This is a genomic window from Paenibacillus sp. FSL K6-0108, from assembly GCF_045040695.1.
GTDB classification, from domain to species: domain Bacteria; phylum Bacillota; class Bacilli; order Paenibacillales; family Paenibacillaceae; genus Paenibacillus; species Paenibacillus pabuli_B.
This window is the reverse complement of record NZ_CP150288.1, coordinates 7439433-7497103: the sequence shown is the minus strand read 5'-3', so window position 1 is coordinate 7497103 and position 57671 is coordinate 7439433. Positions and strand designations below refer to the sequence as shown.

The following is a 57671-nucleotide window of genomic DNA, read 5'->3' as shown; positions in this document are numbered from 1 at the left end:
GTGTTGAGAGCAGCACGTGATGCAGGGGTCAAACGCGTTGTCCTAACTTCTGCTTTCGGAGCAATCGGTGTGGGACATAAGCATCACACAGGGCCATACACCGAAGAAGATTGGTCCAATACAGACGCAAAAATTCATCCCTATCAAAAATCCAAGACACTCGCTGAAAAAACTGCCTGGGAATTTATACGAAAGGAAGGGAATGGTTTAGAATTAGCGACGGTAAATCCTGTTGGTGTGATGGGGCCAATTCTAGGTAATGATTATTCTCATTCAAATGATATCGTTCGCCAGATGTTAGAGGGCAAGCTAAAGTCTGTCCCCAAGATTTATTCTGATTATGTGGATGTTCGAGATGTTGCAGAGCTGCATATCTTGGCAATGGTTCGTCCCGAAGCAAGTGGAGAGCGATTTATAGCTTCTAGTGCAGAAAATCTCTCAACGTTGGAAATTGCAAATATTTTACGAGAAAATTTAGGGGAAGATGCCATAAACGTTCCAAAGGGAGAGCTCCCCAATAGTATCGTTCGTGTTGCGGCGATTTTCAATCCTAAATTAAGAATGATTGCAACACTCTTGGGAAAAGATATGTCAACGAGTAATCAAAAAGCCAAACGTATACTTGGTTGGACACCGCGTTCAGCAGAAGAAGCCATCATAGCAACGGGTAAAAGCATGATGATAGTCATCAAAGGACAGATGAAGTAACAAAAATTAAACAGGTTGACTTTGCAAATAAAGAAAAGAAACAACACGTAGTGAGATATTCACTCGTGTTGTTTCGTTGTTAGATGGAGTTTACGTTCAGCAAAATTCTTCTCCGACCATGTCTTACTTCGCTTTTCTCCAGCTCGAAAACGTGTTTGAGCATGAAGTGAGGATCGAGCTTAATATCGAGGCAATAAAAGTAGATTAGTATCCTTCACAGCTTCTTATGCATTCACTCGCCATAACACTATGGCGAGTGTTTTGTTGCGTATAACACGGACCTTTTTCGCTGGTATAAAGGTGGTCATGAGGATAACAACAGATATCTGTTCTACGCCTCGGACAGGGACCAGCAGGTCACGAACTATTACATGCAATATATCGGGAAGTATTTCCTGTATGCTCCACATGTGGACGGGATCGTGTTGTTCTACGAGGATAATATGGATAATCTCCTGAGCGGCTACGATTATCTGGTCGTCGTGGAGACGGATCGTAACGCAAAGTGGTTGCTGAAGAAGCACTATGGCATTGACATGCAGGAAGGTATCTACAAAATTACCCGATCCGGGGAACAGATCATTCTAACGCTAACTTAAGTGAGATCATTTCAGTGGACTTTGATTCGGTTTATGGCTCATGTATAATTGTAACAAGCCTGGAAATGAAGGGACTGAACTATGCGCAGATATCAATATTTTAAACCTAACTATTAAATCTAATGGGAGGAAAAAGTATTGATTACAGAGTTACACACAGAACGTTTACATTTGAGAAAAATGAAGGTATCGGATTCTCCAAGCTTGTTTACGGTATGGTCTGATCCGGATGTTACTAAATTTATGAATGTTAGTTGTTTTACTGACGTAGAGCAAGCAAAAGAAATGATCCATCTGCTGGATGATCTTTCTCGGGATCGTAAGGCTATTCGTTTCTCCATAATTAAAAAAGAGTCCAACGAAATTATAGGTTCATGCGGTTATAATTTTTTGGATTTTGACAACTTAAAAGCTGAAATTGGATATGACCTTGCTAAATCATCTTGGGGAAGAGGTTATGCTTCAGAGGCGGTCTCTTGTTTGGTGGATCACGGATTCTCATCTTTAAAATTGAACCGAGTCGAAGCCAAGGTTGATCCCGAAAATGTGAATTCTATAAAGCTCTTACAAAAGCTCTGCTTCACATTTGAAGGAACACTTAGAGAATATGAACGTGTGGACGGGAAGTTTAACGATCTCCATATGTATTCAAGGTTAGTATCCGATTGATCTGATGTTCTTATTGGCATAAGAAAGAGATACATGAGTTTTATATGAGAATGTATTCAAAGAGGCCGTTCCAAGTTGGAGTGGTCTCTTTGTTACATGCAGCGATATTGATTTGGTCGCATGTCGCTCGCAGGCCAGTTATTCAATTAGACTTTTCGTTGCGTTATACCATCTGTGAGGCTACTCGTCAACTTGGTTGTTTCAACCTGCTATCAGTTTCGCTACGTTGGAAAGCGCCGGAGCGATATAACCTGTACGCTTACCCGGTCGGAGACGTTGAGAACTCTTGAGAAAAGCCCCCTGGATAGGCTATCTTACATAAGATTGATGTCCTGAAAGAAAGCATACTGAACAAGTTGAAGAGCTGTGCATCTCGAAAGAGGTGCTTTTTTTCGTTACAGCAAGAATTTTATCGGCTTTTTGTTTCGTATGGAGAGTTCCAACCAACTGAACGGATGGGGTTGCATAACGGACGGTTTCGAAGGCTGCTTCGTGCCTTGTCGTGATGGGACTGGATGGCATCCCGACCCGCATGTAATGGTGGGAATCGGGCTTCATGCTTCTTATGGTCACATGGTTGTTCAGATTTTGTATAGACCCCGGCTATATAATGGAGAAATACGCTTGGGCTAATTGGCGTATTTTTCCAATTGGAGTATGTAAATGGTGAAGGTAATCGAAGGAGAGTATGATCAAAGCCCTGTATGCCCACGGTACTTACCCGCCATCTGGAACTCCGCAAGATTTCGATGATGTAAGGGCCGCTGGGATCAAGCAAATAGCATATGTCTATTCGCTTGATTGTTATATTGGGTAGATGATCTTGCTATCGCCAAAAATTTCGGAAAAGGAGGAGATTTTGTATTGAAACGAAAACGCAGTGTGGTTAAAGCTGTGCTATCTTTCTGCCTAGCAGTTTTGCTTGTCTTGCAGACGGTGATGTTCTCTGTTCCTGCATATGCGGAGAGCGTGCCGGACGATTACGTGACGGCAGCAAGTGAAGCCGACTCGCCGAGTGCGGACGAACCGTCGTCGGTACCTGAGGCGGTGTACGATGCGCCGAACAATTTCGTAGTGATGGCAGCAGTCCCGACGGACAAAACGGCGGTGTTCATGGAAGCTAATTCAACCTTTCCGCTGAAGGTGACACAGGGAACTGACATTGCCCCAGGCGGTACGATTCAGGGCCGGCAGGCATTTACTCTCAAATCGGAAGGTCTCAAGGTACCAGTGAATGGTGACGACCCGAATCCGACTAATGCAGATCCCGGAAAATACATTCAAAAGGGTGACTGGATTGAGCTGAAAAGAGAAGACTACTTCAAGGAAGTGGTGCTGCCGACAGCTACCAAAACCTTGATGGCAACAACTGACTATGGTTTGAAACAGCTGGGCACCGCCTATTTCGCCCCGGACAGCATCAAGATTGTATTTAATGGCGATGATTCGTTTTTCAATGGTATTGGGGTAGCAGTTACCTTCGGCTTTGATACCACTGCCAATTCAGATTTGAATGGCATAGAATACGGCGATACAAAGCCTATCTCGATTTTCGGGGGAGCGTATGAGCTAAAGAACCCGGATGTTACGCCGGATTATAGTATCACGTTGGCTTCGCCAGGAATGATCAGGTGGGATCAGTATGGTTATCGCGGAATTCAACCCGCACAATTTGTTGAGGGAGCGATTGCTTGGGAGTCAACCGTGTCTTCATTCGATCAGTTTGATAAAACCATCAAATTGCCGCTAGACGGGAAGACATTTTACACGAATCCATCAACTTATAATACCGGCTCCTTTGGAAATGCCCGCGGTATTTATAAGGAGGATTCATTCAAAGTAAATGGTCAGAATGTAACTCCAGACATTGGGGCAGACGGATCGCTGTCCTACACTTTCCCACAGGGAACAGGTGTAGAACCAAAGGTTGAATACAAAACATGGATTCCAAAGGAAGCCTATTATTACGAGTACCGGAATCCACCAGGCAATCTTGGTCGCAGCTATCGGGATATGCAGGGCACAGTGGAACTGAGAGAGGACAGTAAATCCCTGAAATTGGCGGGTCAGGAAATCTCTTTTGCTCCCGACTGGATTCAAGCCAGCGCCTCGTATGACAATCCTAATGAAACAATCACATGGAAAGTCACTGTTAACCCGTATAACAAAAAAGGGTTAAAGAACTTTACCATCACCAATGTGTTACCTGCTGGGCTTGATTTATTATCAGCTGAATGGCAGACATGGGAGGATGGCGTAGCATCTGAGGTAAAACCAATTACACCGGATGCGAACAGCGTTTATTCCTTTGGGGATATTAACGGTAAAGTGGAACTGGTGATTAAGAGTAAGGTAACAAGCGGCTCCAACTTCAGAATCGACCCGCGTGCCAACTGGAATTTGGACACATCGGGCGGTATTCAGAACAATGATGTGGCAACTGGTTTAAGACCTGCCGCAGTGACCGACGAGGCAATCATGACGATCGGTGCGCATACTTTTACAAAAAGCGGATCTGTTTCAACGGAGGATTTCAACCTCGGCGCTATCACATGGACTGTCAATCTGACGCCACAGTATGCCCTGCCAAATGCGGTGGTATACGACGTGCTGGTGCATGGCGGGGATTTGAATGTTTTGAACAACGCTGTGGATGAAACGGGCGAGGTTAGTGCAGAAACCATTGCGAAAATCAAGACAAATGTTAATACTGCTCAGCTTTGGAAGCAGTATGATCCAGGAACCTTGAAGGGCGTAACGAATGCGAGCAGCTTGACTATGAAGGCTATTCCTTTGACGGTGAACGGAGAAGTCGTGGCAGATTTGATCAAGGTGACGGGATACACCGACCAAGCTGCATCCTTCAGATTCCGTGCACTTGAGACCAACCCGGATGTCCTCTTCAGACAGGATGTCAACACAGAGAAATCACGCTGGAATCGGGCGTTGCTCTTTGACGGAGAAGCCGTAAAAGCGGCGGATAATTGGATAAACCTTCATGTGCGTATGCTGAACAAGGATATGCTCTTTGCTTCGAAGCCATTGAAAGCAGATGGTACATTTGAAAATGTTAATCCAAATAACGTAAGTAGCTACATTAGAAACGACAACAATGAAGCGTGGACGATTTCTGGCTATGACAGGACAACCAAGACTGTTACATTCCGCTTAGGGGTGAATATGCCAGGATACAACACAGAAGAGATGGCTAAGGACGGTGGCAGCCGGGTAGTCAGCAATATCAAGCTGGTAGACACGCTGCCAGAAGGTTGGGAATTCGTTCCGTTTTCTGAGAGCAAAGATTTTGAGCTTTGGAAAGGCTTTTCAGACAACGGAGGAGGTACCGAATATGGTGTTAGAAACGACGCCAAAACAATGATTGACCCAGGCACTGATGCCCATGTGGTAAGCTTCTCCCATAGTGGAAACGTGGGAACGTTCACCTTCTCAAAATTGGAAAGTCCTTATGTCATTTTGGTCAAGGCGAGACCTTCCAATGAAGCTCTGGGGAAATATTTGGAGGAATACACGACCAACGGCACAGACAAGCAGGTGCTGTATAACAAAGCCGACCTTCATATGACATGGGGCGGAGTGGAGAAGATCCTCTCCGAACAACGCAAGATTATTGTACCTATTCAGACCCTGGGCAAGTCGGTAACGAAGCCAGTTCCAGGAGTGCTGGAATGGACGGTGAACTATACCCCGCCGTTTAACATGAAGCAGGGCGTTTACCTGCAGGATACCCTAGGTGCAGGCATGAATCTACGTTATGAAGAAAACGGAAAGCTTGTGCTGACAGCGCCTAGTATGGCAATCTATCCTGCTAAACTGACTGCCAGCGGAGCTATGGAACGAGAGGGTGCGGCACTGGATCTTAGCGATCCGAATGCTGAAGTTCAGGTAGAAGCTGCACCAGGCGCAGGAGGCACCACCGTTCTAAAATTCAAAATGAACGACCCTAACAAGTTTTACCAGTTTGTGTACCAAACAGAGGTTGATCCGTCTAAAGCGAAAGCCGGAGACAAACTGGGCAACGAGGTAAAGCTGAAGGGCGATGACAATTTGAAGTCTGTCAGTGCCAGAAGCGAAAGCACGCTGGACAATTCAGACGTAGCCGGCAGTTCAAGCTCCAATGCCCTGCTGCCTCTGAAAAAGGTAGATCCCAATGGCAATCCGCTAAAAGGCGTAGAGTTTACGCTCTATAAGAAGGATAGCGGAACTCAAATCGCCAAAGGAACAACCGATAGCGGAGGAAAACTTAATCTGCTATTCCCAGATCCAGGCTATTATGAGCTGAAGGAAACGTATATTGACACAAATACTTGGCTGCCTACTACAAGAGTTTATCAAGTATATGTAGGGAATACGCCCGGGAAGCCCATCTGGGTAGACGGCGTGAAAGTAACCTCTGACAATCCGCTGGTCGTGCCTACGCCGGCCCAAGGAAAACTGACCATTACCAATAAGGTGGAAGGAAACGGCAGCGATCCGGACAAAAAGTTTGAGTACACTGTGACTTTCACTGGTGAAGGCAAGGATGGAGAGTACACCTTTAAGAAGCCGGATAATACGTTTGGCGCGATTAAGAGCGGAGACAAGATTATCCTCAAGCACGGGCAATCTGTGACGCTCCCGACATTGCCCGCGGGTCTGGTTTATACCGTAACGGAGGCCGATTATACGACCGTTGACGGTTATACGACCATGCCGGAGACGAGAGAGCTGTCAGGCGAAATCGTGGATAAAGGCGACCACAAAGCAGATTTTGTCAACAAGCGATACGTTTACAATCTGACCGTCAGCAATACCGTAAACGGGGATGGCGCAGAACCGAACAAGCCATTCAAGTACACGGTGACCTTTGACGGTGCAGGAAAGGGTCAAACTTACAATTACGAGCATTCAGACGGCACGACGGGCACGGTCACATCCGGCGCCTCTTTCGAGCTCAAGCATGGTGAGACCTTTAAAATTAAGGATCTTCCCGACAATTTGAAGTATGATATCACCCAGAACGATTACAAGAACGATGGCTACGCGAGCACTCCTACACTGTCTGAAGAGGGAGTCATGGCGGGCGCCGATCGCAAGGCGGACTTTATTAATAAACGGACCGTCGGCAAGCTGACCGTCAGCAATACAGTCATGGGCAATGGTGGCGACAAGACGAAGGCGTTCGAGTACACCGTCCTCTTTGAGGATGCAGGCAAGGATGGAAGCTACGCTTACGAAAAGTCGGATGGTAGCAAAGGTACGATCAAGTCCGGCGAATCCTTCACACTCAAGGATGGAGAGACACTGGATATTTTGGGTCTGCCTAAGGATCTGAAATACACAGTTACCCAGAAAGACTACACAACCGATGAATACATGACTAATCCTCAGGAACGGTACCATACCGGAGTCATGGAAGGCACTGATGAAGATGCCCCGTTCACGAACATACGAGTCTTGAAGGGCGGCCTGCTCATTAGCAACACGGTTAAAGGTAAAGACGACGACAAGACAAAGCTGTTCAAGTACAAGGTCACCTTCACAGGCGAGGGATCGGAAGAATCCTACGCCTATGAGAAGTCGGACGGCACCAAGGGCATGATTAAGAGCGGAGAAACCTTCGAACTTACAGATGACCAGACGCTCGTTGTACAAGGACTTCCGACGTATCTCGAGTACAAGGTGACCCAGAACGATTATTCGGAAGACGGCTATGTGACCGATCCTGAAAGTTTCATTCACACAGGCACCATTCCGGAGAAGAAAGCGGCCGAAGCACACTTTGTCAATACCCGACCGTATCTGGAAGGCGTGCTGCGTGACAACAACACCGGCGAAGTCATTCCGAATGCGGACATCATCGTGACGAACAAGAAGACTAACGAACAGCAAACGATTCGGACGAATGAGAAGGGTGAATATTTTGTCCCAGCAGCAGCGGATACCGACTATACGATAACGTATACGAAGTTGTATCATGTAGGCGGGAAGGATGTCCCTGTCGAGTTCACGCAAAAAGCAACTGTGGATGGCAGCGTGACGGACGAGACCGTTCCGGCAGACATTACGGCGGTAGGGATCGTTCTGTTTAAGCAGTTGAATGGAACAAAAGAGCTGTTCAACGAATCATTTACCAGCCAGATGTATATCTATTTGAGAGACAAGGACGGCAATTATATCGGGGGGAACGACAATCCCAAGGCATTTCCGATGGCTTCGAATGGCACCTTCTCCATAGAAGACGAAGGGCTAAGCGAGCAGCAGTACACCATGGAAGTTCGCTATCAAACTGAGACTGGTGAGGAACTGCTCTTCAACGTGACGAAGCTGAACGTGAAAGCTGACGGAGAGTTGAATATTTCCGAGGCATTGGTCGACCCTTACGGTACGGTATATGATGAAACGACAGGAAATGCCACCACTGGCAAGAAAATTGAAGGAGCCACAGTTACCCTGTATTATGCGGATACGCAGCGAAATAGAGATAAAGGCCGCACTCCGAATACGAAAGTAACGCTTCCTCCGGTTCCGAATTTTGCGCCGCACGACAACAAGAGTCCGGAGCAGAATAGCGACGCAAATGGCTTCTATGCGTATATGGTGTTTCCTGAAGCGGATTACTATCTGATCGTAACGAAAGATGGATACGAGACGTACAAGAGTGACACGATTTCTGTCGATTTTGACATTGTCAGAAAAGACGTGCCAATGAAGCCGATAAACACCGGCGGTGTACCGGGCCCTGTTAACCCTGGACCAGGTCCGGTGGATCCGGGCCCTGTCAACCCTGGACCAGGTCCGGTGAATCCGGGCCCTGTTAACCCTGGACCAGGTCCGGTGAACCCAGGCCCTGTCAGCCCTGCACCGGAGCCGGTGAATCCAGGCCCTGTCAACCCTGCACCGGAGCCGGTGAATCCAGGTCCTGTTAACCCTACTCCAGAGCCGGTGAACCCAGGCCCTGTTAGCCCTGCACCAGAGCCGGTGAATCCAGGCCCTGTCAGCCCTGTTCCTGACCAACCGGGCAATTCCGAGCCTGGCAACGTCAACAATGGGACTAACAACATCGACAACGTGACGGATAACAATGACAACGGAGTTGGTAATGTCAGCGACTTAGCCGATAAGGGTGCGGGCAATGGAAATAACGAGCTGGACGATGCTCCGCAAACCGGAGACAACAGCGTATCGCCAATCCTCTATATGGTTTTGGCGCTGATGTCCTTGGTAACGATTGGGTTCTGTCTACTCGGCAACAAGAGGAAAAAGCACATCCAGTGACCGGAAAGGCGGTAAGAAAATGAGCAAAACTAAAAAATTTCTTATCGCCGTTTCCTCCCTTGTGTTGGTATTTTCCCTCGTTAATATGGCAAGAACCTTTCTGGGGGATTATGCCGAGAAACAGAAAATCGAAGAACTGACAAAGGTTTGGGAGGAAGGGTCAGACAAAGGCGGAGGGGATGCATTCCCCTCCCTTTTGTTCAATAAGGCGAATGAGCCGGTCATGCTTCCCGAATTTCGAGAGCTTTACGAGAGGAACTCGGACATCGCCGGCTGGCTGAAGATTGACGGCACCCGAATTGAGTACCCGGTCATGCAAAATCCACAGGATGCGGAGTACTATCTCAATCATGATTTCGATAAAAAGGAAAACAAAGGCGGCCTCCCCTTTTTGGACGAGCATAGTCGGGCCAGCGGTTCGGACATTTTGCTGATTCATGGACACCACATGAAGAGCGGCTGGATGTTTAAAGATTTAATGAAGTACAAGAGCGAAAGCTTTTATAAAGAGCATGCTACGTTCCAGTTCAGCACGCTTTACGAGAAGGAAGAGTATGAGATTGTTGCCGTTATTCTGTCAGAAGTTTATCGCAAATCGGACGACGTTTTTAAATACTACCAGATTGAGAATGTAAGTACGCCCGCCGAATTCGATTCTTATGTTCAGAACATCAAAAAACTCGCGCTGTATGACACGGGCGTAACAGCCCAACATGGCGACAAGCTTATTGTATTGTCCACGTGCGAGTACTCGACCGAAAATGGTCGGTTAGCAGTGATCGCCCGAAAGCGTTAATGACGATGGTTGAAACACGAAATCAATCTGCTTCATATCGCGTTCTCCCCTTGGAGGACGCGATTTTTTTTGCCTCCAAAACGCTGTGGGTTATATCCTTGTCCTTACGATGCCCCTCTCGAAGAATAAAACGACGGTAACCGAGCAGATTGAAGGTCTTAACTTTGAAATGTATTATGGAACGGCAGAACATACAATTGAGGAGATTTGGATCCCGGCGAAGAAGAAATAACCTTTTTTCTCCATATATTTCTCATAGGGAGTTACCATTACAGAGAACGCAATAACATTGTGGACTTACATTTCTTGAACAAGATAATTGAGACTACATATCCAAAGTGATTTTGAAAAGTGGCTACGGAAATAGATTTTACAAAAGTCAATCGATATATATGGGGAGTCAATCCGAGAACAAAGTTTTGCAAGAAATCACCCTAAATCATCATGCGCCAAACCATTCCTCTAAAATTAAGGAGAAAATTTCCGATAAAGGTAGTGTGCCCTTTTGGGGAGTACCTCGATAAAGCATTTCTAATGGACTGTATAAAGCGGAAAACGGCATCATGCAATTTAAACTTGGATAGTTAATGAAGAATTCTCTCGGGAATCTTTCAATCTACTATAAATTTTGTCTTTTGGAGGTAGTTTATGAAGAAGAAGCTCACTGCACTATCCGTTTATCTCCTCACAGCATTGTTGGTGTTTTCCACTGTTGCCTATGCGGCTGCAGAGAACAACGGCCGCGATCAGGGCAAGTTGTTCCAATACTCCACGATCAATGCGGTTATGCAGGGCCAGTATGACGGCGAAATGACCTTGAAAGAACTCAATACGCATGGAGATATGGGGCTGGGAACGCTTAATGGTCTCGACGGCGAATTGATTCAATTGGACAACAAGTTCTATCAAGTTAACAGCAAAGGTCAAGTGAAAGAGTTGAAGGGGAATGTGAAAACTCCTTTTGCAGTCACCACTAAATTTGATTCAGAAAAGACAGTGACTCTATCCAACGTAAAAGACTTTCAAGATTTCTCCGAAAAGCTCAAGACAAAATTCGACAACAAGAATTACTTCTATGCGATCAAAATACATGGTAAATTCGACTCTATTAAAAATAGGTCCGTCCCGAAGCAGACGCGTCCTTATCCACCTCTGACGGAGGTTACCCCGCATCAAACCGTCTTCGAGGAGAAGAATGTGGAAGGTACCATTATCGGTTTCTATACTCCGAATTATGCTTCAACCATTCAAGTTCCGGGGTTCCATATGCATTTTCTTTCGGATGATAAGACGAAAGGCGGTCATATCCTCGACGTGAAGTTTGACAGCGCAAAAGTTGAAATCCAACAGCTGTCTGAGTTCGACCTAGTGCTTCCTGACACGGCAGATTTTGCAAATGCAGATCTCACGAAAACGACTGTTGAAGATATCGAAGAAGCTGAAAGAGGCAAATAAGGCGTAGATTGTAGAGATTTTGTAAAGTTCCTTTTGTTATGATCACATTTGTCGAAAGAAAGTGAATTGTATCGAGATATGGGGGACGAGTACGAAAGCGGAATAAAATAAGAACGATCGTTGTACTCCAGCGAGTGCAGAGGCGCTTGAGTAGATGTAATAGACAAATTTCCCAAGAAGAGAGGAGAACCTGCTATACAGAAGAAATCTGCAAATATAGAATTTCTATATGCTTTCGTTAGCAGGTAAACAATATATGAAATTAAAAAATCGAAGAATGCTATCTGCTCTATTGGCAATCGTTATGGTATTGACGATGCTGCCTTTTTATCCGTCAGAAGTAAAAGCTGCGGCAACACCAACTCTTGATCTTGGTGATCCTATTAGTGTAACCGAAACAACCTATCAGCTATCAAATGCTACGTTTGGAAGCACGGGTGTCGTGAATGCAGCGGGTGGATACTTTACCGTAGAGGTAAATAATGGTTCTATTGCTGTTGTAACTCCTCCGAGTGGTATTACCGAGTTGACTAATGGCATAACAATCAGTGGCATTGTTACTGACCAATCTACACCTACAAGTAGAGTATTCAATTTTTCAAGTAGTAATACGTATGAAGACATTCAAGATGTTATTCAAAATATGACATTTACACAAGTTCCGGGGCAAACCCAAAGGGTCACAGTAAATGTAACCCCAGGGGTACCATTGGCCGATGGGAAAACATCGGTTCGTACCTACAATGGACGCCATTTTGCCTATGTGCAAAGATTGAGCACCATGACTTTTAAAGATGCTGTGACGATTGCAACGAACAATAACGGACATCTTGTAGAGCCAGCACCAGCTAATCCTGGAGAAATGTTTGCGATTGCCAGTATGTTTAAAGAGTTTAAAAACCCCTTTTCGGGAAACTGGAACTTTTTATCCTTTATAGGCGCCACTAAAACTTACACACCTAATTGGGACACTTCTATTGGTACCGTGACAAGGTATGTATCAACGGGTTGGCAAACAGGTCTTGAGTCAACGACTAATTATGTGTCTAATGGAGATTACGACCATCTTACACTTCTGCTAGACACGAGTAATAATAAAGTAGGTTACTTAGCCGTAAATAATACACACGGTGGCAGCAGCGCATGGAAAGATCCGGGAGTTATTGTCGAGTATAATTCCGGTGTCATTACCAACATCACTGCCACCAAAGATATACAAGCGAACGAAGTTGTGGCTCCGGCAGCACCGGTAGAAGTTAGCAAAACAGCAACAAGCATTACGTTGCAAGCCATCACGGGTCAGGAATACAGCATAGACGGCGGCGTGACTTGGCAGGATAGCCCGACGTTCAGCGGATTGACGCCGGATACGGACTATACAATTGTAACCCGTGTGAAAGCGACAGCGACGAAGCCAGCGTCTGCTATCAGCACAGGAACATCCATTCGTACAGCGACTAAGTACGCAGATTTGGACGGTTTGACGCTGTCGAGCGGCACGTTAAGCCCGGCGTTTTCGACAGACACGACAAACTATGCAACAAGCGTGTCGAACGGTGTGAGTGACACGACAGTAACGGCTACAGTATATGATTCTAATTATGCTACAGTGACGGCGAGCGTGTACGATAGCGAAGGCACATTGGTAAAAGGTCCGATTACGTTGACGAGTGGCGTCGCTTCCGAATCGCTTCCGCTTAGCGTAGGCATCAACAAGATCAAGGTGGTTGTGACGGCGCAGGACGGCACGACGCAAACGTACATCATAACGGTTACGCGTGCCCCTCGTGATGACTCCGGCACGCCCGGAAGTCAGACACCAACACCTGTACCAACAACGTCTTCACCAACAACACCAGCACCTGCTCCGGCTTCAGGCGTGAAAACAACTGTGAACAATGAAGAGGGCAGCTTTGCTACGGGCAGAACGGCAAACAACGTTACGACCGTTGAGATTGATCAAGATAAACTATCGGATTATCTCTCCAAAGGCAACGGACAGCAATTGAATGTGCGTGTGCCTGGCGACGGTGAAGTCAAGGTTGTGGGTCTGACCGCAGCAACACTGAAGCAGTTGTCCGATACCGGCTCCACGCTGAACATCGAGAACCTGCTTGCTATTTATCCGGTTCCAAGTAAACAACTGGATCTGGGTTCGATCACCAAACAATGGAACGGCGCGTCGCTTGGCGAAATTGCAGTCGATATGGATATCAAGAGATCGTCTGACGCATTGAAAGATGCAGCAAAGGATCAGGCGACCAAAGGCGGCTACGATCTGCTGGTTAACCCGGTCGATCTATCGATCAACTTCACGTACAAAGGCCAATCTGTTAAACCGGATCAACTGACGGGCTACGCGCCTCGCTATATCGCATTGCCTGAAGGCATTGATCCGAACAAAATTACGACTGGCGTCATTGTTAATCCGGACGGTACCGTGTTCCATGTGCCGACAGTTGTAACGAAAATCAACAACCGTTACTTTGCACTGATCAACGACCTGCGCAGCCAGGGCAGCTACTCAGTCATCTGGAATCCGCAAAACTTTGATGATGTGAAGAGCCACTGGGCACAAGCGAGTGTCAATAATATTGCAGCCAGACTGCAGCTTGAAGGTACAGGCAACAATACCTTCTCCCCGAATCGCAGTATCGACCGTTCGGAATTTGCCACGATTGTGGCAAGCGGACTTGGCTTAATGCGCCAAGGTGTAACCAACACGCCGTATAGCGACGTAGCACCGTCGAGTTGGTACCATGATGCTGTAGCGATTACCAGCCAATATGACATTATCAAAGGATTTGCAGATGGTGGTTTCCACGGTAGCGAACGGATTACAAGAGAGCAAGGCATCGCCATGATCGCCCGTTCCCTTCATCTCATTCAGTCGCAAAAGGCGCTGAGCGAAGTGGAAATCAGTCAGATTCTGGCTTCTTACAGCGATACAGACCAAATCTCCGGATATGCCCGGGAGTCGGTAGCCCAGTTGATTAAGGCTGGCATCCTGCAAGGGACCGGAGGACAGCAGTTGAACCCGAAAGCGGCGATGACGCGTGCGGAAACAGCTGTTATGGTTGAAAGACTGTTGAAAGTTACAAAATTGATCGACTAGTATTAACGATTAGGAGGGGGCTGACAGCCCCCTCCTTTTTGCGTCTCACAATACTGGCTGTTACTTCCCTTTTTCTTCCTAATTGATTGCCGGGATATTTGCCAAGCTCCGTACAAACACGGTTTTATTCCGTGCGTACGCCATCGTTCTGGCTTTGTATTTAGGCGTGCTGCTAGCTATCATCTGTTTTCCGCAGCACTTCAGCAACTCCCAAGAAAACGCCAAACTAAACCAGCAGTTAAGGATGGAGTTTCACTGATGCATTGCACGACGTTAGATGAGGTTAAACGAGAAATTAAAGCATAGATTAAAAAGGATGACCCCTGTAGAGTACAGAGATCACCTTCTTCAAGCCATGTAGGTCTTTTTTTAGAAATGTCCTTTACATAGGGTACAGTTTATATTTGGAGTGGCCTTTATGTTACTATACAGCGCTGTTCAATAGGAGCACGTGGCTCGTATGCGATTTATTCAATGAGATCTTTCGTTGCGTTATACATGCTTTCTGCGTATTTGTCGACTTCATCTCGGGACATCCGTAAGCGAGCAACAGAAGTGCCGTACCCAATTTCTTGATGACCCTCTTGTAATCCTTCGAAAATTCCATCTGCAAAATCATCCAATGGTTCTCCATGCGTATGCAGTCCTGCTCCACCAAGGTCGGTACTTACTGCCGGAGGAGCAACTTCAATGACCTCTACAGATGTATCCGAAAGCTGGTGTCTCAGACTGATTGTAAAGGAGTGAAGGGCCGCCTTGGTTGCTGAATAGATCGGAGCAATGGCAAACGGCGTGAAGGCCAACCCGGAAGTGACGTTAATTATCGTCGCCTCTTCTTTGGTTGCAAAATAAGGAGCGAATAGCATGGATAGATGAAATGGAGCTTCAATATTCGTAGTAATTTCTTTATTGAAATAACTCCAATCGTTCTTCGCATCCGTTGTCAGCATATTAAAACGTTGTTGGATACCGGCATTGTTGACTAACACATTCACTTCCGGATAGTTCGTGGTTACCCAATCAAACAGTGCTGCACGCTCGGATTCCATATTCAGATCATTCACATACGTAATAAGGCCAGGGTGTGTTTCTTTCGCATGTTGAAGTACATCCGCACGTCGCCCAGTAACAATGACTGTATTTCCGGCGCTTAAGAAGCGCTCTGCAAATGCTAATCCGATCCCAGAACCTCCGCCTGTAATGAGTACTGTATTTCCTGAAAGTTTCATTATATGATCTCTCCTTCTAGTCCTCGTCTTGGTTACTTTCCTGTATCTGATGGGTGTAACGTGTGATTTTGAATTCAATTCCCTTTAGGGATTCCTGCATGATCAAAATCTCATCCAGTACAGCCTGCTTGTGTTTTTGCATCATTTCAAGCCTGGCCTCGAGCGTACGATTGCCTTCTACGATCCAATCTATATATTGCTTAATTTGACTAATGGGCATATGCGTGTTTTTTAAACAAACAAGGGTTTCCAATAGTGCCATCTGGTTTTCTGAAAATAACCGCCTCCCAGCATCATCCCGTTCGATTAAAGGCAGAAGCCCTTTTTTTTCATAATAACGTAATGTTGAGTCTGGAATATTCAATTGGGCTGAAGCTTCGCTAATAGAAAAATACTTCATGTTGGAGACCTCCAAATGGGTGCTAACTCTGTCGACAGGAATAGCATACGACTTAAACCATGGTTTAAGTCAATGAGGTAAATAATATATATTTGTATGTAATTAGCTTGTTGGGCTGTATGCGAGTAGACCTATGGCGGGTTTATGTTGCCGGGAATTAATTATTTCAAATTTTGATATTCTGCCGCTAGTTAAATGAGATACAATGCTATATACATACCGAAGGTGTCGACATTAATTTAAAGTGGTGAGTGGATGAAAGAACTGTACAGCAAGGTGAACCGACAGACATATTATATTTCCATGTTAACAATCATCACTCTTATGGTATCTGGATTAATAATATCGACGACAGAATTAAACGGGATCACATTGGGATATGTTATTCATTTTTCGTGTGTGGCTTTTCTATCCGTTTGTCTGTTGATCTATCCAAAGCATGAGAACTATGTGTTCAGAAAGATCATTATCCTATTTGGTTTTGCTTATTTCTATACCCTGTTTTTCTTATACCCGGAGACCTGGACTACATACATTCTGATTTGTCTGATTCCTTCACTTGCCATTCTGTTTTTTGATTTAAAACTGTTTTATTTCTCCATCATTCTGAATGGATTTTTAATTTCAGCTACCTTTGGCTACATCATCCTGATTGATCAAGGTAATATATATTCGTATTTACATCATGACATCCTAGGGAACCTCATTAATATTATAGCGAGTCAGGTATTATTATTTCTTATTTTCCATTTATCCTTTAATCGTATGAAAAAGCAGCAGCTCTATCATGAGCAATTACAACAATCGGAGCGTTTAAAGATGATAGCCCATTTGACAGCAGCGGTTGCACATGAGATTAGAAACCCAGTCACCGTTGTTCGAGGTTTTTTGCAGTTATACAGAGAAGATCCTGCATTTGATGATTCAATTAAAAACAAGTTCAAATTAATGATGGACGAGTTAAATACCGTTGAACAGATTACCTCACAGTTTCTAACCCTTTCCAAGCCTAATCAGGATCAGAAGCCGGAAAAAGTCAATGTGAAGGATACTCTTCAGAGTGTCACAGGTTTGCTCCGTTCCTATGCGATGTTATCTGATAATCAGCTGAATATCGAGGCAGAGGAGAATTGCTTCATTTTTATTAATCCAATCGAATTTAAGCAGCTGCTGATGAATTTAATTAAAAACGCTTTGGAAGCATCAAATATGGGTAAGCCCGTCACTGTGATTGCCAAGAGAAATCAACATTGTATCGAGATCAAAATCATGGATGAAGGGAGCGGAATGTCGGAAGATGAGGTGAAGTCGCTCGGTACACCGTTCTATTCATTAAAAAGTAATGGAACCGGTCTAGGATTAATGGTCTGTTTTAATATTGTAGAGAAATATGACGGGGAAATTCATTATGAGAGTATGAAAGGTGTAGGAACAACCGCTACGATTCGATTCTTGGCTACGGATGGGAAGTGAAGGATATACAAAGGGCAAGTTAGCGTCAGTCGTGACAACGAGCTAGCTTGCCCTTTTAAGGTTAAGCTACAACCGGATCGGATACTCGGTGACCTTGAAATAATTGACATAATATCCCTGAATTAATATATGACCGTCACTGAGAATCAATTCTGGGCATATACAGCATTCTTATCTTGATTCTCAGTGACATGCTGATCAATCATTTTGGTAAACATGTCCTTTATTGAATGGATTTCGTCATTGCCAAGGTTCGCATAAATGCTTCTATATTGTCTGTCAGAAAATCGCTATTTTCTAACCCAGCATGGGCAATCACGTTTTTAATATCTTGGAAAAACTCAGACAAGCTGGAAGTAGAGGCTTTTTCGAATCTGTTCTCCACAGCGATATTCCCTTTCGATTTGGCTACGTCCTCTTTGTATTCCTTCAACCAGTCCTGATTAGTCGATACATTTTTGGCGAAACTCTGCAGGATGCTGTTCCAGTCTTTTCCGTTCACAATTGCATCCTGGAGCTTGTCCAGCGTTTTCGGTTCAAATTTCTTCATCATATAATTTAGATCGATATAATCATCTGGAGCCCCAACAGGTCTCTGAGGAGGAGTCTCGTAATGGATTTCTTTCGTCTCAGGATCTACCGTTTTGGTTGTGGAGATGGCGGCGATTTGACGAATCGTATTCATGAATTCCGTCGCTTGATCCCCTTTCATATAGTTATCCGCGATATACTTTGCTTGAGTGAGACCTAATTCCAGCAATGCTGATCTGTCTTCTTCCCCGGTTACATTAGTGATGAGATTGGATTGAATGATGCCATAGACAGCTTCCCTCACTTCCGAGGGTTGATCTGTGAGCAGGCGATTCAATGAATCGTTAATTTGAACGGTTCCAAAATATGTAGCGGCATGATTAACAATATCGGATGCTGCTAACTGCCTGGAAGCTGGACTGATCTCCACTGTGTCGTTGTTATGTGACAGTTCGGGTATCGTGCCTGTGACCAAAGATGGCTTATCCGTGCGTTGTTTCGATTGAATGTAGGCATTGAGGTCAAACTGAGTCGTACTTTGAACTTTCATAATTAACCCCCCTATTCGTTTGATGTATTCCAGTAATTCACTTCTCTTCATACTATCGGAATATTATTCCATATTTTTAATATGATTGGACAAAAAAAAGGCAACGGGTCGTTTATTCATAAACGCCCATTGCCCTGTTTGGATTCATTCAGCCACCGTAAATACTGTAGGCAAAGTGATACACAATATCCGTATCATTTGCACTCGGACGACTCGTTACCTTCGCCAGTACACCACAAATATCATAGTAGTGAGTGAAGCTTATAGCTCCCGGCAAGTATTGACTTATGCTCCCGGTTGAAGGAGGCAGGGATAACGTAGCAGTGAATTGGCCACTGCTGTCTGTCATAACCTTTGCACTCCGATATCTGTTATTGCTGCCTTCGGACCAATAATCATTCTCCCAAATGACTTCTACCTCCGCATTGGCCACCGCATAGTTATCTGAAGTGGCGGCAACACCAGTCACCGTAAAACTGGTTCCGGTTATCCGATAGTAGCGTCCATAGGCATAGGTCGGGTAGTCATTCGGACCGCCATTGGAATTATAACCTGTGATCACGACTTTATCCGCTCTTAATACTGGCTGGAGGTGTAATGAGTAGTTGTTATCGGAATAGTTGTTTGTTGTAAACACCCGCAAATAATATGTGCCTGTGCCTAGGGATACATTACCGTTGGTGGAGGGCATTAATGCCATTCTATTATTGCTCAATGCACCATACAATTCCGCCTTATAGCCATTGCCTACAGAGGCTTGATCCAGATCGATATGCATGGCGTCGTAATTTCTGCTCTCGGGAACGGTGATCTTATACCAATCCTGATCGACCTCCGAATTAATGGAGCGGCTTGAAAGAGTAGATCCACCTGTTGCTACTGTGAACGGATAGGCATGAAGCGCATTCTCATCCGTCTCGTACGCATCATAGGTTGAGCTGGTAGAGACGGTTAGAGTGAAGGGTTCATTGATACTGCCTCCAACTGCGCCGTAGGCTTCAATTAAGTAGGCTTTGGAACTGGCTGTGCTATTTTTCGTACCCACATGTTCAGACAAGGTTCTTGATCCATTCCCATAGTTATTCAGATACGTTCCATAAATTGAATAATCAATTGGAGTGGGGTTCAAATTGCCAGTAGACATGTCAAATTCGTAGAGATAGAGATCGTAATCCAGTTGAGCTGATGCAGGATTATCCATTTGTACTTGCAGTATGCTCCCAGGTTGTACATATATAGGGTATAAAAAGCTGGATGTACCTTCTTGTTGGATGTAACCCGTGTATGTATTAGTCTCTGCTGTGGCTGTAGCGATAACCGATTGTGGAGCCGAGATGAGTCCCTTTTGTAATTCTGAAGAAGTGGTAGCTGAATCCAAATTTACAGATGGCTTTACCCGGTGCTTCTTTAGTTTGGATGAATCCAACTCAGAAGTATCCTTGGAGAGTTCCGATATCATTTCCCCACTTGGCTGCAGTACCTGTTCTGCGACATGGGCATCAGGGTGAACTCCCGATTCGACCATGTCATCGTCTGCAAACGCTTGAAAGCCGAAGGCAAAACTGAGAAATAGATTCATGACGACAACCATAGAAAGCGTCTTTTTCAAGTCCAAAATCTCCTCTCGAATATATAAAATTTTGCTACAATTGTATAATATACCAGTTTAGGTGGTTTGTTAAGTGGTTATTATGTGATGTTTTGAAGTTTTTTTGAACAAAAATCTCTATATTGCTTGTCACCTGTGCTACTGATGATAGAACGACAGGATCTCATGGACAAAGTTGTAGAAAGGAAGTACCATCGTAAAAGATGTACTTTTCTGGGAATTTCATATAAACATATGACACATAATCTAAGATGCTTAAAGGAGACTGAAATGCCTACTCAATTCGTAAAAAATATGATTGTATTTTGTTTGGTTCTCATATTATTACCGGCAACAACGATGTCGGCTGCACCTGTTATTAAAGATGTGGCCCTGGCAAAAGTTATTCGGACAACATTGAAGATATCATCTAAAAAAGAAGTAAAGACGAGCGATCTGAAGAAATTAAAATCGTTATATGCCGAGGATACCAAAAACAAGATTTCCAATTTGCAAGGACTTGAACATGCCGTTAACCTGGTGGATCTAATTATGCCCGGACAAAAAATAAAAAATATTACATCGCTCAGCAAGTTAAAAAAACTAGAGTTCTTAGTTCTTGAAGGGAATCAGATCTCAGATCTATCCCCACTCTCTGGGTTAAGTAATCTAGAAAGTCTCTTGATTAGTGGTAATCAAATTAAAAATCTAACACCATTGAAAAATTTACATAAGTTGACCAGTTTGCTTGCCAGCGGCAATCAGGTGGCAGACCTAGGCCCTCTTCAAAAGTTGAATGTAGAATGGATTATTATGAATAATAATAAAATTCAGGATTTGACACCATTAAAGAACCATCCGACATTGGAGTATCTTTATGTGGAGGACAACCTCATTCAGGATATTGCAGTACTTGAGACCATCCCCCATTTAATAGAGGTATCGTTGGCTGGCAATCCATTGAATGAACAGGCTCAGCAGGTTGTGGAAAATCTGGAGAAGAAAGGTGTCATTGTGAGTTTGGAAAAAGAAGATGAGAAATAAACCGGAATAATGCGAATTCCCCTATGGCAAGTAAACCTCGGTTATAGTAACCGGGGTTCTTTGGCGTGTACCCTACTGGTTTATAGCAGTATAAGCTATTGGCTGCAAACTTCATGCCGTGTTGAACGGGAGTGGGGGGTTTGCTATAATTCACACAGGACGCAACGAAGAAGGGAGCCCGGTACGATGAAAAAGGCCAAACATACTTGTCCTTCCAATAGCAAGGCATTCGGCCTGGCATTGCAGGCCCTTGTGTTCATGTCAGATAGTCCTAACCGCTATCCAAGCACCAATATCGCTGACCATTTATGCTCAGAAGCTACCTTGATACGCCGAATATTGGCCAAACTTGCTCAAGAGAATATTCTGGAGGTTCGTGAAGGACGCGACGGAGGTTATCGCATGAAGCAGCCGCCGGAATCGGTGACACTGGCCGATATATATCTGTCGCTTCAGACTGAGGCATCGCTGTGCGAGGGAATGCTGGAGTCTACAGGCGATCACTCCTTTGGTTTGCAGATGCATGATATGTTCAACGATATAACGGAAGAAATCAATCATAGCGTGTTGGAAATTCTGCGAAAGTACACTATAGCCGACATGGCCAACAGGATGACTCCGATCATGGAGAATTGACAACAAACCTATCCACATATATACTGTGCTTATATTAGCACAGTTAAGTGGTGTTTTTTTACCTTTAACTGTGCACAATATAACATAGTATAAATTATGGGAGGCAAAACGGGATGGAGAGCGTAAAACAAGAGCAAAGCTTTATGGAAGTGGTAAAGGAAAGACGTTCTGTACGGCATTACGATCCTGCATTCAGCATTTCAGAGCAGGAATTGAAGGATATTCTGACTGAAGCAGCCCTTGCTCCATCTGGCGCGAATATGCAGCCATGGAAATTCATTGTCTTTAATGACCAGGCTCTAAAAGAACAATTACTTCCCATTGCGAACAATCAGCAGCAGGTGGTAGATGCTTCGGCCGTTATCGCAGTGTTGGGGGATTTGGAATACATCAAACAGGTTGATTCCGTTTATGATGCTTCTGTAGAAGCAGGTTATATGACTAAGGAAATTAAGGATTCGTTGGTAACCAACATGAAGGGAATGCTGGAAAGCATGGATCCTCAATATATCAAGGACGGCGTCATGTTTGACTGTGGTCTGTTATCGATGCAGTTCATGCTTGCCGCCAAGGCGCGTGGTTATGATACCGTTCCAATGGCTGGGTACGATAAAAATAAATTCATTGAAGCGTTCGATATTCCCGATCGTTATGTTCCAACCATTCTCATTTCCATCGGCAAAGCCTCGCAGCCGGGCCATCCGACGACTCGACTGCCGATTGATGAGCTGACGTTCTGGAATGGTATCACCAAATAATTCTCCATTGGGAAAGTCACGCTTAACGGTGTGCCGGGTTCCCTTTAGGAGTTAAAAAGCATAAGCAAAATATCAAGGCTGCCATTACGGCAGCCTTTTCATATCTCAGCCTATTCCAATTCAATTTTTTTGACTGTCTCACCCTCAACCAGCACGGGCTGGTAATAGGTGTTGGTGGGCAGATCCTTTTTGCCTTGCAGTTTCTTGATGACCCAATCTGCTGCGTCACGGCCCATTTGCTCTTGGGGATGAGTTAACGTCGTGAGTTTGATGTTGGCATTCTTGGCGATGTATGAATTGTCCTGGCCGATAATGGATAGCTCGTCGGGAATGGAAATCCCCAGCTTTCTACATGCGTGTACGACTTCCAGCCCCACTTCATCGTTGTAACAGACAAGAGATGTCAGTGCATCTCTGTTTTCATCCAGGAACACTTCCAGATTGGTGGAGAGGTCCGGCTTCGATGCCGTATCGAACGAAAGCACCTGCTCGGGATGAAATCGCAACTTGGCTTCGCCCAGCGCTTTAATATATCCCTTCATCCGATACTTCCCTTGTAAATCATCCATTTTTGCGATAATGCCGATCTGGCTATGTCCTTTAGCGATTAGTTCGCGAGTAGCGAGATAGCTGGACTGTACGTCATCGAGACAAAAGAAAGGCACCTCAAGCTCTTCATAAAAGGCATTAATCATCGTAAACGGTACATCCTGCTCCTTAAAGGAAAGGTAGTACGCAATGTTGGGATTGTAAAGATTACTCTTGGTCGGTTCAACGATCAGGCCATCCACACCGTAGGACAGCATCATCTCGAGCGCCTTTTTCTCTTGTTCAACGTCGTTATTGGTGCTGGCTAACAGCAACGAATAATTGTCTTCATTCAACCGGCTCTCAATGCCGCGGATGATGGAGGGGAAGATGTAATCAGAGATGTACGTCGTGATGACGCCAATTGTTTTTTTCATCGTGTTCCCGCCGGTTCTGGATCGATACAGATTGCTTACATAGGTGCCGGAACCCTTCTCACTTCTCAAAAATCCCTCGTTCGACAGCTCCAAAATGGCCTTCCGTACCGTCTGGCGGCTCACGTTGTAGCTGTCCTGCAGTGCGGATTCGGTAGGGATTTGTTCGCCTACGCTATAGGTTCCGGATAGAATATTGCTTTTGATATCGTCAATGATGACCTGATACTTTGGCTTCACACAGTCCACTTCTTTCATCGTTACTTATCTATATAAAAAACATCGTCATATTCATAGTTGTACGTACATATTTTATCATGATTCGAATCGAATGGCTATGGAACAGCCTGTTTTGCAAAATGAACCGTACAATTTCCGTCATAAAATAGAGATGTGTACCTTACAACATAACCTATTTAGTATGGAGTTTAGCCTACTTGGACTTTATGGCATAACTAATGTAAGTATAACTATTATATATTATTGACAAATGTACGTACAAAAAATATACTAAGGCTGTCAGAAAGGGAAAGCGCATTCTTTTCAATGAACCGAACTATGAACTCCATTTAATCATCTTTAAGCCAATTATATTTTCAACTTTTACCTACTGTGATCAGAGAGGGGACTACGTGATCATGAGTCATGTGGATATGAAAGAAGCGATTACCAAGGGAGCCACTTCACTAGGCATCGAATTTGGATCAACGCGGATCAAGGCGGTATTGATTGACGAACGTTTTGAGACCATCGCGTCTGGCAGTTATGAATGGGAAAACCTTCTGAAAGACGGCTATTGGACGTACAACCAAGGGGATATTATCACAGGTCTTCAGACCGCGTATCGTGAAATGAAGCAGGATGTCGAGCAAAAATACGGAATTACGCTGCAGAAGGTAGGCTCCATCGGATTCTCTGCCATGATGCATGGATATATCGCATTGGATAACGAGGGAGAACTGCTGGTACCGTTCCGGACGTGGCGTAATGCGACCACAGGGGCGGCTGCAAGGGAGCTGACGGATCTTCTGCAGTTCAACATCCCGGAACGTTGGAGCATCGCTCACTTGTACCAAGCGATCTTGAACGAAGAGGCGCATGTGCCTCGCATCGATCATCTTACAACCTTGGCTGGTTACATACATTTGCTGCTGACGGGCAATAAAGCCATCGGAATCGGCGATGCTTCGGGCATTTTCCCTATCGATGAGTCTACGCATAATTATCACCCGTCCATGATCAAGCAGTTCGATGAACTGATCGCAAGCAAAGGTTATCCGTGGAAGGTCGAGGACCTTCTTCCCAAGGTCTATCTCGCAGGTGAGAACGCTGGCGAGTTGACCGAAGCAGGGGCCAAGCTGCTTGATCCTTCGAATGATTTGCAGTCAGGCATTCCGCTTTGTCCGCCGGAAGGTGATGCCGGAACAGGGATGGTAGCAACGAATAGCGTGAGAAAACGCACGGGCAACATCTCCGTCGGCACGTCCGTGTTTGCAATGATTGTATTGGAAAAAGAATTGTCCAAAGTGTATCCCGAGATCGATATGGTTACGACGCCGGACGGCAGTCCAGTAGGCATGGTGCATGCCAACAACTGCTCCAGCGACATCAACGCATGGCTTGGATTGTTCCGTGAATTTTCCGAGGCGATGGGATATGAAGTGGATACCGGCAAATTGTTCAGCGTGATGTTCAATAAGGCGTTGGAAGCTGACCCGGATGGCGGCGGTTTGCTGAGTTACGGTTATTACTCGGGTGAGAACATTACGGGCATCGATAAGGGCCGTCCATTGTTCGTCCGCTCTCCGGAAAGCAACTTCAATCTGGCGAACTTCATGCGTACGCATCTGTTCACGGCTTTTGGTGCGCTCAAGCTCGGCATGGACATTTTGACGAAGAACGAGCATGTGGCGATTGACAGCATTTTGGCTCATGGTGGTCTGTTCAAGACCCCTGTTGTCGGACAGCGGATCGTAGCCGCTGCGATGAACGTACCGGTGTCAGTGATGTCTACAGCGGGTGAAGGCGGAGCATGGGGTATGGCGCTTCTGGCCTCGTACATGATCAACAAGAATCAGCAGGAGAGCCTGGATGTATTCCTGGAACAGAAGGTCTTCAGTGATGTCCAGGGTGAGGAAGTTGCGCCGGATGCATCGGATGTCAAAGGGTTTGAAGCATTTGTCGAACGTTATCAGAAGGGTCTCGCGATTGAGCAGGCGGCGGTAGATCATCTGGTAGAGGTTGTTCAAAAAGACCGCTTTTGATTACGAAGGATGCCTAGTGGCATCATCAACATCGAATATGGAATTTAGCCGAAATGTCTGTTGCTCACGTAGCTCTATCTACGCTCCGCTACTCCATTTCTAGCTTCATCCCATCTTCTTGGTACTGAAAACCGACTTTTTGAACACGCACTAGTTAGAGAACGGGAGGGAATAACATGTTAGAACAGCTGAAAGAAGAGGTTTATGAGGCGAATCTGGAGCTGCCGAAGCACGGACTCGTGAAGTTCACATGGGGTAATGTCAGCGCAATGGATCGGGAAAGTGGCTTGTTTGTCATCAAACCGAGCGGTGTCAGCTATGACAAAATGAAACCAAGCGACATGGTTGTGGTTGATCTGGACGGTAATGTGGTGGAGGGCGAAATGAGACCTTCCTCTGATACCGCAACACATGCCGTACTATATAAGCATTACTCGGAGATTGGTGGCATCGTGCACACACACTCCACGTGGGCAACCATCTGGGCGCAAGCTGGTCTGGACGTACCCGTGATGGGGACGACTCATGCAGATACGTTCTATGGTGCCGTACCTTGTGCCCGTTTCTTGAACCAGGGTGAGATCGATCGGGGCTACGAAGCGGAGACGGGACGTGTCATTATTGAAACGTTTGAGCAGCGTGGGATTGATGTGATGGCGGTTCCGGCAGTTCTGCTTCATGGTCATGCACCGTTCACGTGGGGCAAAGACGCCAAGTCAGCGGTGGTGAACAGCGTCGTGCTGGAGGAAGTATGCAAAATGAATCTGTATGCGCGGCAACTGAATAACTTTGCAAAAGAACTGCCGCAAGGCATTTTGGATAAACATTATCTGCGGAAACACGGGAAAGACGCGTACTACGGACAAAAATGATATGAGCAGGAAAACAGCGAATTGAAGATTGTTCTGGTTACTGAGTGATCTATATTAGGATTTAAGATTTACACGATAACGGAGAGTGCAGAACCAATCTGGAGAAGCGGAGCGTTCGCCTTTATCAACGGATTTCCTCCTTTGTAAAGAGATAAAAGAAATCCGGGGATAACCAGCGATCGGAAGACGGTACTGCAATCGGAGTGGCAAGTGTAAACCCATTTGTTTAACTATAAAACTGAAAAGAGGATGATTACATGTCAGCAACAGCAGCTAAGCAGTTTTGGTTTGTCGTAGGTTCGCAGCATTTGTACGGGGAAGAAGCGCTGGGTGAGGTTAAAGCCAACGCACAGAAAATCACGGATGCCCTCAATGCAAGCGGCGTTCTGCCATACCCGCTCGTATTGCAGGATTTGGCGGTAAGCGCAGATAAAATCACGAGCATTATGAAAGAAGTGAACTACCGTGACGAAGTGGCGGGCGTGATCACCTGGATGCATACGTTCTCGCCTGCGAAAATGTGGATTCGGGGTACGAAATTGCTGCAAAAACCGCTGCTTCATCTCGCAACACAATTCAATGAAAGCATTCCTTGGGCGACCATCGACATGGACTTCATGAACCTGAACCAAGCCGCTCACGGTGACCGCGAATATGGTTTCATCAACGCCCGCCTGAGAAAACAAAATAAAATCGTTGTTGGCTACTGGGAGCGTCCAGAAGTGCAGCAGCAGGTTGCAGATTGGATGGACGTAGCGGTAGCTTATAACGAAAGCTTCAACATCAAGGTGGCTCGTTTTGGCGACAACATGCGCAACGTAGGTGTGACCGAAGGGGATAAAGTGGAAGCACAGATCCAATTCGGATGGACAGTCGATTATTTCGGTATTGGCGACCTCGTGCAATACGTGAATGCCGTAACGGAGCAAGAAATCGATGATTTGATCGCTCAGTATGCAGAGCTGTACGAATTCGATTATGGCACGAACAGCAAAGAAGCTTGGGAAGCTAGCGTACGTGTACAAGCAAGTTATGAAATTGCGATCAAACGTTTCCTGGACGAAGGTGGATACACTGCCTTCACCACCAACTTCGAAGATCTGCATGGCATGAAGCAGCTTCCGGGTCTGGCGGTTCAACGCCTGATGGCTCAAGGGTACGGCTTCGCTGGTGAGGGTGACTGGAAAACGGCTGCACTCGATCGCCTGCTCAAAGTTATGGCTCATAACGAAAACACGGGTTTCATGGAGGATTACACGTACGAGATGGCGACTGGTCAAGAAGCTATCCTTCAATCCCACATGCTTGAAGTAGACCCGACACTCGCCAGCAATAAACCGAAAATCATCGTGTCCCCACTGGGTATTGGCGATCGTGAAGATCCTGCACGTCTCGTATTTGATGGCAAAGCAGGAGAAGGTGTTGTGGTTTCCATGGCAGACTTTGGAACGCATTACAAACTGTTGATCAATGAAGTATCTGCATTCGAGCCAACGGTCCCAGCGCCTAAGTTGCCAGTAGCCCGTGTACTTTGGAACGTGAAGCCCAACTTCCAAGATGGAGTCAGAGCCTGGATCGAGAATGGCGGCGGTCACCATACCGTAGTTTCTTTGAACCTGACTACTGATCAAATCGTGACCTATGCGAAATTGGTGAACCTGGAATACGTTGTGATTAAATAGTTTTGAATTTCATGGACTCATTCATGAACTCATAAAAATTCTTTCTTTAGGGCCGGGGGGGTTCCCCGGCCATTTTTGTCTTGCTGTGAGACGCTGGGTTTGTGACCTGAAATGGGGCACCAAAGCTAAAATCCTTCTTATTACAAGTACCCGCCGATCATCGTGAAGATCTAAAACAGGAGCTCTTATGTCAAAATGATTGAGGTAATACAAACTTTTGGTACTAGTGAATTGAAATAAAATTCGGAGAGTGGTTGTAATATCCGAGGCTCATTTCTCTTTATATCATGAGATGCCGGTGATCCACAAAATAACTTAACTTAATGGAGGTAATATTTATGGCAATTGGTGATGCACTAACTTCAAGAGATCAGCTTTACGGACGCGATAGTGTCGATTTGTTGGCAAGAACACTGTACGGAGAAACGGAAAATGATTCTGAGTCCCGTATTGGTGTTGCATGGGTTGTTATCAACCGCAAAAATGATACAGGAGAATTTAAAAGTAAGAACACCATTGAAGAAGTCGTACTTCATAAAAATGCATTCTCTTGTTTTTGGGATAGTAACTTGGCTAAATGTCTTGCTCCTAATACATCAAGTCAGGTTTGGAAAAACTGTGTTTCCGTGGCTCAAAATGTCGCTACACTTACAAACCCAATTGGTGACAAATTGTTTTATACCCAGGTCGATCTTTTCAACGCAAGTTCCAAAACTGAAAATGGGAAACTCTTATATAAAATGAGTGGTACATGGGTAATTGTCACTTCTAAAATCCTAAAAGGTCAACACATGTTTTTCAACTATACCAATCAGTAATATCAACAAAAAAAGCTTGCCCAAAAACTTTTTTGGGACAAGCTTTTTTTCTATTTCTCAATAGGTACAACTTCAATTTGATCCGCGACAAATTCCTTCTTGGCACTGTCATATTTATAAGTGACATTGAAATCACAAACATATGCGGTAGACCCGGGTACTGCTGCCCCAAGATTTAATTTTATACGTTGATTCTCCAATGAATAAATATAGACGCCACCAAAACCAAGACTATCTTTCTTTTGATTAGGCACTGGATCAGACTCATAATTGAAGCTATATTCTTTTCCTTGTGCTTTAACCGAAATTGCTAGTGTATCGTCATCCTTTTTAGTAACATGGGTTTCAATCTGATCAGCAACAATCTCCTCATAGCTTTGTACTTTAATTTCGGATAGATCCTCGGCGCTAACGACATGAATATCATAATTGTTTAAACCTGTTCCTCGCCCAGTCTGGATAATAATTACAGCCTCTTCTTTTCCATCGCCTGTAACATCCGTATAAAATACCTGCGGGGCAGTTCCAGTATCACCAGGGACATTCCAAGAAAAGTCTTTTTTATTACCGTTAATGTCCAGTGTTACCCCGTCGGTTTGTTTATAAAATTTTACTTTTTCATCCTCTGAAGATCCCAGCAATTTTTCATCCGTACCGTGCACTGGCTGTGTTGTTACTTGTTTACTGGGAGATTCACCCGAACCTTGCGGAAGCGCTGTGGGCTTATCTGATCCACATCCTGAAAGCAAAACGACACTCAACACCATCAATACACCAAGCTCTTTTTTCAACCCTATAATCTCCTTTCGTCTACCTAGCAGAAATTATATCAGAGCAAATAAACATATGAGTGACACAGAATTAACATTATTTATGATTTAAGTTAAATTTATGTTATATAATCGCAGACATTAAACTTGGTATCACAGGATAACGATAGTACCGTCGACTACGCTCTATTTTGCTATAATAGCCCAAAGGAGGTTATACATTAATCATGCATACCCAAGAAAGTTTACTTCACCAACTCCACCAGCTGGGCATCGACGGCCAGGGAACGCTGCTCATGCACTCCTCCATGAAAAGTATGGGCGAAGTCGAAGGTGGCGCGGATACGGTGTTGGATGCATTGACCGAGTATATGAAGGACGGACTGCTGGTGTTGCCAACGCATACATGGTCCACAATCAATGCCGACAATCCGATGTTCCACGTGGAATCCTCGCCCTGCTGCGTCGGTGTTCTGCCCGAACTTTTTCGCAAACGGCCGGGTGTGGTCCGTTCATGGCACCCTACACACTCGGTAGCAGCCCTTGGACGAGATGCAGAAGCGTTCACGAAGGATGATCATCTTTTCGATACACCTTGTGCGAGAGGCTCGGCCTGGGGGAAGCTGCTTGATCGGAAGGCCACCATCCTGTTGGTCGGCGTTGATTTGAAACGGAACACGTTTATCCATGGCATCGAAGAATGGGTGGACATCCCGGGCAGATTAACCGAGGGGCATGAGATGTTACGTACGGTTTTACCCGATGGAACTGAGATTTCGGTGCCTTCCCGCAGACATTGCGGATTGTCGTGGTCGGAGCATTTTTGGAAAGTGGATGACGTTCTTGAACGTAAAGGCGCAATGCGCAAAGGGCAGCTTGGTGATGCAGTTGTCAGAGTGTGTGATGCGGCCTTGTTGACGGAAGTGATCACAGGCATGCTCCAAGATAATCCAGATATGTTCTCAGATAATTTGCCTTTGGCTGCTGTACACGAATGAGAAGAGGGCCGTCCGGTAACGGAGGGCTCTACATACGTCCCACTTTGCCTTTTTACGACAGCTAACAAGGTCTTCTTCCCTCCCGGTTTGCATCCAAACGTTCAAATTCATTCACAAAAATGCAAAAATAGCGCAAAATTCAATCAGAGGTTGGTTGGATTGCCATTGTATGGCTACTCACCCCATTAGCGGTGTGATAAGATGTGGTTAATTTAACCTATAGCAGTAATGAAGAGATACCTTTTAAACGTTTTTTGGAAGGTTCATTTAACAATTAAGGAGTATGCTAATCCATTGACATTATAGTTGTCGCATGCAAAAAGGAGAAGATTCGTGAGCCCATTAGTATGGTATGATCTCTTTCTATTCGTCCTATTGTTCGGTGTGTATGTATATGTTTTTGCTACAGTTAGAATTACGAACTTACATAAGGTTTACTTTTTGTTTCATGGGTTGATGATGCTGTGGCCATTCTGTCAATTTGCGAGTACGCTCACGGATGATCCCGGCTTGCAGCTGTTCTATGTTACGTTATCGTTTGTCGCCGTTTCCTTGCTTGGGAGTGGATGGCTGCTGCTTACGATCTTCATTACGGGTGAGGCGGAACGATTAGGCCCAAAAAGATCCTTCTTGCTGTTCATCCCTGCGGTTATTGGAGCCGTTGGTGTGATCCTGAACCCGTGGAGCTGGTTTGTAACTCCGTTGGAAGGCGGTTATGTCGAGCGGGCATATGGACCTTGGTTCTGGGTTGTCATGGCTATACTCGTGAGTTACTTTGTAACGTCCCTCTTTATTTTATTCCGGGCACTTTATTCTTCGCGAACGTCTTCCATGATTAAAAATCAGGTGAAAGTTACGCTATGGGGCATATTTGTGCTGGCTGTTTTTGCAACAATCGACGCTCTGCTTAATGTGGTTCTACGAGCATATTTACCGTTCATCATTCCCGGACTGACTTCAGTAGGGATTTTCGTGTCCGACCTTTTTTTCGTGTATGTCATTAAAAGGTACAATGTGTTCGATCTGGTTTCCATCGCCCATGAGGATGTGATCAATACCATTCCTTACGGCATCCTTGTACTGGATGAGAATGAGATGATTATTGAATTGAACAAAGCCTCCCGATCCTTCATGGATCTGCATGTGGGGGATTCTTTTGATATGGAGGCATTTCTGGGTTCGGTTCGTGTAGAAGGCAGCCGCCAGAAATTTCTGGAAGAGTATAAGCAAAAAGACAATATCTTGTCTCAAATTGAGGTGATCATGGGGCGGGATGGCAACCGCCATTATATCCTCAAAGCGTCTCCCATTGTTGATGCGGCTCGCGTGCCCATGGGTCATATCCTTACGTTTCAGGATGTTTCTCAAGAACGCTTCTATGTCAAAGAAATGAATCGGCAGAACGAGACGCTTCAGGAGCGTAATCATGCCCTAGATCGCATTCGTCTGGAGTTGTCTGAGGCCAATCGCAAGCTGGAAGAACTCGCCCTGACGGACAGTCTAACCAACTGTTATAACCGCCGTTATCTAACCGAACACCTGAATCACGAGGTCATCACCAATATTCAATATAAAACGCCATTTTCACTCATACTGCTGGATATTGATTACTTCAAAGCGATCAATGATCGCTACGGACATGTCATCGGGGATGAAGTGCTGCATCGCACGGCTCAGGCCGTCAAAGAATCCATTCGGAGTACCGATATTCTAACGCGATATGGCGGGGAGGAATTCATGATCTACCTTCCACACACGGAGCGCGAGTTAGCCCAACAAATAGCGGAACGTGTGAGATTAGCGGTGGAGACGAACCTCATTGTGGTGGATCACGAGATCGAACAGGTGTCCATTACGATTAGCATAGGAATTCTGTCTATTGAGGATTTTGAAGTTGATCATGTACCGGAGAATCCAGAGGGGTATTTGACTCAACTGTTCGCTGCAGTGGATAAGGCGCTGTATCAGGCGAAGCAGAATGGGCGTAATCGGATTGAGTTTGCGGCGTTTGAGCGGGGAGTTGTTTGAAAAGGGAAATAAAAAAAGAGTGGGGGTGTTACTCCACTCTTTTTGGTGTTAGCCCATGATTCTGTTGTAGATATATTTTAATCGGAATTTTTATGTGATTTTTCGATAGCAATTAAAACTTCTTTGCTAATTTTAGTCAATGAAACGATTTCATCTGTACTTTTGCCGCTTATTAAAGTTATATGTTCATCCAAGGCTCTTTTGTACTCAGACTCTTCTTTGAATTTAAAGATTTCTTCAGCAGTGACCTGCAATCCATTAATTATTTTCTCAAGAGTCTCCAAAGAAATGTTACGATCTCCCCGTTCAACGCCACCAATATAGCTGTAATGAAGACCTGCTGCTTCCGCCAGTTGTTCTTGAGTCCAACCCTTTGCCTTTCTTAACTCGCGTATCCGATTTCCGACACTTTCTGGTAAATTCATGTGATCACCTCCACTTAAGGTTAGAAGAGGTTAATGAATCGTTACAGACTAACAAATGTAAAGTGTTTCGTGAATTAAAAGTACTTATAAGTACAATTTAGATTGACCACCTTTTGATTTATCTATACAATTATATATAAATGGATAATTAAGGGGGCTCACCTTTGCGAAAATCTATTCTAAAATCACTCAAACCAGACATCATTGTTGAAATGTTGGATATGGCTGTGGCTTTTGATAATTGGAATAAGGTGATGGAGAGGGCGGACATGTTGTATCAATGTGTGCAGTGCATTCATGAAGAGCGACAGGAGCACCGTACCAAGGGATTACCTTTACCATACATCCATACTGAGCGGCCCTTGATCTACTATTACGGGTTCAGTCACCTAATGCGGGGTATGGCTCACCAGAAGATGGGACAGGTAGATCAGGCGAGGGCGTGTATCGATCAATATGCAGAACTGGAGTGGGTGGAGGATCTGGATGAGGTAGATATACAGGTGGTGCAGGAATTCAGGCATAAGGCACGGGTGAATCGGTATGCGCTTGAGATTGAAGCCGGGCAGGTGGAACTGCTGCAGGAGTTTGTGAACTTTTTGCTTGAGCATCCGGAGGAATGGTTGGTAGGTCTGAAAGTGATTACGGAAGCAGCAGTGCGGCATAGGTGGCAGATTGATCGAGTTTTACATGTGTTCGAGGATCAGATACAGGGCGATGGCAGAGAAATAGATTCTTCAAACAACGATGATATGTACCATTACTATTATCAGCGGGCTTTGTATGAACAGTGGATGGGAAGACCACAGGAGGCCGTGGAGTTCATTTTGCAGGCGATCAGGTTAGCGGATAAGCTAGGGGTGGATCGGTATTTTATAAGGTGCATAGCATTGTTGGAATCATTGCGGGAAGAGGCGACAGGGAAGCAGATTGGACGGTATCGGGTGATGCTGGAGGAAATGAAGTAGGAAAGGTATTTACTTAAACTGGTAGGATATGCCTTGAAGTGGGTATATGCATATAGGACCATAGCACCGATGAGGAGCACAGCTTGTGTTTTTACCATGGTGAAATCAGGATGTTAGCCGGATAGTTTACATATTACACTTCTGCTAACATAGGATAATCCTATTTCGAATGAGCGGAGAAACGTATGAGTACAATCAAAGTTACCCCTGAACAACTACATCACGTATCGAATCAGGTGGATCAAGCCAGACAGCAGTTGGAGAGTATACGAAATGATCTGACGAGACAGATCATGTTCGTTCAGATGATGTGGATGGGCGCGACGCAGGAGCGATTTTACTATGAGTTCGAGCAGTCACGACCTATACTGGATAAAGCGCTGGAGAGTATGGTGAATACATCCAAGGAATTGAAGGATATCGCCAAACGTTTCCAGGATGCAGATGCTCAGAAGGGAAGTCTGGGTGGTGCGTTTGGAGCAGTCGGTGCCGCAGCTATGATGACCAAATCATCAGGTGATTCAAATTCGGGTGATAAGGGCTATCGGATGGCGCAAGTCAATATGTTTGGTAAATTGGTATGGATGCCTGTCAACGAGAATGGTGATGCGGATCAGGCTGCCCTTCAGGCTTATGAGAAGGATCGGGGAGATCTAAATTTCAATCGTATGCAAGCTGTGAACGTTGAACCGCCTGGGGAAGATATTTTTGCGTTACAGATCAAGGCGTTTGAGATGGGGATTCATCCTACGACAGGAGAGCCTGTTTCAGATAAATATGCTCAGATGATGGTTGCGTCTCTGAAATTCAGTCAGATTTTCATGGGGATTCAGATGGTTCGTGGGAGTATGCCGGGCGGCAAAGGGCCTTATCGATTGCCATCTTCTAATCCTGCTGTGGCGAAGATTAAGCAGCATATTGAAGCTGCGAAGGCTAAGAAAGGTAAAGCACAAGGTAGAGTTCTAGGGGAAAATAAAAAACCTAGAATCAGTGAGGGGAATATTCGGACAGAACCTTCCTTAACAAAAGGTGCTTCTCCTGAGGGTAATTATGCTGTGGGGAAGGATAGAGGCTGGACTAAACAGAATGAGTCAGCAAATATCTTCGCTAAAGAGGGCTATCATATTAAAATGCTTGATGAAATTGATGGAGGAAATGGGTATGGCATTAAGGAAGGAAGTAATCCTGACTTCCTAATTGAAGGGAAAGTATTTGACCACTATGCACCTATTAATACTAAAAGCGCCAATGGAATAGCTGAAGAGATTAAACGTAAGACTAAAGATCAAGCAGATAGAGTTATCTTGAATTTAGATGGATTCACAGATGCAAAAGTAGCAGAAGTGAGTCAAAAAATCTTGGGGAAAACTAACCCGAACGGAGATTTAAGACGGCTACAGGAATTATTTATTATTAAAGATGGGAAAATAGATCTACTCTTCTGGAGGGAATAGTATGGATTTAGCATTGTACCTATTTTATAAAAAAGACACGAAAAAATTAGCTGAATTATTGTTGAGTTCTCTAAAAGATTTTTCTCAGGAGACTCATATGAAATCGAGGGACGATTATTACACGATAACCAATCCTAACTTCTCATTTATCGTACAAGACGATGATGAATTAGTGAGTTTTACGAGAGAAGAGTTGAATTTAAATATTAATTATTGTATCAATATTTCCGTTTTCTCACACTCACCTGAAGAGGGATTACAAGTCATATTCCAAGCGATTAATACTCTAACAGACAGATTAGATGAGGATATTGCATTGACAGATAGCGAATCTGGAGTGATCTTTCTGCGGTCTGACGGTCAACTTGTCATTAACTCGCATTGCAGAGAGAACCCTGATATCTATGATTGGCCTTATGATTTACTTGATGGGAACTTTATTGAGAAGGATATGGCAGGATTGATTTGAGAAAATTGTCGGGTTAAGTTACCAAAATCTCTGAAATTGTAGATGGGATAAAGAGGGATTCCCTAGTTTCACTCTGATAGTACAATGATACGGAGATTTTAAGAGCGTTGCGTGGTGGGTAGAATGTTCTAAAAATGGAGGTCTCTCTAAATGATCGAAGAGTCTAGAGAAGTAATACGAAAAAGAGCGGCTCTTCATATGAACGATCCAGTAATCGAGCAATACAGAGATGAACTAATTAATATACTAAACCAAAATGAAGATGAGACGATTCAATTCCTCAAGAACTGTAGTAAGGACGAACTAATTTGGGTTAGTGAGGTGTTTGAAGAAATAGCTTATAATCTCCAAAGTACAGAATATATCAACACCCTCAAGGAATGTGATAAAAAATACCCTGAATTAAAATTAACGAATATTATCAAGACGGCCATTTCTTACATGGATTAATCTTGTAGTAGAAGAAATATTGGAGGATTTCGGACAAAGTGATTGGGATCATTTAACCATTGAGGTGTTTAATAAGCCACACGACTGGACATACTATTAAACGATAACGCAGTTGCTAGGACTGCGTTATTTAGTCGTTACCATGTACGTAACTCTTAGGAGTGAGAGTATGGATTTTGATATCGTAGAGATAAAGGGCTACTATGACACGGAAATAATTAATTATGACTTTACTAATCTAAAAGATTGGGGCATAAGTGAAGAGAATGCTCATTTTTTAATCGACATAGGAGTCCCAGAACAATATGATGATTTTTCCTTTTATGAATCTGGAGCTTTCCAAGTGAAAGTTATTGAAGGAGAGGAATATATTCAGATTGGTCAATTCGCAAGTTATGGTATGCGTGACTCGTATGGTCTCTATCTAAAACAAGGGAGCGATATGTTTTTCACAACATCATCATTGGATAAGTCCAACGTATATATGCTCAATAAGAATTTGAGAACCTTCTTTTTGTTTCATCTAATTAGAAGTGAACTGGCAACTAAAATGAGACTGGAAGGTACATATACCTCAGATAAGTATGCCAGAGCACTTCGTGTTTATTTTGAGAAGATTGATCCGATAGCAATGACGAAGGTTACTGGTCACATTTGCTGGAAGACTACGAAACAGGGTTGTAACTTTTCGAGAAACCTTGCATGGTTCTACCTGTAAACAATCTCGGATAGCAAAGGAAATGCCTACTAATACAGCACTCATATGTAACAAAAAACATGAAGAATCCGCTCTCATTCGAGAGTCGGATTTTTTCTCGTTTCAACACCAACACAACTCTTGTCAAAACGTAATCATTACGATATGATAATACTCATTGTTTAGATCATAATGATTACGATTAAGAGAGAGGGGCATTACCTTGAATAAAAAGACGCCACTGCTAGCGCTGGTCTCCTTGGCCTTAAGCGCTGGACTGTTGAGCGCCTGCGGATCATCTGAATCCAGTCCCGCTGCGCAACCATCCACCGATAATAAAAATGTTCACTTCCTATATAACTTTTCCACCAGTTCGCTAGATCCGCATGTGGATTCTAGTTATGTGCCGCTGCGCGCGGGCATTACGGAGACGTTGGTTCGTCTCGATGAAGAGAATCTGACGGTTGCCCCATGGCTGGCTGAGAGCTGGGAGAGTGAGGACGGGCAGCACTGGACGATCGACCTGCGAGATGATGTGACCTTCCAGAACGGCAAGCCAATGACAGGTGAATCCGTTAAGGCATCCCTTGAGCGGGCACTGGAAGAGAATGTAGCGATCCAGAACGCGCTGAAGATCGATACAATTGAAGCCGAGGGCGACAAGCTGGAGATTATCACAACTCAGCCGTTCCCGGAATTCGCTTCGGAACTGGTGAACCCCAACACGGCGATTATCGACGTGAGTGAGCCGGATATTGTGAACAAGCCTATTGGTACGGGCCCGTTCAAGCTGACCTCTTTTACCCCAGGCAGCAAGCTGGAACTGGATCGCTATGATGAATACTGGGACGGCGCATCGCCACTGGATTCCATCACGTTTTCATTCAATGAAGATGCCAATGCCCGCACACTAGCGCTCAAATCTGGACAGGTTGATATCGTATACCGCCCAGAAGTCGAGAGCCTTGAATCGCTCAAAGCGATAGACGGCATGACGGTTGAGTCCACGTCGACGTTCCGCGTGCATCAGCTAACGATGAACATGCAGCGGGAGAGTATGAAGGACCTCAATGTCCGTCGTGCGCTGGACGCACTGATTGATCGTCAGGGTATCGTGGACACGATCCTGCTCGGCTATGGGGAACCGGCCATCGGACCGTTCCTGCCGTCACTGCCTTTCGCACCAACCTATACGGATACAGCAACGGAATCCGGAGCTGATGTCGCTGTAAAATATCTCAACGAAGCAGGGTACACGCAGCAAAACGGCGTGATGACCAAGGATGGCAAACCATTGCAACTGACGCTGCTGACCTATTCAGCTCGTGCCGATCTGCCACTGATCGCCCAAGTCTTCCAGTCTGATGCGAAGAAGATTGGTATCGACGTCCAGATTCGCCAGATTGACACACCGGAAGATTATATGGCGTCTAATCGCGACTGGGATATTGCAACTTATAGTAACTTGACGGCCCCGCGTGGCGATGCTGGATATTACTTGAATGCGACGTACCATCCGAAGGGTGCTCTTAACTTCAGTGGATCGGAAGATCCGGAGCTGACCAAGATCATCGACGAACTGAATCTCACAGTTGCCCCGGAGAAGCGCGCAGAGCTTGCCGAGAAGGCAGCCAACTATGTGCATGACAACGTGCTGAATTCATTCGTGCTGCATCCAGGTACGATCGTTGCCTACAACGGCAAGAAGATCAAGAACTGGGTTACCACCCGCAGTGAATATTACATGATTACCAATAAGCTGGATGTGATGTAATGTTTCGCATTTTGCTTCGGAAATTCCTTGAGGTATTTATTTTTCTGTTGTTCATTATGTTTGTGAGTTTCCTGTTCATTCGTCTTGCTCCTGGTGATCCGGTACTGACGATCCTGAACGTGGACGAACTGTCTGTTAGTCAGGAGCAGGTCGAAGCTGTACGCGAGGAGATGGGCTTCAACGATTCGCTTCCTGTCCAGTTCGGCAACTGGTTGCTCGATTTCGTTCGGCTCGACTTCGGCGTATCGTATTCGACAGGGCAGCCCGTGATGCAGACCCTGATGCGTGCGCTGCCAGCTACGGCTGAACTGACGATTGGCGCGCTGCTGGTCATGCTTGTGATAGCGATCCCGCTCGGCTCGCTATCAGCGCTCCATCGCGGAAGTTGGATTGACCGGGGCAGCCGGATGCTCTCCATTGTGGGTGCGGCGGTGCCGAGCTTCTGGCTGGGGTTGATCCTGATCGACATGTTCGGCGTACGCTTCGGTAATCTGCCGACCATGGGCCGGGATGGATTCATCTCGCTTATTCTGCCATCTCTGACGCTGGGACTTGCCATCTCCAGCGTCTATGTGCGTCTTTTGCGCTCCAGCCTGCTAGATTCTCTAAGTCAGGAGTTCGTTCGGTCCGCCCGCGCAAGAGGGTTATCCGAAGGTCGGATCTTCATGCTTCACGCGTTTCGGCACAGTCTGCCGCCTGTCATTACGGTATTCGGTGTCAGTCTTGGCAGCCTGATTGGCGGAGTTGTCGTGATTGAAGTGTTGTTCGCTTATCCGGGCATCGGCAAGCTCGTCGTGGACGCTATCCGCCAGCGTGATTATCCACTGATCCAGGGTTACATTCTCATCATGGCTATCGTGGTATTCCTCGTGAATACGACGGTTGATCTGTCGTACCGTTATTTGAATCCCGAAATGAAACTGAAGGAAAAGGAGGCCCACCGTTGAAATCCATGCCCCTGCCCATTCCAACTACAAAATCTAAAAAACATAGCTGGCAGGCGATTATTGGTTTGTTATTTGCCCTGCTGGTCATCGCGGCCTCCTTATATGCCTTTTTATACTTAAAACATGACCACACCTTAACCGATCTGCGCGGACGATTGCAGGGCGCTAGTGCTCTCCATCCGTTCGGTACGGACCACCTGGGCCGCGATGTACTGACACGTCTGCTGCTTGGCGGCGGCCAAACGCTGGGTTATAGCCTGCTGGCACTTGGTGCTGCACTGTTAATCGGCATTCCGTTTGGCTTGATCGCGGGTTACAAACGTGGCTGGGTCGATAAGCTGTTCATGCGGATTGCCGACGCCTTTCTTGCTTTCCCTGATACCATCGTCGCCATTGTGCTCAGTGGTCTTCTCGGCGCGGGAATCGGCAATTTGGTGTTGGCGATCGTGATCGTGAAGTGGGTTAGTTATGCGCGTCTCGTTCGGAGTACGGTTTTATCGGAGTCCCAAAAGGATTATATTCGCATCGCCCGCACCAACGGACTATCGGACGGTCGTATCATGAGAAAACATCTGCTTCCGCATATCGCAGGCCATGTACTCGTGCTGGCCAGTCTAGATCTGGGCAAAATTATCCTGCTCATCTCATCATTGTCCTACATTGGCCTTGGCGCACAGCCGCCAACACCTGAATGGGGTGCGATGCTGAACGACTCACGGCCCTACTTCCAGTCTCGGCCGGAGCTGATGATCTATCCGGGTCTCGCTATTGTCTCGGTAGTCCTGCTTGCCAACATGCTGGGCGACTATCTGCGAGATCGGTTTGATGTGAAGAAGGAGGTGCAGCCATGATTCTCTCCATTGAGGAACTGAGCATCTCCAGTCGGGATCGTACTATTGTAGATCAAGTCTCTCTGGCTATTCGCGAAGGCGAATTCATGGCCTTGGTTGGACAGAGCGGTAGCGGCAAAAGCTTGCTCTCGCAAGCCATTGGTCGCCTATTGCCACCCAACCTGCATGCGTCGGGACGAGTGATGTTTGAAGGCAGCAACCTGCTCGAACGAAGTCCAAAGGAGATGCGCTCCCTGAGGGGAAGCCGTATCTCATATATTTTCCAAGACTATCAGGGAGCGTTTACGCCATTTCGCAGCATTGGCGGACACTTTGATGAATACCAGAAGGTACATGGGGAAAAGTCTTCTGCCCTCCGCAAGAAACGGGCTGAGGAAGCACTGGAATCCGTTGGCCTTGGTGCGGAATTGCTGCGCCGCTATCCGTTCCAATTGAGTGGTGGACAGCTTCAGCGGGCTTCGATTGCCACATCGCTGATGCTGTCTCCTCGTCTGCTAATCGCAGACGAGGCAACGACGGCGCTGGACAGTGTATCCGGGCATCGCGTGTTGGAGTTGCTGGCGAGTAAGCAAGCGGAGACGGGCTGTGCCATTCTGTTTATCACGCATGACTGGCGGCATGTACGTCGCTATGCCAGCCGCTTGGCAGTCATGAAGGAAGGACAGATCGTCGAATCTGGCGGGAAGCATCGCATTCTCGACCATCCCCAGCATGAATATACACGCCAGCTGATCGAGGCGGCTCCCGTCCTGAGCCGCTCGCTGAATTCGGGATTGAAGGAGGCGGGAACGGAATGAAGACGACCGGAAATGAGGAACGCCATGGACTTGTGCAGTCCGAAGAATCCGGTGTGCCCGTGCTTCACGTGGAACATCTCAGCCGAACGTATGCAGGTGCAGACCGACCGGCTGTGAATGATATTTCCTTCACCCTGAACCGCGGCGAATGTCTTGGCCTGGTTGGCGAGAGCGGCTGTGGCAAGAGTACGCTCGCCCGCTGTCTGCTGAGAATCGAAGATGCAGATACAGGCTCGATTACACTGGGCGGACAGGATATCGCGCGGCTGAGCGGCCGAAGGTTGCGACCTCATCGGCGGAAGGTTCAGATTGTATTCCAGAACCCGATGGCTGCCCTGAATCCGAAGCTCAAGATTGCCGACTCGCTAATCGATCCGTACGAACAACTTGGACGGAACGCCGAGCTGTCCCACTTTACCTACACGTCGAAGGATGCTTACGTCCAAAAGCTGCTTGAAGCTGTCGAGCTGCCAAGCGATTTGGCTGGAAGATATCCGCACGAGTTAAGTGGTGGACAGCGTCAGCGCGTCACGATCGCGCGTGCCATTGGGATTGAACCAGACGTTGTCGTTCTGGATGAACCGACGGCCAGCCTGGACGTAATCTCACAAGGTGCAGTTTTGCAGTTACTCACCGATCTGCGGACATCGCTTGGTCTGTCATACGTGTTCATCTCGCATGATCTGGCTGCGGTACATCGTATGAGCCAGCGCATCATCGTCATGCGGGAAGGTCGGATCGTTGACCGCTTTGGCGCAGATGCGTTGTTCGCTGAAGAACGCCATCCGTATACGAAGGAACTGATTTCGATCTTCTGAGTACTCCCGGAAACGCCGCCGTGGGTGGTAAGGGTCACTCTTAAATGTAAAGCCGCCTTGCGAAGCGATTCCAAAGCGGCTTTTGGTGCATCCATTTGATCACCCAAGTTCCACTAGAACCGGGCTCCTTTCTTTTTAATGAACAAATTAATCTTTCAGCCCTATAACCGGGTTATCTATCTGACATAAACTAGCGTATACTGATGGAATAGCAAATATCTTCAAATTGCATATTTAAATTAACCCATATTATTGATACACTAGATCAAGGTTATATCATTCAGAGAAGGGGCGGGCCTGTTCAAGAATGGGGCTTGCTGCAATGCCAAATCGATAACGCTTACATCCTTTTGGCAAATATAGGATATAAGGACGGTAGACATGAGCCAGGGACAAACGAGTACAGATGTTATCTTGATTGGTGCCGGAATTATGAGTGCAACTTTGGGAACTTTGCTTAAACAATTGGCACCAGACTGGAATATTAAGGTTTTTGAGAAGCTCGCCAGTGCGGGGGAGGAAAGCTCCAACGAATGGAATAATGCCGGAACCGGGCATTCAGCATTGTGCGAACTTAACTATACCGTTGAACGACCAGACGGATCCGTAGATATTAGCAAAGCGATTAAGGTGAATGAGCATTTTCAAATCTCAAGGCAATTTTGGTCCTATCTCGTCAAAAGCAATCTGATTCGTAATCCGCGGGACTTCATAATGCCGCTCCCTCATTTGAGCTATGTACATGGAGAGCAGAATGTCCTGTTTCTAAAAAGACGCTTTGAAGCGTTATCGAAGCATCCGTTATTTGTTGGGATGGAATTCTCGGATGATAAGAAAAAACTGGCGGAATGGATTCCGCTGATGATGAAAAACCGCACGGGCAATGAACCGATTGCAGCCACCAAAATTGACTCCGGTACGGACGTTAACTTTGGTGCTTTAACGCGTATGCTAATGGAACACTTAAAGAGCCAAAACGTGGATATCCACTACCAACATAGCGTGAAAAATATGAAACGCACAAGCAATGGATCTTGGGAATTAGCCGTGAAAAATCTGAAGAGCGGAACCGTCGAACGGCACACCGCGCAATTTGTTTTCATCGGTGCGGGTGGCGGCAGCTTGCATTTGCTGCAAAAATCCGGCATTCCTGAAGGTAAACATATCGGCGGTTTCCCGGTTAGCGGCATCTTCATGGTGTGCAAAAATCCGAAAGTTGTGGAACAGCATCATGCCAAAGTATATGGAAAAGCTTCGGTGGGTGCTCCGCCAATGTCTGTTCCGCATTTGGATACCCGATTTATTGAGAATCAGAAGTCTTTGCTATTCGGACCGTTTGCCGGGTTCTCGCCAAAATTCTTAAAGACAGGCTCCAATGCCGATCTGATCACGTCCGTGAAGCTGCACAACTTGCTCACGATGCTCGCGGCAGGCGTCAAAGAAATTTCACTAACCAAATACCTGATCCAACAACTCATGTTATCCAAAGAACAACGCATGGCCGAATTGCGTGACTTTGTTCCGGATGCCAAGAGCGAGGATTGGGATATGGTGCTGGCGGGCCAGCGTGTACAGGTGATTAAGGATACAGCTCAAGGCGGCAAAGGAACGCTTCAGTTCGGCACGGAGGTCGTCACTGCGGCGGATGGGTCGATTGCGGCATTACTTGGAGCTTCACCGGGTGCATCGACTGCTGTTCACGTGATGTTGGAAATCCTCCAGAAGTGTTTCCCGCAGCATATGAACGCCTGGGAACCAAAGATCAAGGAAATGGTTCCTTCGTATGGCGAATCACTGGTTGACAATCTTAGTCTTCTAAACCAAGTACATGCTTCAACCGCTCGGGTGCTTGGGCTGACGGCTGAGAAATCAGTTGTTCGGATGTAACGAGCTGTATATAACCTGTTTACCATAACGTGTGACAAAGAGCTAAGCCGGTATAAAAACCGTGCTTAGCTCTTTTGTTCATTATGAGTGTCTAAAAAAGCCCCCAGAAGTGGTTCAAACATAGTAGTGGTGTTAAGGTCAGATGGTAGCCTTGGTCCCTGTACGATTAGCGGGGATAACGAAGGAAGCTATAGTACCCTTACCGGGTGTGCTTGTTATGGCCAAGCCTTGCCCGTAAATCTGAGTAAGCCGGCGATGCGTATTGGTTAATCCAATGCCTCCGGACCCTCGGGGCTTCTTCTTAGGCCATTCGAGTGCGCTCTCGATCTGATCTTGATCCATTCCCACGCCGTCATCCTGTACCTCTATAATAGCTCGATCATCTTGTTCAATAATCCGGATCTGTACGGTTCCGCCCGTGCGCTTGCTAAGAACACCGTGTCTCACCGCATTCTCGATAAGCGGCTGAATGGTTAACGGAGGAATGGATAAGCTCAGGTTCTGAGGGATATCCCAGAGCACTTCCAGTCTATCTGGGAAGCGTTCTTTCTCAATGTACACATAGGTCTGTGCGAGATCGATCTCATGAGCAATATCCACCGTTTTCTCTGCGTTAAGGAAATGGAAGCTGGTCTGCAGGTAATGAATGAAGGCATCCCCTAACTTCTGCATTCTCTCGGTATCCAAGTCACTGAGTGCCATGATGGAATTCAGCGTATTGAATAGAAAATGGGGTTGGATCTGCGCCTGCAAATAGGCAGCTTCCATCCGCAGTCTTTCATCGATGGACTGTTTCAGGACGGCCAGTGATCGGATGCGATGTCTCATCTCAATTGCGTCGACGGGTTTGGCGATATAATCGGTTGCTCCTGCCAGGAATCCCGCATAGATATCCGATGGTTCACTACGGGCCGTGAGCAACAGTATTGGAAGCTCTGAAACGGAAAATCGCTCTCGTACTTTCTGAGTCAACTCGTATCCGGACATCTGGGGCATCATGACATCGGCAATAAGCAGGTCCCACGGCCTGGAATCCAGTAATTGAAGGGCTTCACGTGCTGAAGCCGCTGTTTGAATCTGGTAAGGCTCGCTCGAAAGCATGGATATAAGTACTCGCAGGTTCACAGGGTCATCATCCACGGCGAGAATATGGGCAACAACCGGTTCCTGAGAAGTGGGTTGTTGCTCTGCAACTGCGACTTCCTCGAAGCTATGACGATCCCAGCGCTGCTCAGTCTGTTCAGGCAGTGATGCAGTATCTCCCAATGGGAGTGAGACTTGAAAGGTCGAGCCTTGCCCGGGGACAGATTGGACCGTTAGATGGCCGCCATGGAGTTCAGTGAGCTGCTTGCATATACTTAATCCCAGGCCGATCCCTCCACTCAATCGAGCCTGCGGGGTACCTTGTTCATATGCATCGAATATGCGTTTTTGCATCTCCTCGCTGATCCCAACACCGGAATCGGATACCTGAATCACGAGGCACTCCCCCCGCTTGCGTACAGAAACGGTTATGGTGCCTTCTTCGGTAAATTTCAGAGCATTATGCAGCAGATTGTAGAGGATCTGAACCAGTCTTCTCTCATCAGCCTGAACAAGGGGGAGCGATTCAGGGATATCCACGTTCATTTGGATAGGTCTGCCCTCTGCCATAAATCTGAACATTCCAATAACGCCAGGGATGACGGATGCAAGGGACAATGGTTTTTTCTGAAGGTTAATACGTTTTTCCTTTAAGCGAATCACGTCAAGCAGGTCGTCAACCAGTTGGGACATTCGTCTGCCAATCGTAATTAACAGTTTCATCTCTTCTGTATGCGGCTCTCCTGATCCACGCCGTTCACGTACCGCGATGCTCTCGGCAATGTTAATGATGCCATGCAAAGGTGTACGCAACTCATGTGCCGTATTGACAAGAAACTGATCCTTCTGCCGATCTTCCTCTTTGAGCTGTTCGTACAGCTTCTCGATCTCACTGGAATTACGAAAGTACTTTTTGAACCAATAGGTCGAGAAGCCAAATATGGCCGCGATGACATCAATTGGATAATACACATTGGTAATCTCATTATGTGAGTTTACGAATCCCCACAGCACACTGGAGAAACTACCGGTTGCTGCGAATAGCAAGAAGCTGGCATCACTTTGTTTTCTAACCGCCATTCTGAAGAACAGGTACACAGACCAGGAAACAGCGAACAGATAAAGGAAATCTGAGACGCCGGACTCAAGGACTTGGTAAATCCGGTTCACTGGTGCGATCAGCAGAAATACAAAGTAGACACCGAGGGTACTGGCATAGACCCGGAAAAGTCTGCGACCTCGCAAACTGTGTGAGAAACTTCTGGCCATGAGAAGCATGAAGAATGAAAACAAGGGATAGGATATCGCTTTGGCCTTGACCATCCAAGAGAAGTTGAGCGGAATCCAGTTTAATAAAAGACTATCATGATCGGAGGCAACCGTGAGTGCTGCTGCCAGGGTTAACAGGGAAAACGTGAGCAGCGCACGTTGTTTACGATTAAAAAAGAACATTACACAAGCATACAAGCTATGCAGCAGCAGTATGGCAAAGGTAATTTTCTGTAAATCGATTGAAATTCCCCGTTCGCTTGCGATTGCCTCTGGAGAACCGAAGTACAGGGAGCGTGTAATCCCCCCGCTAGTAGGATCATCAAAATTGGCTGTTTGCACAAGAAGATCAATCTCCTTGGCCCCATTAAGGGCATAGGACGTAGTAAACGCAGTCCTTTCTGGGCGATAGGCCTCGGCATGGGTCGCGGGATGACCGAATTCGGCTACGATGGTACCGTTGATTTCTACAATGGATGAAGCCTGGATTTTCTGTGCCCAGAGGCTGACTTCCTCAACCGATGGGTCCAGAAGAATGCGAATACGGTACGTTCCATACCCGAATGATGATGAAAATGGTGGTAACGCACTGCGCCAATCTCCAGGTACTTGAATCCATCTCGAAGGCTGGTTTACTACTTTTGCTTCACGATTAGAGATTAAGGCATTAGGGTAAAATTGCCACTCGCCATCAAGAGATATTGGTGAGGCGTTAGCAAGATCCCATCCTCGAAGATCAAGCACACCCTGAGCCGGTGCAGGATGTTCGGGTATGGAGAAAGACTCGGACCATATCCAGCGGAATCCGATTAAGAAGGTAAGGAATAGAATGGACAGCACGACATATCGGGGTATCTTTTTATAGGTTATTGGTTTCATGGCAAAAACTAGTTTTCGACATCATACGCCATATTCCTGCACGTTGGATCAAAATGAAGAACATTTTATTCAAGGCCGGAACATAGACCTTTTATCTAATTGATAGCGTTTCAACACTTGGAATTATGGTAAAATTACTGTTTAGAGGAAGACCAGTGAGCCGGAGGAGTTGAGATTTATGAGAATGATTTTGGTAGATGATGAATACCTCGCTCTGAGCAGGTTAAACAAACTTCTGCTGGAGCGAGAGGATTGCGAAGTCATTGGCTCTTTTCTGGCGGCAGAAGAGGCCATGGATCATATCGAACGTCATCAGCCGGAAATCGTCTTCATGGATGTTCACATGCCGGGGATGAACGGGATCCAGGCAACTGAACGCATTCATGAGGTTTCTCCTGGAACAGAGGTTATATTTACGACAGCATATAACGAACATGCACTAACGGCTTACGGGCTTGAAGTGCTGGACTATATCATGAAGCCCGTTACACGGGACCGTTTGGGAAAAACGATGAAGATGTATCAACGCCGAACCATGCCAGCGAGTCCGAACTCCGTAGAAGAGCCGTCCATGTTGATCCGATGTATGGGAATGCTTCAGTTGCAGCTTCATCCAAACGAGGCCCCGATACACCTGAAATTCAGAACAACCAAAATTAGAGAATTATTTGCCTATTTGCTTCACCATCGGAACAAGTCGATCAAGCGGGATTCATTACTTGAATTGTTATGGCCAGAGCTGGATGAGAAGAGGGGCATTTCCAATCTTCACAGCGGTATCCATCGCTTGCGTAGCATGATGAACGAATTCATGGGCGAGAACAAGATATCCATTCGCTATCAACAGTTTGGATACATACTGGAAACGGGCGATTTCCGAATTGACGCGGAAGAATGGGAAAGCCGTCTTAATCAATTGTCTGTATTATCCTCCTCTACAGTTGCCGAACATCGCAAGGTCTCAGATCAATATGAGGGCAGATATTTTGGCGAGGACGACTACGCATGGGCTGAGCTTGAGCGCCAGCGCTTGCATACGTTATGGCTTAACCATGCTATGCAGCTCGCCCAATATTACATTGGGATGGGGCTGGATACGGAGGCACTGACGGTATATCACCGAATACAGCAATTTGATCCGATCTTGGAGGAGGTCGGCCTGTCTTTAATGAAAACATATGACCGATTAGGCAATAAAGATCCAGTAGTTACCCAATATAATCAGTTGGCTGCTGCGTTGCGACAGGAGGCCGGTATAAATCCTGGCTTGGAAGTTGAGTTGTGGTATCAGCAGTGGAAAAAATCAAATCTTTAATATAAATGGACAGCCCTGCAGCCTCACCTGTGAGGCTGTTTTTTCTTTTGCTGCGGGTAATCAGTTGCTTGGTAAGAGTTTGGTAAGAGGCTTTGTGTAGAATAAGCATGATGTGTGGTGTGATGCCACAACCGAGTACAAGGTAAATTGTAAGGCCATAAAAATGTAGATAAGGAGGTACATTCATTAAACAAAAATGGATCAATTCAACAGGGATAAATTTCACCAGAAGTTTATTCCATTCGAACAATAAGATGAATAGTAAACAAAAGGAGAGGTGTTCAGTCATTGAGAATAATTAAAGCAATGTTGATATCGATAATGGCACTTGTGATTGTGACCACATCTGCGTTCTCGCCAGTGCCTATTGCTATGGCAGCAGATGGTGTGTTTTATGTATCATCGATCGGTAGTGACGATCAAGAGGGAACGGAGGAGGCACCATTTGCCACCTTGAATAAAGCTCTCACTGAAATTACAGGTTCAGGAACCATCGTTCTTCTGAGCGATCTTACCTTAAATGAGATGTGGACGGTTGCTGCTTCAGGAAAAACAGTGACCATCACGTCTGCCGAAGGCAACAGGTATTCTATTCTTCGAGGTGAGGCGTTTACGAGTGGAGATCTGATCCGGGTGTCTAGCGGTAATATTACGTTTGAGAAAGTGGACATAGACGGCAATCATGTTGACACCAATGCGGCAATCTATGGTATGCGGGTAACAGGTGGCAAAGTCATATTTAAAAATGCCGAGGTTCGAAATCATTATGTCAAAGCAGGAGGTTCAAGTACGGCAAGTGTCATCTCAGCACTTGGCGGAACGGTCGTCATTCAGGATGACAGCCGGATTTATCACAACCGGATTACGGGAACAGTGGCAAACAATCCTCCTTCCCTCCTTGGTGCAGGCAGCGGAGGCGTTGTCGAGATTCAAGATGGAACCATTACAGAAAATGAAATTTTCGCAAATGGTAATGGTGTTATCGTTGGTGTTGGGTCTTCTGGAAAACCCAAGTTCATCATGACAGGCGGGCAAATTACGGGAAATATTTTATCGGGTAACGGAGTGGATGAGAATGGGCAAACCATCGGTAATGTTGCTGTATACATGCGCGGTAGCGCTGCCGATGCTCGGTTCGACTTTGGTGGCACAGCCTTTGTATACGATAACCTGAATACCAAGGGAGAACAGCGTAATGTGTACTTGAAAAATACGTCAGCCATGGGCAGTGCATACCTGACATTGGTTAGCGCTTTGCAGACGGGTGCAAAGGTTGGTGTGTACGCTAATATTATGCCTGATGACGAGCAGAATCCAGTTGTTGATATTGCGATTGGTGGGAGCGGTTATACTGCTCAGCAAGCTGATCAATCCTATTTTGTCTCCGATATCAATACGACAGCGGCGATTGCATATGACAGTGATGCAAATAAAGTTATTTTGACATATCGCTTGCCAGTCCATTTGGAACTGAATTCTCCTGCGGATCTTTCTACTGTGGGTACAAAACCTACGTTGATCGGTTCCGTTACAGCTGGGGCTACGGTAACGATTACCATAGTGGATAAATCTGACTCGTCCAAAAATGTAGTTGGAGAAGCTACTGTTGGGCCCGATGGGGCATGGGAATTTACACCCTCTTCTGCATTGCCTCCTGGAGATTATACATTGAAGGTGACTGCAACGAACAATGGGATCTCGGCTCAACCGATACGCAAGGATATTATTGTGGTAGATAAGTCGGCACTACAAGGCAAGTATGATGAAATTACAGGTGAGAATCTGGAAGAGTCATTATATACGCCTGAGAGCTGGACTGCACTACATGGTGCCATGAACGAAGCAGAACAAGTGTTGAATGATGAGAATGCAACACAAGCGCAGGTGGACAAGGCGTTACAGGATCTGACGAGTGCCCGGACAGGACTCAATCTGGTGAATGGTGCAGGCACAGCTGGTCCAGGCGGAGTGGGTAATCCTGTACTCTGGCTGCTGCCAGATGAGCAAATGGGAATTGCCAGCGGTGAGAAGGTGAGTGTCTGGAAAGATCGCAGCAGCAAAGGAAATAACGCAACGCAAGAGGCGGCAGATAATCAACCGATCTATTGGGATGATGCAAATCATAATATCAATTTCAATCCGGTATTGGCATTTGATGGGTCGAAAAGTTATATGAATCTGATTGTAAGCAAGCTTCCGCAAGGCAAGAGTCCAAGATCGATCGTTACCGTGAGCAAAACCAATAGAGTTGAAGGTATTGATTATATCATTTCGTGGGGCAAGAGTGACTCTAGTGCTTATTCTGGTATGGGAATGCTTCATAATGAAACAAGAGGTGGCTTGACAACCTTCAACAGCGACAGCAGTCAAACGTTGTACACCCCTCTAGGGTTCCTGGGCACCACGTTCCCGAACGAGCAATTTCTCACTTGGACAGGTGGAATCACAGGAACTAACCAAGCCAGATTGTACAGTAAAATGAAACAGGTGCAGGAGCTGACTGGCTGGGGAAAAGATAATGCCAAGTCATGGGATACGGGGAATGCGGATGGTGCCGTAGTCGGCAAGCTTATCCCGGCAACGAAAAAGGATGGCTATTGGCAGGGGACGATCGAAGAAATTATTGTATATGATCGTACGCTGACAGATGAAGAACGTCAAAAAGTCAGTACCTATTTAGCCATTAAATACGGTTACACGATGGATCAGACCGTACCGAATTCATATGTCGATTCAAACAAGAATACAATCTGGAATTCAGAGTTGAACGCAGCATATACCCATCGTATTACGAGCATCGGTCGAGATGATCAGAGCGGTTTGATACAAAAACAAGCCAAAGCACAGGAGCAGGGCTCCATATTGACGATGGCTTTGGGCGACCGTGTCGAAAATACAAACTCTGCGAATAAAAATGATGTGGCGAATAATTCTTCTTTCTTTATATTCGGTGATAATGGAGCAGATGCCGAATATAAAACATCAATTACGAAAGAGGAAGAGAAACTGCTTCGAATGGAGCGGCTTTACAAAGTACAAAAATCAAATTGGAATGAAGCGCAGATTACGCTTCAATTAGATACGACAGGAGACGGGACCCAGCAGCCTCGATACTTGGTCATTAGCAATGATGAGCAATTTGATGCTCAAGATTCGTTCCATCTCATTGAGAATGGGCAAGTTACGCTTAACACCTCAAATTTCGATTCCAATTCGTATTTCACCTTTGCAGCTGCTGCTAATCCGCTGACGACTCCGGACGTCACACTGACCGGAGATGAGTTGAATTGGGAAGCGGTAGAACATGCAGATCAATATGAAGTAACGATTAAACTGGAAGACGGCTCGAAGCGCACAGTACCAGTGGAAGGCACATCACTTAACCTTTCTCTGTTGGAACCATCACTGGCGCCTGGCAGCTACACGGTGACCGTAACGGCGAAGACGAACAATCCAGCTTATTCAAATTCAGAAGCGTCGGCGCCTAAAAATTATGTCGTTGTTGACAAAGCGAATTTGCAAGCTGAAGCCGATGAGATTAACGGCAAGATCGAGACAGGAGAACTGGATAAAGAGGAGTACACGCCAGCTAGCTGGGCAGCGCTCGATGAAGCGCTGAACGAAGCAGAGCGGGTACTGAATGATACAGCAGCAACACAAGCACAGGTGGACAAGGCATTACAGGATCTGACGAGTGCAAGAAGTGCATTAACCAAACTTACTCCTGATCCTGGTGTAGATAAAACGGGTTTGCAGAACAAGTATGATGGCATCCAAGAAGAGCACTTGGATGAATCTGCATACACGCCAGCTAGCTGGACAGCACTTGATGAAGCGCTGAATGAAGCAGAGCGGGTACTGAATGATACAACGGCTACACAAGCACAGGTGGACAAAGCATTACAGGATCTGACGAATGCTCGCACAGGGCTCACCCTGGTGAATGATGAAGAAGATACGTCTGTGCTGCAGACGCTGGTTCCATCTACAGGAAGTCTGTCTCCGGCCTTTGATTCTGCAAAAGATACGTACAGCATCACTGTGCCAAACAGTGTATATCAATTGCAGTTGACACCGACCGCACTAGATCCCCATGCGAAAATTGAGATTTCGGTAGGGGATGGTGAATGGACAGAGGTATCCAGTGGTGCTGCCAGCCACAATCTCCCACTTCAAGTAGGCGGAAATACAATCGTTGTGAAGGTTACAGATTCATTTGGACATGTAACGAAATATAGAATCAACGCAACAAGAATGCCTGCTTCAGACAGCAATAACGGAGGCAACAGCGGAGGTAACAGTGGAAGCACACCAGTGCCAACCCCACCGGTATCTATACCTGCGCCAGTACCAACGCCGACCCCGGCACCTCCGAAAGATAATTTGGAAACAACCCGGGATGGCAGTTATGAGCCGTTTGCGGCTTCCAAGTCATCTGATTCCAAGCAAACATTAGTTCAAGTTGATCCTGCCAAGCTGAATGCTGCGATGTTGCAAGGTACAGGACAACAGTTCGCCATTCATTCGCCAAATGATGGTGATATGAAGGTGGGTGGTTTGACGCTGGAAACTCTGAAGCAATTGACAGATCAAGGTTCCAAGCTTAACATCAGTAATCCGCTGGCGATCTATCCGGTACCCGGAGGCAAATTGGACATGAATGCTGTATCCAGGCAGCTGGGCAGCGCTCCAATGAACGATATTGCTGTACATGTCGATATTGCACGTTCTTCGGAGGCATTGATCAGCAGCGCAAGAAACAAGGCTGCAGCTGAAGGTTATGAGCTTTTGGTCAATCCGGTGGATCTGGATCTGACATTCACGAAAGATGGACAAACGGTTAGATCAGGACAACTTAATGGATATGCGCCAAAATATATTGCACTTCCGGAAGGCATTGATCCTAATCGCATAACTACAGGTGTCATCGTCAACTCGGACGGCAGCGTTTATCATGTACCCACTGTCGTGACGAAGATTGACAGCCGTTACTATGCATTAATCAATGATTTACGCAGCAGCGGTTCCTATTCCGTAATCTGGAACCCGCAGGACTTTGAAGATGCCAGGTCTCATTGGGGTAAAACGGATGTGAACAACATCGCTGCCCGATTGGATCTGAAAGGCAACGGAGATAATACGTTCTCACCAAACCGTCAGGTGACCCGCTCTGAATTTGCCGAGATTGTAGTGCTCGGTCTGGGCTTGATGCGCCAGGATGGACCAAACAATATGTTTCCTGACATCAGCGATTCAGCATGGTTCCGCTCTGCGGTAGCCCTTGCGAATGAATTCGGCATTGTTCGCGGTTATAACGACGGTAACTTCTACGGAAATCAGGAAATTACTCGTGAACAGGGATTTGCGATGATCGCTCGGGCCTATCGTCTGATTGAACCAGGAGCGGCAATGAGCCAAGAACAGATCAATTCTGAACTGGAACGTTACAGTGATGCAGCTAATGTGTCGACTTGGGCTCAAGAGGACGTGGCGCAAATGATTCAAGCCGGAATTATTCAAGGTAATGGACCAGAGGTTCTAAGTCCTAAGACAACAATGACACGTGCCGAGGTTACGGCATTGATCGCAAGAATGCTGAAAGTAACCAACCTGATCGATAAGTAAAATGATTCAATAGGGAAAAGCCTTTGCTGATATTTGGGGTCAGCAAAGGCTTTTTGTTGTTCCTTTTTTTTTGAATGAAAACAGATTGTAGGTTATTACAGACAAAACCTTCTTGTTTCCTCGTCAAAGAACTCCATGACATTGGGATAATCTGTGATATTAATAGTGCTCTGCCTCATGATCTTCTGAATAAAGATGGCATCCGTGAACATTTTATTAATGACGATTCCGCACCATTCTGGCGTGTCTCTGAAATCATCCACCAATGCATGAATTTCATCAAAATTAAAATACAGAATATACGAAACATAGTTTTGGAGCAGCAGTGTGAAGCAATGATCGCGATAGGGGCTGATGCGGGGTTCAGCTAGAAAGTTCCTCATGATATCAAACAGCAAAGTCTTATTTTCCGCGTAGATCTGCAGCATCTGATCCACGTCATTGATCAATCCCAACACTGCTTCTAACCCTTCTTCCGAAGGCATGCTCAGTTTGGTGGATTTACCCTCGATGATTCGCAGCAGCTCAAGTGTAAGATTTTTACAGGTTTGTATTTCATGTGGAGTGATGAGGATCTGCTCCCTGTACGAATCTAGCCTTTCACTGTAGTAGTCGTGAAACGTCGAGAAGTAGTGTTCCAGCTTGATATTGGTTTTGGTATGTATAAGGTCCTGCCCGCTAAACGAACAGGCGTAAAGGGTTTCCTCATTGACCGGATGCGTATAAAGGTAAAAAAAGAAGAAAAAGTCTCTCAACTCGCGCTTCTGTTCATCCTTTAAGCTGGACAGTCCATTCAATTGGGCAAGCTGAAAGAAGCTATAGTTCTTCATAAAATCATTCATCGCGCTGTAGGAATTATGTGTGTGAATGGACATCGTGGTATTCAGGGTAAAGAGCAGATAATACAGGACCTGTTCGTCGTATACATCCAATTGGTTGAAAACATCAGCGAGGACGGGCTTCCCCATTGGTTTGCTGCCATAGTATGGGTCTTCTGGACGGAGCTCGCTCATCCAGTTCGTAAAGGTTTCTTCAGAATGACCGGAAAGGAATAAGCCTGCGCTATCGTCTTCATATAAGCCATATTCAAAAGGCTCGGAATGGACAGGTGTTAGCCCTCTTTTCCACTTTATATTGTGATACTCGTTATATAGGGTTTGAAGTTTTGCCTTCATCTTCTTATCCATCCTTTAATCGTGTTTAGATTCCTTAACGTCGGTTGTTGACCTCTCTTCTCAATATTCGACGCTTATCAGAGCATTCCCCCTAATTTAACCAGTCGTAATACTTTCGCCCTGTTGGGAGATCGTGGAATCTGAGATGATGGGTTCATCAAAGGTTCGGGTCACAAGCTTCGAACCTTTGGCCTTCAGGCTATGGCGATCCTTCCTTCTAACTTCATTGGCGAACTTAGGGTCGCCGCTTTCCTGAAGATCTCAATTCAGAGAGGAGGCGTCCAGGCTATCATATTCCTTCCTTCTACATCAGACCAAGCTATTAGGGATATGGCTTTCCTGGACTCTTTTATCATGAACAATACTATCTATTTGCGTAGAGCGAACAAACTTATGATCGAGCAAGAACAAGGGGAGAAACAGCTGCCGAAGGTTTATTTGGCGACTGCCCTCAAAAATATAGAAACGCTGGGGTACACCTTCTCGGATGAGTTGATGCAAGCCGTGCGAACGTTATCCAAGGAACCATTTGAAGCATTGGTGGCCCAGGTTGTGGCTGATCTGAGAATCATGGTCGGCGCGCATGTGGACTACAAACCGATGTACCCTGGTTTTCCGACGCAGGTGATGGAGGAAGATGAGGTGGAGCTTTACCTGAACGCCATCCTTCATTATCTGACCTTGGTATATCCGCAGCATGAGCCCGTGGAAAGAGGGCCTCTGCTGGATAAAGTAAACCTGAAAATCATTGGGCTCGGAAGTAAGACAGACTTCCAGACACTCATCAGCCAACTAATTGAAGCCAAGGGCTCCATCTCAGAGACAGACAAAGCCGATATCGATATGGTGCTGGAACATGCGGAACCGGATGAAGTGGATGCGCTGCTGCCAGCCGAGATTCCGTTCAAGGAAAATGTGGGGTTCGTGGTGGCTTCATTATTGAAGCACGAACAGGCCAATATGGACCGAATCGGTCTGTATTTCAGAACGGCAACGGATGTGCTTCGTATGGCTGTGGCTTGGTCGGACGGCGATGTCAGCCTGGCTCTGGCTTCGCCTTTCCGTAAATTCAAGCGGCGTGAGAGACGCCTGCTGCTGGGTCTTCTGGAGCAGTGCGGTTCAATTACGGAAGACATGCTCCGTTATAAGGATCGCTGGATTCGTCTGGGTGAAATTCTGCATCCATCTGAATATAAGCTGCGCTACCCGCGATGCGAGGAAGCTTTTGATATTTTGCGTAATAACAAGCCGTTTACGACCTTTAACGGAACTGTGGAGCTTGCCTTCCAATACCAGAATGTGTGGAGTTTGATTGAGCTGTTGAAGCAGCGCCCTGGTGAATTTGCGAGAAGACTGGATCACCTGCTGCGCTCTACCACAGAAAAGGAATATGTATTGCTGGCGTTCGGAGAAATTCTGGAGCACGTATCGACCCCGGTATTGTTGCAGGTGAAGCAGCATTTTGCCCGGCGTCATGAACCGCAGGATCTGCGTGTATTTTTTCCGAAAGGCAATGTAGCGAAGGCTTTCGCCATTCCGAATCAGCTTCCAGAGATGGACGATGACAC

42 protein-coding genes (2 of these 42 cut by a window edge) are annotated in these 57671 nt (G+C 46.0%); 33 read left to right on the top strand and 9 right to left on the bottom strand.

Features of this window, described 5'->3' with window-relative positions; all coding sequences use genetic code 11:
- The 9 genes from MHB49_RS33820 to MHB49_RS33780 form a co-directional block, all read left to right on the top strand.
- A protein-coding gene (locus MHB49_RS33820) for an aldehyde reductase (protein WP_247900044.1) crosses the window boundary here: on the top strand, nucleotides 1-708 show its 3' portion. It extends 336 nt beyond the left edge of the window; the window shows 708 of its 1044 coding nt (coding positions 337-1044); its start codon lies off the left edge, out of view; its stop codon occupies nucleotides 706-708.
- Between the two features lie 371 nt (nucleotides 709-1079).
- On the top strand, nucleotides 1080-1307 hold the full coding sequence (locus tag MHB49_RS33815; RefSeq protein ID WP_405154559.1) for a hypothetical protein: 228 nt from the start codon (nucleotides 1080-1082) through the stop codon (nucleotides 1305-1307).
- A gap of 138 nt (nucleotides 1308-1445) precedes the next feature.
- Complete coding sequence (locus MHB49_RS33810) at nucleotides 1446-1976, top strand: GNAT family N-acetyltransferase (RefSeq protein ID WP_405154558.1); 531 nt, start codon at nucleotides 1446-1448, stop codon at nucleotides 1974-1976.
- A 429-nt stretch (nucleotides 1977-2405) separates the two neighbouring features.
- Nucleotides 2406-2609 (top strand): hypothetical protein, encoded by a 204-nt coding sequence (locus tag MHB49_RS33805; RefSeq protein ID WP_405154557.1) that lies wholly within the window; start codon nucleotides 2406-2408, stop codon nucleotides 2607-2609.
- 231 nt (nucleotides 2610-2840) lie between these two features.
- Nucleotides 2841-9251: a carboxypeptidase regulatory-like domain-containing protein gene (locus MHB49_RS33800; protein ID WP_405154556.1), complete on the top strand. Its 6411-nt coding sequence runs from the start codon at nucleotides 2841-2843 to the stop codon at nucleotides 9249-9251.
- A 19-nt stretch (nucleotides 9252-9270) separates the two neighbouring features.
- Entirely contained in the window at nucleotides 9271-10047 is a 777-nt protein-coding gene (locus MHB49_RS33795; protein ID WP_405154555.1) for a class B sortase, read from the top strand.
- Nucleotides 10048-10156: 109 nt separating this feature from the next.
- Nucleotides 10157-10279 (top strand): hypothetical protein, encoded by a 123-nt coding sequence (locus MHB49_RS33790; protein ID WP_405154554.1) that lies wholly within the window; start codon nucleotides 10157-10159, stop codon nucleotides 10277-10279.
- A gap of 416 nt (nucleotides 10280-10695) precedes the next feature.
- The gene (gene budA / locus MHB49_RS33785) at nucleotides 10696-11502 is read left to right on the top strand and encodes an acetolactate decarboxylase (RefSeq protein ID WP_405154553.1); all 807 of its coding nucleotides are present in this window, start codon (nucleotides 10696-10698) and stop codon (nucleotides 11500-11502) included.
- 256 nt (nucleotides 11503-11758) lie between these two features.
- Complete coding sequence (locus MHB49_RS33780) at nucleotides 11759-14617, top strand: S-layer homology domain-containing protein (RefSeq protein WP_405154552.1); 2859 nt, start codon at nucleotides 11759-11761, stop codon at nucleotides 14615-14617.
- 467 nt (nucleotides 14618-15084) lie between these two features.
- On the opposite strand, the gene MHB49_RS33775 is transcribed toward MHB49_RS33780, so the two are convergent.
- Nucleotides 15085-15846 carry an SDR family oxidoreductase gene (locus tag MHB49_RS33775; protein WP_405154551.1) on the bottom strand — a complete coding sequence of 254 codons (762 nt, stop codon included), beginning with the start codon at nucleotides 15844-15846 and terminating at the stop codon, nucleotides 15085-15087.
- 16 nt (nucleotides 15847-15862) lie between these two features.
- A complete protein-coding gene (locus tag MHB49_RS33770) occupies nucleotides 15863-16246 on the bottom strand; it encodes a MerR family transcriptional regulator (RefSeq protein ID WP_405154550.1) in 384 nt (127 codons plus the stop codon).
- Between the two features lie 255 nt (nucleotides 16247-16501).
- Between MHB49_RS33770 and MHB49_RS33765 the strand changes: the two genes are divergently transcribed.
- Complete coding sequence (locus MHB49_RS33765; protein ID WP_405154549.1) at nucleotides 16502-17719, top strand: ATP-binding protein; 1218 nt, start codon at nucleotides 16502-16504, stop codon at nucleotides 17717-17719.
- 223 nt (nucleotides 17720-17942) lie between these two features.
- On the opposite strand, the gene MHB49_RS33760 is transcribed toward MHB49_RS33765, so the two are convergent.
- Complete coding sequence (locus tag MHB49_RS33760) at nucleotides 17943-18800, bottom strand: hypothetical protein (RefSeq protein ID WP_405154548.1); 858 nt, start codon at nucleotides 18798-18800, stop codon at nucleotides 17943-17945.
- A 148-nt stretch (nucleotides 18801-18948) separates the two neighbouring features.
- Complete coding sequence (locus MHB49_RS33755) at nucleotides 18949-20418, bottom strand: hypothetical protein (RefSeq protein WP_405157303.1); 1470 nt, start codon at nucleotides 20416-20418, stop codon at nucleotides 18949-18951.
- Between the two features lie 261 nt (nucleotides 20419-20679).
- On the opposite strand from MHB49_RS33755, the gene MHB49_RS33750 reads away from it, so the two are divergent.
- From MHB49_RS33750 to MHB49_RS33740, 3 genes are all read left to right on the top strand, one after another.
- On the top strand, nucleotides 20680-21432 hold the full coding sequence (locus tag MHB49_RS33750) for a leucine-rich repeat domain-containing protein (RefSeq protein WP_405154547.1): 753 nt from the start codon (nucleotides 20680-20682) through the stop codon (nucleotides 21430-21432).
- A 186-nt stretch (nucleotides 21433-21618) separates the two neighbouring features.
- Nucleotides 21619-22068, top strand: coding sequence for an RrF2 family transcriptional regulator (locus MHB49_RS33745; RefSeq protein WP_405154546.1), 450 nt, complete (start codon nucleotides 21619-21621; stop codon nucleotides 22066-22068).
- A 113-nt stretch (nucleotides 22069-22181) separates the two neighbouring features.
- Entirely contained in the window at nucleotides 22182-22826 is a 645-nt protein-coding gene (locus MHB49_RS33740) for a nitroreductase family protein (RefSeq protein WP_405154545.1), read from the top strand.
- A gap of 110 nt (nucleotides 22827-22936) precedes the next feature.
- Here MHB49_RS33740 and MHB49_RS33735 read toward each other — a convergent pair whose 3' ends face one another.
- Entirely contained in the window at nucleotides 22937-24028 is a 1092-nt protein-coding gene (locus MHB49_RS33735; protein ID WP_405157302.1) for a GntR family transcriptional regulator, read from the bottom strand.
- A gap of 398 nt (nucleotides 24029-24426) precedes the next feature.
- Between MHB49_RS33735 and MHB49_RS33730 the strand changes: the two genes are divergently transcribed.
- The 4 genes from MHB49_RS33730 to MHB49_RS33715 all read left to right on the top strand — a co-directional run bounded on the left by MHB49_RS33730 (nucleotide 24427) and on the right by MHB49_RS33715 (nucleotide 29424).
- Nucleotides 24427-26052 (top strand): xylulokinase, encoded by a 1626-nt coding sequence (locus tag MHB49_RS33730; RefSeq protein ID WP_405154544.1) that lies wholly within the window; start codon nucleotides 24427-24429, stop codon nucleotides 26050-26052.
- 176 nt (nucleotides 26053-26228) lie between these two features.
- Nucleotides 26229-26924, top strand: coding sequence for an L-ribulose-5-phosphate 4-epimerase (locus MHB49_RS33725; protein ID WP_405154543.1), 696 nt, complete (start codon nucleotides 26229-26231; stop codon nucleotides 26922-26924).
- A gap of 257 nt (nucleotides 26925-27181) precedes the next feature.
- Nucleotides 27182-28606, top strand: a complete 1425-nt coding sequence (gene araA / locus MHB49_RS33720) for an L-arabinose isomerase (protein WP_405154542.1) — start codon at nucleotides 27182-27184, stop codon at nucleotides 28604-28606.
- A 338-nt stretch (nucleotides 28607-28944) separates the two neighbouring features.
- Complete coding sequence (locus MHB49_RS33715) at nucleotides 28945-29424, top strand: cell wall hydrolase (RefSeq protein ID WP_405154541.1); 480 nt, start codon at nucleotides 28945-28947, stop codon at nucleotides 29422-29424.
- A 50-nt stretch (nucleotides 29425-29474) separates the two neighbouring features.
- Here the strand turns inward: MHB49_RS33715 and MHB49_RS33710 are convergent, their stop codons facing one another.
- On the bottom strand, nucleotides 29475-30215 hold the full coding sequence (locus tag MHB49_RS33710; protein WP_405154540.1) for a hypothetical protein: 741 nt from the start codon (nucleotides 30213-30215) through the stop codon (nucleotides 29475-29477).
- Nucleotides 30216-30421: 206 nt separating this feature from the next.
- Between MHB49_RS33710 and MHB49_RS33705 the strand changes: the two genes are divergently transcribed.
- Nucleotides 30422-31192: an AAC(3) family N-acetyltransferase gene (locus MHB49_RS33705; RefSeq protein WP_405154539.1), complete on the top strand. Its 771-nt coding sequence runs from the start codon at nucleotides 30422-30424 to the stop codon at nucleotides 31190-31192.
- Between the two features lie 333 nt (nucleotides 31193-31525).
- Nucleotides 31526-33220, top strand: a complete 1695-nt coding sequence (locus MHB49_RS33700) for a diguanylate cyclase (protein WP_405154538.1) — start codon at nucleotides 31526-31528, stop codon at nucleotides 33218-33220.
- Nucleotides 33221-33297: 77 nt separating this feature from the next.
- On the opposite strand, the gene MHB49_RS33695 is transcribed toward MHB49_RS33700, so the two are convergent.
- Entirely contained in the window at nucleotides 33298-33645 is a 348-nt protein-coding gene (locus MHB49_RS33695; RefSeq protein ID WP_405154537.1) for a helix-turn-helix domain-containing protein, read from the bottom strand.
- A gap of 164 nt (nucleotides 33646-33809) precedes the next feature.
- Between MHB49_RS33695 and MHB49_RS33690 the strand changes: the two genes are divergently transcribed.
- From MHB49_RS33690 to MHB49_RS33640, 11 genes are all read left to right on the top strand, one after another.
- Nucleotides 33810-34613, top strand: coding sequence for a DNA-binding protein (locus MHB49_RS33690; RefSeq protein ID WP_405154536.1), 804 nt, complete (start codon nucleotides 33810-33812; stop codon nucleotides 34611-34613).
- Between the two features lie 185 nt (nucleotides 34614-34798).
- A complete protein-coding gene (locus tag MHB49_RS33685; RefSeq protein WP_405154535.1) occupies nucleotides 34799-36067 on the top strand; it encodes a WXG100 family type VII secretion target in 1269 nt (422 codons plus the stop codon).
- Between the two features lies 1 nt (nucleotide 36068).
- Nucleotides 36069-36536 carry a hypothetical protein gene (locus MHB49_RS33680; protein ID WP_405154534.1) on the top strand — a complete coding sequence of 156 codons (468 nt, stop codon included), beginning with the start codon at nucleotides 36069-36071 and terminating at the stop codon, nucleotides 36534-36536.
- A 150-nt stretch (nucleotides 36537-36686) separates the two neighbouring features.
- The gene (locus MHB49_RS33675; protein WP_405154533.1) at nucleotides 36687-36986 is read left to right on the top strand and encodes a hypothetical protein; all 300 of its coding nucleotides are present in this window, start codon (nucleotides 36687-36689) and stop codon (nucleotides 36984-36986) included.
- 169 nt (nucleotides 36987-37155) lie between these two features.
- Nucleotides 37156-37704 carry a hypothetical protein gene (locus tag MHB49_RS33670; protein ID WP_405154532.1) on the top strand — a complete coding sequence of 183 codons (549 nt, stop codon included), beginning with the start codon at nucleotides 37156-37158 and terminating at the stop codon, nucleotides 37702-37704.
- A 202-nt stretch (nucleotides 37705-37906) separates the two neighbouring features.
- On the top strand, nucleotides 37907-39457 hold the full coding sequence (gene nikA, locus MHB49_RS33665; protein WP_405154531.1) for a nickel ABC transporter substrate-binding protein: 1551 nt from the start codon (nucleotides 37907-37909) through the stop codon (nucleotides 39455-39457).
- The gene (nikB, locus tag MHB49_RS33660; protein ID WP_405154530.1) at nucleotides 39457-40404 is read left to right on the top strand and encodes a nickel ABC transporter permease; all 948 of its coding nucleotides are present in this window, start codon (nucleotides 39457-39459) and stop codon (nucleotides 40402-40404) included. Before nikA ends, nikB begins: the two co-directional genes overlap by 1 nt.
- A 5-nt stretch (nucleotides 40405-40409) precedes the next feature.
- The gene (gene nikC, locus MHB49_RS33655; protein WP_405157301.1) at nucleotides 40410-41255 is read left to right on the top strand and encodes a nickel transporter permease; all 846 of its coding nucleotides are present in this window, start codon (nucleotides 40410-40412) and stop codon (nucleotides 41253-41255) included.
- Nucleotides 41252-42052 carry an ABC transporter ATP-binding protein gene (locus MHB49_RS33650; RefSeq protein ID WP_405154529.1) on the top strand — a complete coding sequence of 267 codons (801 nt, stop codon included), beginning with the start codon at nucleotides 41252-41254 and terminating at the stop codon, nucleotides 42050-42052. The genes nikC and MHB49_RS33650 overlap by 4 nt, the downstream gene beginning before the upstream one ends.
- A complete protein-coding gene (locus tag MHB49_RS33645; RefSeq protein WP_405154528.1) occupies nucleotides 42049-42870 on the top strand; it encodes an ABC transporter ATP-binding protein in 822 nt (273 codons plus the stop codon). The genes MHB49_RS33650 and MHB49_RS33645 overlap by 4 nt, the downstream gene beginning before the upstream one ends.
- A 381-nt stretch (nucleotides 42871-43251) precedes the next feature.
- Nucleotides 43252-44757: a malate:quinone oxidoreductase gene (locus tag MHB49_RS33640; protein ID WP_405154527.1), complete on the top strand. Its 1506-nt coding sequence runs from the start codon at nucleotides 43252-43254 to the stop codon at nucleotides 44755-44757.
- A gap of 138 nt (nucleotides 44758-44895) precedes the next feature.
- On the opposite strand, the gene MHB49_RS33635 is transcribed toward MHB49_RS33640, so the two are convergent.
- On the bottom strand, nucleotides 44896-47988 hold the full coding sequence (locus MHB49_RS33635; RefSeq protein WP_405154526.1) for an ATP-binding protein: 3093 nt from the start codon (nucleotides 47986-47988) through the stop codon (nucleotides 44896-44898).
- A gap of 178 nt (nucleotides 47989-48166) precedes the next feature.
- Between MHB49_RS33635 and MHB49_RS33630 the strand changes: the two genes are divergently transcribed.
- Entirely contained in the window at nucleotides 48167-49303 is a 1137-nt protein-coding gene (locus tag MHB49_RS33630) for a response regulator (protein WP_405154525.1), read from the top strand.
- 321 nt (nucleotides 49304-49624) lie between these two features.
- Nucleotides 49625-54928 carry an S-layer homology domain-containing protein gene (locus MHB49_RS33625; RefSeq protein WP_405154524.1) on the top strand — a complete coding sequence of 1768 codons (5304 nt, stop codon included), beginning with the start codon at nucleotides 49625-49627 and terminating at the stop codon, nucleotides 54926-54928.
- A gap of 95 nt (nucleotides 54929-55023) precedes the next feature.
- Here the strand turns inward: MHB49_RS33625 and MHB49_RS33620 are convergent, their stop codons facing one another.
- Nucleotides 55024-56103 carry a hypothetical protein gene (locus tag MHB49_RS33620; RefSeq protein ID WP_405154523.1) on the bottom strand — a complete coding sequence of 360 codons (1080 nt, stop codon included), beginning with the start codon at nucleotides 56101-56103 and terminating at the stop codon, nucleotides 55024-55026.
- A 354-nt stretch (nucleotides 56104-56457) separates the two neighbouring features.
- Here MHB49_RS33620 and MHB49_RS33615 point away from each other — a divergent pair, with 354 nt between their 5' ends.
- Nucleotides 56458-57671 carry the 5' portion of a TerD family protein gene (locus tag MHB49_RS33615; RefSeq protein WP_405154522.1) on the top strand. It continues 886 nt past the right edge of the window, so 1214 of the gene's 2100 nt are visible here — the first part of the coding sequence; it begins with the start codon at nucleotides 56458-56460; the stop codon falls past the right edge of the window.

What these genes read in the sequence shown, in the direction of transcription:
- MHB49_RS33815 (WP_405154559.1), top strand. Translation starts at nt 1,080, where the DNA reads ATGCAATATATCGGGAAGTATTTCCTGTATGCTCCACATGTGGACGGG.
- MHB49_RS33805 (WP_405154557.1), top strand. Translation starts at nt 2,406, where the DNA reads ATGGAGAGTTCCAACCAACTGAACGGATGGGGTTGCATAACGGACGGT.
- MHB49_RS33795 (WP_405154555.1), top strand. Translation starts at nt 9,271, where the DNA reads ATGAGCAAAACTAAAAAATTTCTTATCGCCGTTTCCTCCCTTGTGTTG.
- MHB49_RS33790 (WP_405154554.1), top strand. Translation starts at nt 10,157, where the DNA reads ATGCCCCTCTCGAAGAATAAAACGACGGTAACCGAGCAGATTGAAGGT.
- budA (WP_405154553.1), top strand. Translation starts at nt 10,696, where the DNA reads ATGAAGAAGAAGCTCACTGCACTATCCGTTTATCTCCTCACAGCATTG.
- MHB49_RS33780 (WP_405154552.1), top strand. Translation starts at nt 11,759, where the DNA reads ATGAAATTAAAAAATCGAAGAATGCTATCTGCTCTATTGGCAATCGTT.
- MHB49_RS33775 (WP_405154551.1), bottom strand. Translation starts at nt 15,846, where the DNA reads ATGAAACTTTCAGGAAATACAGTACTCATTACAGGCGGAGGTTCTGGG.
- MHB49_RS33770 (WP_405154550.1), bottom strand. Translation starts at nt 16,246, where the DNA reads ATGAAGTATTTTTCTATTAGCGAAGCTTCAGCCCAATTGAATATTCCA.
- MHB49_RS33765 (WP_405154549.1), top strand. Translation starts at nt 16,502, where the DNA reads ATGAAAGAACTGTACAGCAAGGTGAACCGACAGACATATTATATTTCC.
- MHB49_RS33760 (WP_405154548.1), bottom strand. Translation starts at nt 18,800, where the DNA reads ATGAAAGTTCAAAGTACGACTCAGTTTGACCTCAATGCCTACATTCAA.
- MHB49_RS33750 (WP_405154547.1), top strand. Translation starts at nt 20,680, where the DNA reads ATGCCTACTCAATTCGTAAAAAATATGATTGTATTTTGTTTGGTTCTC.
- MHB49_RS33745 (WP_405154546.1), top strand. Translation starts at nt 21,619, where the DNA reads ATGAAAAAGGCCAAACATACTTGTCCTTCCAATAGCAAGGCATTCGGC.
- MHB49_RS33740 (WP_405154545.1), top strand. Translation starts at nt 22,182, where the DNA reads ATGGAGAGCGTAAAACAAGAGCAAAGCTTTATGGAAGTGGTAAAGGAA.
- MHB49_RS33730 (WP_405154544.1), top strand. Translation starts at nt 24,427, where the DNA reads ATGAGTCATGTGGATATGAAAGAAGCGATTACCAAGGGAGCCACTTCA.
- MHB49_RS33725 (WP_405154543.1), top strand. Translation starts at nt 26,229, where the DNA reads ATGTTAGAACAGCTGAAAGAAGAGGTTTATGAGGCGAATCTGGAGCTG.
- araA (WP_405154542.1), top strand. Translation starts at nt 27,182, where the DNA reads ATGTCAGCAACAGCAGCTAAGCAGTTTTGGTTTGTCGTAGGTTCGCAG.
- MHB49_RS33715 (WP_405154541.1), top strand. Translation starts at nt 28,945, where the DNA reads ATGGCAATTGGTGATGCACTAACTTCAAGAGATCAGCTTTACGGACGC.
- MHB49_RS33705 (WP_405154539.1), top strand. Translation starts at nt 30,422, where the DNA reads ATGCATACCCAAGAAAGTTTACTTCACCAACTCCACCAGCTGGGCATC.
- MHB49_RS33695 (WP_405154537.1), bottom strand. Translation starts at nt 33,645, where the DNA reads ATGAATTTACCAGAAAGTGTCGGAAATCGGATACGCGAGTTAAGAAAG.
- MHB49_RS33685 (WP_405154535.1), top strand. Translation starts at nt 34,799, where the DNA reads ATGAGTACAATCAAAGTTACCCCTGAACAACTACATCACGTATCGAAT.
- MHB49_RS33680 (WP_405154534.1), top strand. Translation starts at nt 36,069, where the DNA reads ATGGATTTAGCATTGTACCTATTTTATAAAAAAGACACGAAAAAATTA.
- MHB49_RS33675 (WP_405154533.1), top strand. Translation starts at nt 36,687, where the DNA reads ATGATCGAAGAGTCTAGAGAAGTAATACGAAAAAGAGCGGCTCTTCAT.
- MHB49_RS33670 (WP_405154532.1), top strand. Translation starts at nt 37,156, where the DNA reads ATGGATTTTGATATCGTAGAGATAAAGGGCTACTATGACACGGAAATA.
- nikB (WP_405154530.1), top strand. Translation starts at nt 39,457, where the DNA reads ATGTTTCGCATTTTGCTTCGGAAATTCCTTGAGGTATTTATTTTTCTG.
- nikC (WP_405157301.1), top strand. Translation starts at nt 40,410, where the DNA reads ATGCCCCTGCCCATTCCAACTACAAAATCTAAAAAACATAGCTGGCAG.
- MHB49_RS33650 (WP_405154529.1), top strand. Translation starts at nt 41,252, where the DNA reads ATGATTCTCTCCATTGAGGAACTGAGCATCTCCAGTCGGGATCGTACT.
- MHB49_RS33645 (WP_405154528.1), top strand. Translation starts at nt 42,049, where the DNA reads ATGAAGACGACCGGAAATGAGGAACGCCATGGACTTGTGCAGTCCGAA.
- MHB49_RS33640 (WP_405154527.1), top strand. Translation starts at nt 43,252, where the DNA reads ATGAGCCAGGGACAAACGAGTACAGATGTTATCTTGATTGGTGCCGGA.
- MHB49_RS33635 (WP_405154526.1), bottom strand. Translation starts at nt 47,988, where the DNA reads ATGAAACCAATAACCTATAAAAAGATACCCCGATATGTCGTGCTGTCC.
- MHB49_RS33630 (WP_405154525.1), top strand. Translation starts at nt 48,167, where the DNA reads ATGAGAATGATTTTGGTAGATGATGAATACCTCGCTCTGAGCAGGTTA.
- MHB49_RS33625 (WP_405154524.1), top strand. Translation starts at nt 49,625, where the DNA reads ATGGCACTTGTGATTGTGACCACATCTGCGTTCTCGCCAGTGCCTATT.
- MHB49_RS33620 (WP_405154523.1), bottom strand. Translation starts at nt 56,103, where the DNA reads ATGAAGGCAAAACTTCAAACCCTATATAACGAGTATCACAATATAAAG.